We start from the raw sequence: 46,606 nt of genomic DNA, 5'->3' as shown, positions 1-46,606 counted from the left end.
AAGAAAGGCAGGGCCGTCCGGGAATGGGTGGCGGCCCGCAATCAATTCGCTATCATGTTCGGTGAGCGCTTCACCGCGTGAGATGGGCATGGGATCAAATCCCATACACAATGAACCGGACACTCTCTGCCGGTGACCCGTTGGGCCAGAAGACTGGCCAGGGTATGGGTGACCTGATCAGTCTTGCGCCTGTCTTCGAAACAGGCCGCCATGCGCCCAAACAGGTTCAGGCGCTCCGCTGTCTCCCGTAACAACACCCCGCCCGCGTCCGAGGTAATGTCACCCCCATCAAAGGCGGCGAGAACCTGCCTCTTCCCGTGATCACTGAACCGCATCCCGAAAAAACACCCTGTAATTTTTCACCCAGCCCCTATTCTAACCTAACTGACTATTAGCATTCGATATTATGAACTCTCAGCGCGGGAGGCGTGACTTATTCGGGATTGGCGCGTTCCACCGACGAACAACATTTCCGAACGGGAAATCAGACCGTCGGTGATCTTCCGGAAAGTCACCAATGGCTTCCGATCCGACTGGGGCTCGCAAATTCATGCCGGATACAGATCCGTCACCGGAACCGCCAGGCTCAAGGGGCAAGCGCCGCTGGACGCTATCCGCGATCTCATCCAGGGCAGTTTCGCACTCGCTTGAGGCGCCTGCCGCCAACCCCGTGAGCAATTACCCGGCGGGAGCTGCATCACCTCCCCAGGCGTCAGCAGGGGACGGGCGGTCTCCTGGCGGCTGACCATGACGTGGGACAGCCAGGGCGCCAGCCGGTGGCCCGCGTAATTCCGCATGGCCCGCAATTCCGTCGCCGTGCCCAGGGCATCGGAGATCCGCTTGGCCGTGCGCTCGTCTTTGGAGGAAAAGGCGATGCGCACATGGCAGTTGTCGAGGATCGCGTTGTTTTCTCCGTAGGCCTTGGAAATCTGGTTGAGGCTCTGGGCGATCAGATAAGTCCGGATGCCGTAGCCAGCCATGAAGGCCAGGGCCGTCTCGAAGAAATCCAGCCGTCCGAGCGCCGGGAACTCGTCCAGCATCATCAGCAACTGGTGCTTTCGCGTCTTCCCGGGATCTCCCTCCAGCCGCTCGGTGAGGCGCCGCCCAATCTGGTTCAGCACCAGCCGCACCAGGGGTTTGGTGCGCGAAATGTCCGAGGGCGGGATCACCAGGTACAAGGAAACGGGATGCTGAGCGTCCATCAGATCGGCGATACGCCAATCGCAGGCCGAGGTGGTCCGCGCCACCACCGGATCCCGATACAGCCCGAGGAAGGACATGGCCGTGGAGAGCACGCCCGACCGCTCATTCTCCGACTTGTTCAGCACCTCGCGCGCCGCCGAGGCCACCACCGGATGAACCCGGGGATCCTCGGGCGTGCCCAGGTGGTTGGTGGCCACCATCCGGTGCCGGGTGGCCGTGAAGGTCCGCCGGGGATCGGAGAGGAAGGCGGCGACCCGGGCCAGGGTTTTCTCCTCCTCGGCGTACAGCACATGGAGGATCGCGCCCACCAGCAGGGCATGGCTGGTTTTCTCCCAGTGGTTCCGGCGCTCCAGGGCGCCCTCGGGATCGACCAGGATATCGGCGATGTTCTGGACGTCACGGACCTCGTCCGGCCCCTTGCGGACCTCCAGCAGGGGATTGTACCGGGCGGAGCGCGGGTCCGTGGGATTGAACAGCAGGCAGTGGGAGAAGCGCGCCCGCCATCCGGCGGTGAGCTGCCAATTCTCGCCCTTGATGTCATGGATCACCGCCGATCCGGTCCAGGAAAGCAGCGTCGGCACCACCAGCCCCACCCCCTTGCCCGAGTGCGTCGGCGCGAAGGCCATCACATGCTCCGGCCCGTCGTGGCGCAGGTATGTGTCGTCGAACCGCCCAAGGAACACCCCCGCCGCGCGGAACAGCCCAGCCTTGCGGATCTGCCGCCGAAGCGCCCAGCGGGAGGAGCCATAGGTGGTGACGAGACGGCTCTGCCGCGCCCGCCAGAGGGATCCGACCACCGCCGCGGCGCACCCCATGAACCCGCTGGCTCCGGCGAGCATCCCCGCCTTGTCGAAGATCTCGGGGGCATAGGCCTCGTAGAAATACCACCACTCGAAGAGCCGCCAGGGCTCGTAGACCGGCCAGCCCAGGAGGGCGAACCAGGGGGCACCCAACGGGGCCTGATAGCCCAGCATGTCGGCGCACCACTGCGTGGCGGACCAGACGCCCAAAAGGACGATACCGAAAACGACCAGGATCTGGCCAACGATAAGTTTGGTGGGGGTCATGGGGATCGCTCCGTTGCAGGGACAGACGGAACGAGGGTCGCGTGGATGGGCGGGAACGCTTAGGGCCCTGTTGTACGACGATGTACGATGACGGAGTATCACTTGAAAGACGCCAGGGTTCCCCATGAACGGGACGAATTCGACGCCCTGTCGAATGCCCCCATCATGTGCCCCTCACTCTTTCCCCCATGGGACTATCACCGCATGGTCTGTTCACACTGGATCAGCGGTACCCACGCACCAAAAACACCGGTCGATCATTGTCTGGTGGGATAAGCCATCAAGTGCTTCGCGGCCCAAAAATAATGACGGCGGCGCCGATGACGCAGATCGCCGCGCCGATGGCGTCCCAACGGTCAGGGCGGCTTCCTTCAACGACCCACATCCAGACCAGAGAAGCCAGGATATAGACGCCGCCGTAGGCCGCGTAGGCGCGTCCGGCGAAGTCGGCATCGGTGCGTGTCAACGCCCAGGCGAACACGGCGAGGCTGGCCATGCCCGGCACCAACCACAAGGTCGGTTTGTCCAGGCGCAGCCATGCCCAGAAGGCAAAGCAACCACCGATCTCCGCGAAAGCGGCCAATAGGTATGTCGGAATGGTCCACATGATGGCTCCCGTCCCCCATCGTCTTTCGGATCAACGGCGGTATTGAACCTCGGCACCCCCGCGCATGCTGGTCACCGGAAGAAAGGGGATAGACCACATCGCTATTGTCTCGACCACTGTGGACCCCCGGTTAGGCCGACTGAGAGAACGTCATCAAGATAGAGAAGCAAGGGCTTGGCTTGGTCAGCCAAGAGCGCGCCATTCGACTTGATCCCGTCAGCGGGAATACCCGGTTGTCCATCTCGCCCGTGAACCGTGGCTTTCACTCTGAAATCACCGCCTTCCGGTGTCAGAATGCGATCACATGTCATGGGTATCCGAGTGCCACCGCGCACGGGCTGATACCGACATAGGATCTTCGACCCTTTGGGTATGCTCGGCCTTCCTCCCTCCGGGGCATCGCGCGAGATGACAACGTCGACCAGCCCCATGCCCGGCATGGACACCTCGGTATCAATCGCTGGATAGAGGGTGGCCCTCAATGCCACACGCTGATCGACGAGATGCCGTAAAGCAATAAAGGCACTCGAAATCCAGCCCTTATCCTGGGCGAACACGAGGCGGCCGTTAACGAGGCAAAGACAGAAGGCCAGCATGACCAAAATCGAACAGGAACCTGTTCCGGATGGTTTCAATCCCGCCACGCTACCTATCCCCTGAAGCATCGAAATCCCGTCCCCCATAGAGGACACGCAGGAATATGACCCTGTCCGTTTCGACCAGAAAGGCCAGCGTGATCCGCCGTTCGAAGCCAACGATCCTCAGCCCGGGAAACAGATCGTCCCGCCTGGTCCCCCGTTCGGGAAAATGGGAAAACTTTTCACAGTAGGCTTCGATCCGCTCGACGTAGGCCAGGGCTCGCCCGTCTCCCGCCCGATCCGCGATATACAGATACAGGTTCTTGAGATCGTCCCGTGCTTCGGACGAAAACAAAACCCTGTATATCACGCTTTCGATTCTCCTTGGCGCTCGGCATGGAGCGCGCGCACGCCGTCGAAGGCAGCCTCAACGGTCATCAGGCGAGACGGATCGGCTTGCGTCGCGACCGCCACGGGAACGACTTCGTCGCGCAGCCACCGTTCAACAGCGTCCTCCCGCTCGCGCAAGGCACGCAATCCGGCGCGCACCACCTCACTGGCGCTCGCGTACGAGCCGGATGCGACCAAACCATCGATGTACCTTGCCTGCTCATCGGGCAGACTGATTGTTCGCTTTTGGGAGACCGACATGGGCGCTTCCTCCAATCCAGTGGCGCATGCCCATGGTATGACAAATTCACACCGCCCACCATCCCGATCTTGGAGCCATGTTTTCAGATCCTTCTCCGCGGACCAAGGTCATGTTCCAAACGAAGGCAACGGGACGCCAGGTGATCTAGGAAGTGGAAACCTCCTTTTCCAGCTCCACGACCGGAGGCGCGCGCAGGAGAGACACCAGGACCCCAGCCGCGAGCAACCCAGCGGTCACGCCCAGTGACAGGGCCACCGGAACCTTGCCCACCAGTTCGACATAGAAGATCTTCCCGCCAATGAACACCAGAACCAGGGCGAGGGCATATTTCAGGTAAACGAAGTGGTGGACCATAGCGGCCAGGGCAAAGTAGAGGGCCCGCAAGCCGAGAATGGCGAAGATGTTGCTGGTGTAGACGATGAACGGGTCGGTGGAGATCGCGAACACCGCGGGCACGCTGTCCACCGCGAAGACAACGTCGGAAAGTTCCACCACCACCAGGGCCAGGAACAACGGTGTGGCCCACAGAACCGCCTTGCCCCCCTTGGCCCTCTTCGCGGGGCGGCGGACGAAAAAGCGATCCCCATGCAGGCTGTCGGTGACACGCATTTTGCGACGCAGGAGACCGATCACCGCGTTATCGGCGAGATTGGGCTCCTGATCGCCATGCAAGAACAGCATCTTGACGCCCGTGAACAGCAGGAAGGCGCCGAAGAGGTACAGTATCCAGTGAAATTCGGCGACCAGGGCCGCGCCGAGACCGATCATCACGCCACGCAGCACCAGGACGCCGACGATCCCCCAAAAAAGGACGCGATGTTGAAATTCACGGGGGACGGCGAAATAGGCGGTCAGATACCGCATACCGGCGTCCGCTCCCATGAACCACCAAACGGCGGCGCCATAGGCCAGGGCGAAAGCCACATAGAACGCGGACTGCCATAGGCTTTCGCGTATGGAGATCACATGCGCCTTGCGGTTCAGGACGCCCAGATCAAGGAGCAACAAAAGGGCGATCAGCGCGAGAAACGACGCCCACATCCACAGGGGCTTGTCCAACACGGGGACAAGCAGGACATCCAGGATTGTCATGGAAGAAAAGCTCAGGCCATGCGCCGCGTGAGCGCGCCATTAAAAGATCCGACATCGCGGCGACCGCCGTCGCCGCCAGAGGGGCCCGGACCCAGCTTCGCGGAATGAAAAGTGGGGTGGCGCCCACGGCCTGTCAACGGGGGACGGCGGCGACCCTGCCCGCGAGAAGGGTCACCCCACGCCCATCCCCCGCTGCCGCCCGATGGTCCAGGAGATCCCGCCATCGCCGCGCATGATGCCCGAGACCTGCTTCCCGATGTGGCGGTCGAGGACGGGTCTCCAGGGGACCAAGGTGAACTCTCGGGACTTCTCGATCAGGGCATACTTCCCACTGGCGAGGTCCACGACGCGGCGGAGCGATCCCTCCACGCGCTCCCCCTGGTGGTGTTCCACATAGGTCCGGCCCAGTTCCTGGGAAAGCTGTCCGGCGACGCGGGTGAGTTCCCGTTTCCTCAGCTTGGCGAGCATGGCGCGGTGATAGGTGACTTGGCCCTGATCCTCCGTCGCCAAGCCTTCGGCGATCAGCCAACGGCGGCGCTGCTCGCGCGCTTCCCGGACCTCCCGTCCGAACCCGGTGTCGCGGAGTGGTGTCGGCTGGTCGGAGATCAGGTCCCGATCCAACCAGGTCGCGCCGTCGGCGCCCACCTGACGGTCCAGGGGCAGGTGGGAAAGCGTTTCAACGATGACCGGGGTGGCGCGGGCGCGGGTCCGTTCGTACGCCACCACCCGATCAAGGTGATCGGGCCCGATGGTCCAGCTTCCATGATCTCCCGGTCCGTGCGCGGCCCGAGGTCCAGGCTCACCAAATCCGCGGCCCGTTCGCGCATGCCGGTGGTGATGTAATCGCGCGCGATGATGAGATCCTTGCCCCGGTCGTTCCCTGGGTTCCGGCCTTTGGCCGTCCCCGAGGACAGGCTCCTGCCTCGGACGATGATATGGCTGTGAGGATGACCCGTGTTGAAATGGTCCACGGCCACCCAGTCGAGTTTGGTACCGAGGTCCTCCTCTACCTGGGCCATCAGGCGGCGGGTGAGCGGCTTCAGGTCCTCATAGGAGGCCCCGTCCTCGGGCGAGACGATGAAGCGGAATTGGTGGCGATCACCCTCGGCGCGGTCAAGGAAGGCCTTGCCGTCCTCCCGGTCCCGCTCGGCGCCTTAGAGCTGGCCGCGCTCTCCTTCCCGGGTCACGCCGGCCCGTTGGATATAGCGCAGGTGGGCCCGCGCGCCCTTCATGCCCTTGCCCGCCAATTTGATGACGCGGGATTTGATGATGACCCGACGCTGGCGGAAAGCCGCATGGCGGTCCCGGCTGGCGAGGATACGACCGGCGCCCACCCCCCGTCCGATGCGCGCCCCGGAGAAACGGGATTTGCCCGCCTTCCCCGTGCTGGTCCGGGCGAGGTTCGAGACGGCCAGAATGCGGTGGAGATATTTACGTCCCGCCTTCGATCCGCCGGAGCGGATTTTCCCGAGTTTCGGCTGGAAGTCGTCGTCATCCGACATGGGTCGTCTCCCGATGGATGGTGCCATGCGAATTCAAGGAAACCGGGATCTTGGAGAGGGCTTGGTGCTCGGGGGATCCCATGGCACCATCCGCACCTCTCCGAAAAAGGACGCGCGGACAAAGGCTTAACCACCGCCAGAGGCGGAGGTGGTGCCCCAGCTTTATCTTGTCCTCCCCTTTTGCCCCCTTTCTCCCTGCACCCTCTCCCTTTCTCCAACGACCAAGTACTCCACGAGCGAACCCGGGAAGGAACCGCCACGACAGGGAAATCCGCTCATTTCCGGTCTCCTTTTCGGGTCGTGAGGGGCACGAAAAGAAGGGCGTTTTGCGCACTCTTTTCGTCGTTTCCAGCCCCCTTTTTCGCCGTGGAAAGCGGGAAAAAGAGGCCGCCGGATTGGCCGTTCGGCGCCCTATTTTGATCGACGGAGAGCCTGTTCTGGATGCGTTTCAGGTAGGCTTTCGTTTCCTTGGGCAGGGTCCGTTCGCCCCGCAAATGGGCGGCGTATCGGGTGGGACCGGCGTTGTAGGCGGCGAACACTCCGGGGAAGCCGAAGCGGTCCCGGAGTTCGGCGAGATAGGCCGTTCCCGCCAGGATATTGGCGCGGGGATCGAAGGGATCGGCGCCCAGGTCCAGGCGCTTTGACAGGCTCGCCCAGGTGCCCGGCATGAGCTGCATCAGGCCCATCGCGCCCCGGGAAGAGACCGCGCGGGGGTCCCCGCCGCTCTCGGCGTCGATGACCGCGCGGATCCAGGGTTCGGGAATGCCGAAGCGCGCCGAGGCCTCCGAAACGGCGGCCCGCCAGGTGTCCGGCTCGGCGGCCTGAACGGGTGCGACAAGCAGCAGGGCCGCAACGATCAGGGGGATCAGCTTGTCCATAGCGGGGCGAGCCTCCCGATCACGAGGGCGCGCGGGACCGGGCCGAAATAGCGGCTGTCGAAGGAATCCGGTGGGGGCAGGAGCAGGAAGATCTCCTCCGCGCCCAGGCTTCGGCAGCCGCTCCAGCGGAACATGGGGCGCCCCGCGCGGTCCCGGACGAGGGCGCGCGCAACCTCCTGTCCGTTGATGAAGAGCGCGCCCTTCCGGGCACAAACGGCGTCTCCGGCAATGGCCGCGACCCGCTTCACCAAGGGCACGCCCAGGGGCAGATAGCCGCGCTTGGTGGCCAGAACCGCGACATCCTCCGGCGGTCGCACGAGCACCCAATCGCCCCGCTCCACCGGCCCCGCGACGACCCGATAAAGGCCGATGGGCGCGCTCGCCGAGGCGTTCCAGACCAGCCAAGGCCGGGCCTGTGGCAGGGCGGACAGGCCGAGGAAGGCAACGCCTCCGACGGCCAATCCCAGGGCGATGGGGCGCCTCATGACGGCCCTCCGTCGTCCGCCGTGGAGCCCTTGCCGCGCCCCTCGGACTAGGCGTCCAGGTCGGCGATGTGGTAGCGGACATAGCGGCCATGCTTGCGGAAGCGGGGGCCGTTGCCGGTCAGGCGCATCTTCTCCAGGGTGCGGGCGGAGAGGCCCAGATAGAAGGCGGCCTGTTGGGTCGAGAGGAAGGGCGAGCCCTTGCGCGCCTCGGCCGCGCGCGTGCCGTGATCGGTCATCCCAAGGTCCTTTCGGTGTCCATCGAAGCGCCGGAGAGCGGTCCGCCAAAGGCGGTGTGTCCGGCGCGGGTGGGCAAAGGATGGCGGGCCAGGGCGCGCGTGCTCAGGATCGGAAATGGGGGGTATCGAAAACGATCCCCCCCCTTGAAGGCGGGAGAAATGCGGGGCTCACGGCCCCGCGTCGGCGGCCTTGGACAGGCGCGTCAGGGCCGCTTCCAGCGTCGCGATCTGGCGTTGGGCGGCGATCCGTTCGCGCTTGGGCAGACCGGCGCGCAGTTCCTGGGTGACCAGCCAGATGGTCTCCCGGAGGTCGTCCTCCGTGTAGGGGAATCCCTGGATCGTGATGGACTGGGACATGGCGATATCCTCCGGAATGTGACCGTTCCCACCGTCGAGAACGGTCTCGCCGGTCATCCGGGCCGGGGCGATCCTTGACGGCCCCGTCAGGCCGGGTGGCACGATGGGACTGTCGAGACGAACAGCCCGTCGGTGCGACCGCACCGACACCGCTTCTTTTCGGGACGGATCGTCTGGATGGAGGACACGGAAAAGGCCCCACCGGATCGCTCCAGCGGGACCTTTCGGAGTGGGAGGCTCAGCGTTCGCGGGGCTCCCAGAGGGCGAGGTGGGTGGTGCCGTCTTCCTGGGGCGTCTCCAGCTTGACGAGGCGGGCGCGAACCCAGTTGGGACCGAATTCGGGGGCGGCAATCTTCAGGTTCAGGTAGGTCCGCCGCTGGTCTTGGCGACTTGGCTCCATCCGGCGCCGACTTCATAACCCAAACCTCTATTACGGGGGCCGTTACCGGCATAGACGCGATAGTCGGGGGCGTTCTCGGACTGCCGGGAGACGGGGTGGATGACCAGATTGGCGGTGACGTTGAGGGTCTTGAGGATGCCGGAGAAGTCGCCGCTGTCCTGCTTGGTGAACGTGCCGAGGGTGATGGCCATGGGGGTGATCCTTCGCTGTTCCTCGCGGGGACCATCCCCGCGATGTCTCCAGCGGGAAGACCGCATAGGCGGGACGGTTCACCCGAAGCGCAGCGGAGGGCCGGAACACCGTGGAGGACCCGCCCGACGGGGAAATGTGCAGCGCAAGCGACCGCGAGGAGCGGACCGCAGGGAGGCGGGGACATTTCTCCGGAGGGGCGGGTTGAACGGACCGGCGCGGGATTTACGCGTGAAAGAGACATGCCGGGATGGACACCGCTCGGAGGAAAAGCCGATGAAGGATGCCCTGGCCATTTCGCCGCGAGAGCCACCATGCGGGAGAGCTTGGCGGGACCGGGATTTCCGAAACCGGTACGGATTTCGCGCTCGTCCTCCTCATCGAGTTGGCCGGGTCCCGGAGCGCCCTACCCTGCCGCCAATGCCGGTTCGGTGATGGGAATGGAGGAGGTGTGGGAGGGGTCATTCGCCCAAAAGACAGCCGCGCATACCTGGATCAGGGTCGATAGACGACGTGTCTCAACCCATCCGCGGCCCACGGAAAGCGAAAAGCGACCATGGAGGCACCTCCTTTTCTCACCCAGGATGGCGCGTTCTGTGCCTCCTCCGAATGCCTATCCCGAGCGGACCAAGTTAACGGCCCGTCGTTATTCCAGCCGATCCGTGGCGAGGTCTTTTTCTTTGTTGCGCCAGGGACGGAATCCCGAAGTGGGCTCGATTCACGACGGCCCGGCACGCGGGGGCATCCCGCGTGGACGCCCAAACCAATACTTCGGGGAGCTGGATTGTCCCCTTTGCGCCCATTCCGGTCGATATTTGTTTGGCCGCCCGTGTTCATAAGCGGTTGCAACCAAAGCCATCGAGACGTATCAAGAGCGCTGGTTGTCCCGTGTCGTGTCGTCTCCTTCTAGCCTTTTCAAGCGCGGGTAATCATTGTAATTAAATATCATGCAGTTGCTGAAGAAGATATTTTAGAGTTTTTTACTCAATCATGTTATGTAGAGGCGCAATTGATGGCATCAGAAACAGCAGCGCCTGCTGCCACTCTCAGTATCTATGACCCTTCCACGATCCAGGGGGCGATAGTCTGGGGGATTATTGCTGGAGTGCTTGCCTCTATATTTATTTTTACATTTGGGACATTATTTCAAAAGGTGTTCATTCCGTGGTATCAGAATCTGATATTTAAAGGAGTTGACCTCGCGGGTAAGTGGGGTGCGCAAAAAACATTCTCAGGCGGAATAACTTACACCTACTCAATGGTTCTCCACCAAAACGCTCATTCATTAAATGGCACGATGACTATTGCAAAGAATAATTCTGCTGCGCAACCGCCCGGGGGATATCTAGGCGACTACATTCAGGGTTTCATATTGTCTGGAACAACATGGGAAGGCTTTGTAACTATAAACATGACAAGCGATGATAGACGTAGTTTGTCGTTCGCGACGAGCTTACTGCAAGTCAGGAACCGAGGCCAAAGCTTAGTTGGACATATGGCCTACAGAAGTTCGCGAGTAGATCAAGTTGACTCTGAAGAAATTATATGGACACGAGTGTAAGTTTTCCTGTTTTCTTTAGGTCAATACGCCTCCTATCCTGAAATAGAAGGGTACTCGTCGACCATGCTTTCATCGTAGCTGGAGGAGAAATAACGAAGCAGGCGAGGAACTGGCTTGGTGAACGGCTGGATGCAACGAAACGTTCTCAAATCATGTTCATGGATCGCAACGACATACTCGACCTGTTCATTGTCGCAAACATTCCTCTTCCAAAGGGTGCTTTACCTCCAACAGAGACGTGGCATGTGCCAGACGACGAAATACCCTTTTAATTCGACATGCGAAACGGTTTCCTAAAGAGGGCCGTCACCCAGTGTGCGACAATTTTGACATCTATTGCGACAAACCTATATACTGATTCTATGTGTAAATTTTAGTCCCGGAGGCACCCATGGCATCGGATCGGATCAACGCGCGGCTGACAGAACCTCTCGCGGCCCATGTCGCACGAGTCGTCGGCGCGAAAGGGCTTTACGAAACGCCCAGTGAATACATTCGCGCCCTGATCCGGCAGGATATGGAGCGACAAGACCTCGCTCATTTCAGCGCGGCCCTGGAGTCCGGATACCGGGACATCGAGGCGGGGCGTGTCTTCAAGTCCAGTGGTTCCTTCACCGAGGATCGGAAGATATTCGAGCAAAAGGAAAAGGATGGTTGGCGGTAGGAGATGGCGGATTTCTACCTGACACGAAGAGCCTACCTGGACCTTGAGGTCATTCACGCCTACTCCCGGGAACACTGGGGCGACCGCGTTGCCTCCGCCTATATGGACGATCTTTACGCGGCCTTTCAGCGCATGGCCGAGGATCCGAGCCTGGGAACCGCCCGTCGGCACCGGTCACACCCATTTCTCATGGCTCCTGCGGAACGCCATTTCGCCGTTTACGAACAGGCGGGCACGGACATCATCATTGCCACTGTACAACACATGCGACGGGATATCGAAACCCTGATCGCGGGCCTGGAAGCCGACCTTCTGGTCGAGATCAACCGCATCCGGCAATCTATCAAAAGTGTGCAATAGCCGGGATACGAGACGTGGGAGCCCCAATCACTCCCCCCCACCGCCAGACTTTTTCCTCTCGTAGAACCGCCGCGTCGCTTCCTTGGAAACCTGAAGGGCGATGTTGTCGTCGGTGTAATCCAGGCCGTCGGCCTCGCCGGTCATGATGACATAGTCGAGCACCCGCCCGAGCGCCTGCCCCAGCGTCAGCTTTTCCATGGTGGCGCAGCGCTCGACCATGGTGAGGAACGCGTCCTCGGTGTAGGTGAATTCACAGGCCAGGGCGCGGTCCCACCAGGACCAGACGAGGCGATAGGCCTCGACGCGTTCCTCGCGTCCGCCGGGAAAGGTCAGGGTCCGGGTGGATACCCGGAACATTTCCTTCTTTTCCCGTTCGATCAAATAATCAAGCATTCCGCACAGCATAGCACGGAATGCTTTCCTTTCAAAATGGACCGGTTTTCTTACCGTTCGTGCCCAAAATCCCGTCGGAACCCCTTGGCGGCCCCGGTGAGCCGCTCCGTCACATGCCGGATGCGGTCCTCGCGGTTGCGCATATGCACCCTTTGGGCATGGTCCGGGTTCTGGACCCAGTCCGGTTTCGGGTGATCGTGGCCGGGGACGGGCGGATCGTTCCGCCGGTCCTCCAGTAGGCGAAGCAGGTCCTCGCGGGTGGCGGGTCGGCGCTGTCCGCCGTGGTCTTCCGTCCGTCCCCTGTCCTGGAGACGGCGGTAGGCATCGGATACCCGGCTCATCGTCCGAAGTCCCGGTCCGACCGGTCTTCGCTTCGGTCCGTCCCGTCTTTCCCTTCCTTGGCTTCCTTGGCTTCCTTGAGGCGCTCCTGGGGCGTGCGCAGCACCACCCGGCCATCGACGGGCACCGCCTCCAGCTCCACGGTCAGGCCTTTTCCGTCCTTGTGGGGAAAGGCCGCGCCGACGCGGGTGAAATAGCTCTTGACCTGACGGTCCTCCGGCAGGGAGAGCACCTCGTCGGGGGTCATCAGGCGGCGGGACTGGCTTTCCCGGTGACCGGAGAGCCAGTCGGCGTGACTCATTTCCCCGGAAGGGATCGTCTCCGGCGAGAATGGCTTCGGCCAGGGCATCGCGCTTCCTGGCCGCCTCCCGCTGGCGGGCGGCATCGGCGTAGCGCAGGGTTTCCGTGCCCAGCATGTTCGAGACCAGCATGCCGGTTTCGTAATCCCGCACCCCGAAGAACTGGCGCATCTGCGCCGAGCCCAGGAAGCTTTGCAGGGCGGGCGCGCCGTAGTTGCGGGAAATCTGGCCGATGTCCTGGAAGACCGCCCAGGCCCGCACCCCCGCGCCGCGCCCGAAGGTGAAGGCCTTGAGCAGGGCCTCGAAGCGGCCCAACTGCCCGGCCTCGTCCACCAGCAGCGTGACGCGCGGGGCATCGGGACGGCGGGACTTGTGCAGGGTGGTGACCGTGAAGAACAGACGCGCCAGGGGCGCCCAGAGGCTCAGATATTCGGCGGGGATGTTCAGATAGACCTTGGAGACCCGTGCCGGATCGCACAGAGCCTCCAGGCGCAGCCCGTCGGCCCCGCCCGTGTTCTCCAGGGCGGCACCGAGGACGGGATCGTCCATGAAGGTCAGATGGGCATAGAGTTCGCCCATGATCGCGCCGAATTCCTTGGGGCCGTCCTGTTGCTTGGTCAGCATTTCCCCCGCCGTGCGCCGTACGTCGGCGAAGGAGGAGGCGAGCATGCGTTCCAGCCGCGCCGCCCAGAGGGTGGTGTCCCCCTCGATGGTGTTCACCAGCCGGTGCAGGCGCGGCAGGCTGGCCGAGCCCTCGGTCTCCACCAGGGTCTTGAGGAGCGCGCCGAGCCAGCCCTGCGCCCTCTGCTCGAAGTATTGGCCGTTGGCCGCGCCGCTCCGGGGGATGAGGGCCTCGGCGACGAAGGCGCAATCGGCATGGAAATGGGGACCGTCCGCCCGCAGGATCGCCAGGGGATTGCAGGGGTGGTGGGGCAAGGGACCGGTGGCGCCCGCGAGCCCCAGGGGGTTCCAGCACCAGGCGTCTTCATCACGTGGGGCGTGGACGTGCAGGGAGATGGCCGCCAGTTCCCCACGCGGGTCGAGGACCATCATGCGCGCGCCGGGACTGTCGCAGACCACATAGGCCAGCAGGTCCCGGAGCTTCACCGATCCGGCTCCGCCGATGGTGATCATCGGCGCGTCACCGTCGAGCCGGAGTTGCCGTCCCACCCAATGGCCGATGGGCAGGCCGGGTCCGTCGAGGAGTCCCGCGCGGGCAAGGTCCGCGCCCGTGGCCCAGGCCGCGCTGCCGAAGCGGAACCGGGCATTGAAGGAGGAGGACATGGTGCCGCCCTCCGGTCAGGGACGCAGGGAACGGCTGACGAGCCGCAGCCCCACCGCCGCCAGGAGCGCGGAGACCAGCCCCTTGACCGCGAAGAACACGACCAGCCCCAGGACGGCCAGCCAGCCGCTATCCGCCCAGCGCGCGGCCTCCGGGCCGTAGTAGGTGGCGGAGAAGGCCATCGCCCAGGCGACGGTGCCCGCGTGGATGACCGAGGCGACGAAATAGGCGGCGCCGAGCCCCGTGGTGAAGGCGATCCCGCCGACCGCCCGCGTATAGGCCGATGATCCCCGTGCCATGGTCCGCTCTCCCGCTTCCGATAGGACAAGAGCCGGAGGACGATCCTCCGGCTCCTGAAGGGTGGGATGGGACAGCGGGCTCCGTGGGGGAAACCCGCCCTATGGGTCGAAGTGCCGGGCGATGTCCGGCTTGTCGATCCAGAAGGCCAGGTCCAGCAGCCGCAAGCGCTGGAGCACCCGCGCTTGGGGCTTTTGCCGGGGCGGCACCTCGGCGAAGCGCATGAAATCCGACAGCCACCGGAACGAGCCGTCATTGTTGAAGGCGTCGTCGATAAGCGTATCGGGAACGGGGAACGGGCGACCGCCCGGCCATTGGATCACTCCCTCGTAGCCGAAGATGGAATCGGCCATCCAATTGGGGATTTCCCGGCGGGACAGACCCAGCCCCACCGTCCCCGTGGCGACGCGGCGCAGACGGTCCCTGTTTCCCAGGACGCTGTCCGACGCGACACATATCCGTTCCTCGGTCTCGTCAATCCGATCACGGAAAAACGAGCCGGAAGAACACTCCTGCCCCTTGAGCATCTTGCTCTCCTCGTCGTGAGGAGAGGCGCCTCTCGATTGATGCGATGTCGACGGGACAAGAGTGCCGGACCAGCGTCGGGCGGCTCCGCATGGAGTCCGCATTTTCGGAGGGAGCGGCGCACGGGACGGGGGTCAGGTAAAGCGGTATGGCCGCAAGTCCGCCCGCAAGGCCTGGAGAGCGTCCTGCCGGGCGTCGAGGTGATCCTGGAGGGTGGTATTCCCCATGTCGGCGCGCAGCCGGTGCCCCGACGGGAAGGAAGGAAGAAGCAGGGAAAGACGGCTCATATCCTCGAACGCCGGACTGGCACGGGTTCCATCGCCCCCCATTGCCGGAAGGGTATTGCTCGCCAGGGTCCGCATGAGGTTGTGGAGGCGGATATAAGGAAGCGGGTGCGTCTCCCGTGGGGCGTCGTTCAGGCGCTCGGCGTATTCCTGAATGATCCATGCCGTGGAAAAACAGGCGAACAGACAAAGCCGCAGGGACGTTTCCCCCGGAACGCTCCGCAAGCCCTCGATGTTTTCCATGTTCTCATGGTGGAGGCGGCAGGCGGCATGGAACGCCGACTGATCGGCGTCCAGTTCCAGGCACTGGTGCATGGCTGGCGCCAGGGCGTGTGCCTCCCTGGCGTCGGTTTCCGTGAAACCGAAATGGCGTCCCCGCGATCCCATCCAGCCCATATGTCCGTTCACGCAATGACAGAGCTCGTGAAACCAGACGAAGCGGATCATCGTCACCGTCATGAGAACAGCCGTCAGGGCACGATGCGGACAACGGGGCAGAAAACCGCTGGCCGTTTCCAGAAACAGGTTCTTTTCCAGGGCCGCGCCTTTTTCCCGCATCCAGAAACCGGGCGGATAGCCGTCCAGGGGAGGCGGCGAGGTTTCATGCGCGGGGTCGCCCAGATCGGGAAACAGGGAGGCTTGGGAGAAGCAGAAGAGCGCGAATTCAAGGAACGAGGCCGCCAGTCCGACATGGACCCCACAGAAGTGGATGCCCCGGCGTTCCGCCGCGAAGGCGTTGGGCTGGGCGCTATCCAGATAGGCGAGGACCAAACGGAACGGCATCCCATCGGCGCGGCGCAGGTTGGTCGTGGAAGCCCCGAGAGCCCGCATGCTGAGCAGGGCCAGCTTCAGGAAATCGCGGGCCGGATCGTCGCCCAATGTGTCGGGATCAACCGCCGGACGACGCAGTTCCCGCGCGGCGAAACGGCGGAAAGCCAACCATTGACGCGCGGAGTCTGAAGATCGCGGGAGCATGTGTCCACGATAAGCCGCGCCCGTCCCTCTGTCATCGACGGCGTATCAGGAAATCGTGCGTCTACCATTCCCCTGGACACTGGGACGCCGAGGGTCCTTTCCCGTGGCCTTGACCAGATTCCGCATGCCCCTGTAGGCGGCGGTATGAACGACGGGAATGCCCCCGCCCTCGGCGAACATGGCGTTCACATCCGCGCCCTCGTGAACCGCAGCGATGGCATGATCGAAGCGATGGGCCGCCATGGAAAGAATTAGGCGGGATGTCGCGTCCGGGCAGGGTTCCAGAGCCGTCAGAAATCGGGCTTCCCCATCCTCGGCCAAAGCATGCCACGCATCAATTCCGTTCTGTTTTTCTTCACTCATGGACTGAAATAAAAAATCTTTTCCTCTTATTTCTTCATCATAGAGGAAATCTTCATCGGAGGCAATTTTTGCCATATTTCCGACTTTTCTATCAATTCTGTAGAATTCATGCTTCCCGTTTTTACGGCCCAGCAGATATCCCATGGATGGGGGATCACGCGGGGTCTGACCGTCCCTGACGTGAATCCAGCCGGAAGACCTGTGGGCGCGGAATCCCACCACGCCTGCTTTATCCGTATGAAGCTCGTTCACGATCACCACGCCGTGCGCCGGGTCTTCCTCGCCGCCAATGAGCAGGAGGGCCAGCGAGCGGGTGATCGTACCCGCGCCACGCCCCAGCCCCGTCTCCTCGCATATGGCGTCGGGCTCTTCCAACAGGCCGGGAAGGCGATGGTGGAACGCCGGGGCGAAGCCATCGGTTTCCGCGATGACGTAGGCGGGGTCGCTCAACCGGAAGACAGACCGCCGTTCCCGTACCACGAGACACCCGCCGTGATCGGGACTGGCGAGCGTCACGATGATTTCCATCAACCGGTCCCGGGAAACCGGTTCATAGGCATGATACGCACCTGGCATCCCTTGAATGCCCTCTGGTCCGCTTGTTCGCATGAAAAGTTGGGACAGGGCGGAGGCGGCGCGGTCATATCCGCCGGTCGCATGATGGTCCAGGTCGGTTCGTGTAATGAAGCCGAACGCCAGCAGAAACCCCGCGATAGCCGTCAGTGCTCTCTTGCCGATGCGATATCCGGGCGTGTTCAGAAAGCGGCTGATCGTATCGTCGCTGGCTTGGCCGGGAATATCGTCGGCGACGTTGATTTCATGGGCGATCCCATGGGGAGTCCATTTTCCTCCTGTCGGCGCATCAAAAACCGTCACATGGATCAGTTCCGACCGGAGAAATGCCCGTAATTCCGGCGTCACCCGCGAAAGAGATATTTCCGGTTCGTCCATGGTGACCCCGCCTCATGTGTGCATCATGACTTGATGTCGGTTTCGCCGGACTCACCCGGCCATGCCAAAGACCTCAAGACAATAAACCAATAATCAGCTTAAGCAGAATCCCGCCGGGAGACAGCAGGGGCGTGACGGCGGTGAGGGACTGGTAGCCGAACCACAGCGTCACGCCGAGCATGACCACCGGGCTCCACAGGATCGTGCGGACGATCTTGTGCGTATAGTACCATTCCACGCCGCTTCCCCGATGGACCGCTTTTTCCTCGCGGGCGATGGCACGGGCGTCCGGTGTCCCTTCCCCGGGCAGGCGCGGCATGGACAGGCCGAGCAACGCCCGGATGATCCCGCCCAGCAGCAGCACCGCCCCCGCGCCGAGCACCACGACCACCAGAGGCTCCACCAGGGGGCTCTTCGCGCAGGCCTCCGGTGATCCCGCGTCGCAGGTGTACAGCAAAACCGCGAAAGCCGCGCCCGCGCACAGGACGATCACCAGGGCCAGCTTCAACAGGGTCTCCAGCAGCATCTTCACCATCACCCTCTCTCCTTCGCGTCGGTTGGTGCCCGGCCCGGGGTTTCCCCAGGGCCGGACACGGGGGCGGACCTCGGCTTCAGAAGGTCGGAAGGGGCTGGAAGCGGCTCACGCCCGCCGCCGCCGTCCAGGCCTTCCATTCCTTGATGAGATGCCGGGTCAGGGCGGGTGTGCCACCCTGGGTCTCGCCGATCCCCAGCATGGTCACCGCGCAACCGTCCAGAAACGCCGAGGCCGGACGGGGGAGGCCGGCCTCACCCCGGATGAGCGCCGCGCCGTCCACGTCCTCCGACCACTCGACACCGTCGGTCAGGAGAAGAATGCGCGTCGGCTCCGCCACGCAGTCCATGGCGTAGGAGGCATTTTCCAGACGGCTGAGGATATGGGTGGAGCGCGCCTCCCCCAGGGTGCCGTCGGTCACCAGTTCGGGCATGCGGGCGACGAGGCCGCCCACGGTCTTCGCCACCTTGCGCGCGGGTTTGCGGGGCGAGACGGTCAACGCCGCCCGCTTGAGGTTCGCCCCCAGGCCATAGTCGCCCAGGGTTTCCAGATGGACGGTGGAGCCCTCCGGCAGGTCCTCCAGGGCCTCCGTGACCCAGTCGCCCGCGTGCCGGGCGAAGGCGGCCTCCGTGGAGAACCGCGTGGAAGCCGACAGGTCGATCCAGACATACACACTGTCCGCCAGCGCGGGCGCGGCGCAGCCCAGGAAGACCAGGACGGCGGTGGTTCCCTTCAGAAACGTGCTCATAGTCATTCTCCTTCCGTATGCCGTATGGGGTCAGGCGGTGAATGCCTTGAAAACCTTGCGCAGATAGGCCGGGTCGGCCTTGGCGCGGATGGCCGCGATCCGTTCCTCCAGGGCGGGCACGGACCAGCGGCTCACCTGGTCGGGCAGCGCGCTTTTCAGGACGACCCGACGGCCCGTCCGCGCGCCGTCCAGAACCCGCGCCGTCAGGACCCGCTCCGGGGTACGCAACCCGTCCTCGATTTCCGTGATGACGGCGGTGATCGCCGGGCGGATGTCCTTTTGCGTCTCGATCAGGCGCCGTTTGCGGTTTTCGAGCCGGACGCCCTCCTGGTCACAGGCCTCCAGCACCCGCGCCAGATGACGCGCCTTGGCCGCGCGGCCCCTGATCCGCCCCGCCGTCCTGGCGATGCGGATGGCCTCGGTCAGGCAGTGGTGGCCGAGAAAGGTGGAGACGGTGAAGAACCCGGCGGTGACCGCCGCCAGCACCAGGGCGAAGACCGGCGTTCCGTAGTCCTGGGCGATCCGCACGGCGGGATGACGGATATCCTCGCCCAGGAGCATGCTGGCGTCCGTATCGGCGAGAAGCTCCACCGCCGCGTTGAACACCTCGAACCCGAGAAAGAGCCCGATGCCCATGGGGATCGCGGGCGTGAGAACCCCGGCGGCGCGCCGGATCACGTCCGAGGAGAGGCTCCCCGCCGCCTGTTTCAGATCGATCACCCAGAGCGCGCCGATGGCGAGCAGGGGGGTGACGCTCTTCAGGGCGACCATCGCCGTCGGACTGTCGGGAAGCGCCGCCCGCATCACGGAAAAGGTGATGCTGAAATCGATCCCGACGACGAGGCCGATGAGCGCGACATAAAGGGGCAATCCCCAGACATCCCCTCGGACACGCCGGGCGTCGGCGGCGCACCCCTCCACGAGGCGGTGAATGACCGCCGTTTGATGGGACGTCAGGGGGGCGTAGTCCGTTCCCGGCCCGGTCATGGGGCGACCTCCGGTTCCTGGGGATCATGACCGGCGATGCGTCCCCATTGGTCCGCAATGCTCCGGTCCTCGAAGGCGTCACGCATCTCGTCGGCGGGGAAGTCGCCGTTGAGCGCTTCGAGCCCGGCCAGACAGGCCAGAACCCGGGCATGGAGCACCGCCTGCCGCTCCTCGATGGCCGTAATCTCGGAGGCGCCTGCTTCCCGGCAGGCGGCCATGGCTTCGAAGAGCCGGTAATCGGCGGGAGTCATCAATTCGGAAACATCCCGGCGCAGGTGAGCCAGGGCAGCCTTGGCCCTCGCGTCGGAGGGCGGCTCTTGTGGAATGGTGGACTCCGTCATGGGTCTCTCCCGGCATGAACACTCTGTCATGCCGACCATGACAGCGCTCGGGGGAGGTTTTGGGGGAAAGCCAACCGTCAGAGCATTCTCTCGTCCGTTCAGGAGAGGGAAAGGGAGGGATAAAGGTTACGGGGGTATCAGGGCGTTTCCTGACCGTTGAGCGCCGTCTCAAGCGCCGCGATATAGCGGTCGGCGTCCTTGGCGAGCGCCATGCTCAGGGCGTCGAGATAGACCCGTGAAGGAAACGCGGCGGTGGCTGTTTTGAGTCGCGCACGCACGATGCCCGGCTCCAGGCCGAGACGGTCGGCGATTTCCGCCACGCTCAGGCACCGCAGGTAATAGAGTACCAGAAGGCCGCGCTCCAGCGCCGGAAGACTCCGTGTCCTTCGCTTCACATCCATATGCAGCCCTTTATCCGCCTCGCGGACACGGTCCCGGGCCTCTGTCGGGTTCACCAGCTTCGCGGCCTCCCGGTCACGCCGCGCCTTGGCCGCGAGACGGTCCGTGAGCGGGTCGAGCGCCACGCTTGGCGTCTGAATGGGAGCGAGACACCGGTTGGCCCGCGCGGGATCGAGCGGTACCGTGAACGTCTTCACCGCGCGCGTCAGAACCGGACAATCCGGCGGGAAGAGAACGGATGCAGGGACGCCGAGGGATTCGGCGGTGGCACGCGCCGTCCGTGTCAGATTGCCCGTGCCGTCGAACGGCGAAACCTGACAGGCCTCAAGCGCCTCCACGTCCCGGGGGATGAGGCCACGATCACCGAACGCCTTTTCAAGGTCCGGTCCCTTGCCTTTCATGGCCTCTGAAAGCGTCGTATTGGTGATGGCGACGGAGAGTGTGAAGACGGGCCTCGTCTCATCGGGGACGCGTCCCGGCTTCAGGGTATCCGGCATGCGCCCGAGGGCCTCCCTCATGGCGCGGTGCGCGTCTTCCCCAAGGTCCGCCCCCCGGACCGCGTCTCCGGCAAGGGGAAACAACGCGGCGAGTGGCTTGCCCAGCACAGCGGCGAGCGCCGCCACATGCGGTTTGACGGTGCCGTCTTCTCGAAGGGGCGCGGCTTGGCGGGTGAGGAGATAATTCAGTTGGCCGACCGTACAGCCGGTTACCCCGGCGAGCATGGCGAAGGTGGGAAAGGGAGAGGCGTCGATGGCCTCCCGAAGCGCCCGGTTCGAGATGTCTCCGGCGTTGCCGCCGGGGTCCGTCGGTGAAGAGGCCGGGCTTTTCTCACTCATCGCCGTCTTTGGGCCATATGTAGCCGATTGGTTTTTTACCCGGGGCAGGGAGTTTCAGGATTCTCTCCACATGCTCATAGAGGCTGGCGATTTTCTGGTCGTGCTCCTCGATCTTGCGTAACACGTCTTCATGGGTCGCCAGCATTTCCCGCAGGCGGACGAAGGCTTCCACGATGGCGATCCCGACCCGCGCCGCGTTCGCGCCCCGTAAAACGCTCGACAACATCAAGGCTCCGTGTTCCGTGAAGGCATGGGGCGGGCGCCGCAGTCCCATCCGCGCGGACGGATTGGAGGTCACGATTTGTGACCTCCAATCTTCCAGCTCATCCTTCGTGAGCTGGAACATGAAATACGGAGGAAAGCGGTCCTGATTGCGGTTGACCGCCTGATTCAGGGCTTTGGTTTCCACGCCGTAGAGGGCGGCCAGATCGAAATCCAGCATGACCTTTTCGCCCCGGATAAAATAGATATCAGCGGCGATCCGTTCAAAAGGAATAAGAGAAGAGGGCGATTCACTAGGCATGGGATAAAAACAATATCATTAGAAAATATACATCGCCAGATCACCAAGCGATAACGGCATTAAAAAATTCTCAAATCCTGTGAATCACAAAATCAGCATTCTCACAAAGAAACAAGAAATGTAAATTTTCATCAATTGATTAGGATAGCTTATATACAATTTATCTCAAATTGTTTATTTTACATAATCTTAATTATATTCTTCTATACTACACATATAAGAAACGCACACTTATTGTGTGAGCATGAATATGGCAACAGGATTTCAAGAGAATTTACAGACAGGAAAGCCGGAATTGAACGGCATGCCGGGCGGCATGGCCGGGATTTTGGCTGAACTTGAGGGCGGTGCGCTTCGGGCTGACGATATCCCCGCTTATCAAACGCCGCTTCATTTCACGTATGCGAATGATGGGCAGAACGGTGCCGGAGGCGTGCAAGTCGCTTTTAGCGGCGGTGTATGGAATGGAACGCCGCAATCCTTACAGGCGGGCACGGACACGCCGGAGCCTGCGACAACATCATCCACGGCGAACCCGGCAGGGGACAGCCCCTTGACGAGTGCCGTGCTGACATCCAAACAGCCGGAACCTGCTGCTGAGCCCGCTATTGAAGAAGACGTGAAACCGGAAGCGTCCTTGATCAGCGCGTTCAAGCCGCTGGCCGGAGCGCATGTGACCGAAGGCAATAAATTGGAGTGGTTCATCGAGGCGAAAGCTGCTGCAAAAAGCGGCACGGCGGGTGGTTTTGCCGCAGGCGAGGGCGGAAACGATAACCGCACAAAGAGAAAAGCAGAACAAGAGGCAGAGTCCCGCACACAAATGGCTCAATACCTTGTGTTCCTGCGGTCACGCCTCGACACGTTGAATGCCGATATTGGTGAGTTGACCGAACAGATTGACGCTTTTGAAGCGCAATATTTTTCGCGGGAACAACAGGATTACTTTAATTCTCTTCCGCCGGAAGATCAATTTGCCGCGAAAAACGAGGCAATGCTTCAAATGCTGGCCGAGGGAAAAATTACGCAAGAACAGTACGATATACCCTGACTCCCTGATAATCCGAGGCACCGCTTGATATTGTATGCGCAATGGATTCAGATGCCGACATGATGTCCGCTGATTTTCTGACCCCCGAGGAACTAACGCTGCTGACGGCTCTGGCGAAGAGCAACAAGCTGGAGCATCGTGTTGCTCGTCGAGCGAATGCGATGGTGCTTCTCCACGAGGGCTGGACCTTTGACCGGGTTGCCCAGGCGCTTCTGATGGACGACAGCACGATCCGGGAGTGGCACGCGGAATTCCGCGCCAGCGGGGTCGAGGGGCTAAAAGAATTCCAGCATAAGGGCGGCATGCGGCGGATGTCGGCGGAGCAGGAGGCTGCCCTGGTGGCCTGGGTGACGGAGACGCTGCCCCGCAGCACTTGCGCAGTGGCGCAATGGATGGCTGACGACATGGACATCCGGTTCGACAGCCGCTCGGGCATCATCAAACTGCTGCACCGTCTGGGGTTCGAACACCGTAAGCCAGAGGCCGTGCCGGCCAAGGCGAATGTGGTCAAGCAGACCGATTTCATCGACCGGTACGAGAGCCGGCAGACTGGCTTGGAGGCGGACGAGGCGACGGTGTTCGTCGATGCCGTCCACCCCACGCACGGCGCGCATCCCATCGGCTGCTGGATGCCCAGAGGCGGACGGGTCGGCGTCGATCAGAGCAGCGGACGGGACCGCCTCAACATCCACGGCGCCATTGACCTGGAAACGGGCGAAACACGCATGATCGATGTGCTCACCGTCGATGCGATCAGTACCATCGCCCTGCTCTCCGCCATTGAAAACATGCACCTGGACAAGCGGCGCATCCACGTCTATCTGGACAACGCCCGCTACCACCATGCAAGGGCCGTCAGGGAATGGCTGGAACAGGCCGGTCGCAGGGTCGTTCTGCACTTCATCCCTGCCTACTGCCCTCATTTGCGGCTCTGGGGCCTTATGCACCGCGAAATCACCCACAACCGATGTTATCGGCACTATCGCGATTTCGCCAACGCCATCCTTGGCTTTCTCCGCCGAACCGTGCCCGAAAACTGGCGCGATCTATGCGATCATGTTTCCGATAATTTCAGAGTCATAGACCCTGCGCAGATTCGGATTTTGGCGTGAGCGGGGTATACAACAAGGCATGCGGCAGCTATTACAAATCCATCCGTCGCGCCGATATCGAGGGTCGCTTTGAAAGCCTGCTGGCCTCGGCCCGCCCCTCGGCCAAGATGCGTGCGCTGACCCTCGACCTGTTCCGCCGTGCATGGGACCAGCAAACGGCCCGCCTCCAAGAGATGAAAGAGGGTTTACGTCGCCGCGTGACCGAACTGGAAAAGCAGTCGGCGGCCTTGCTGGACCGGATCGTGGAGGCCACCAATCCCAGCGTCATCGCCCGCTACGAGCAACGCATTGACGAACTCGAACGCGAGCGCCTCGTGACGGTGGAGAAACTGGAGGCCAGGACCGGAAAACGGCGCGGTTTCGACGAGGTTTTTAAACTCACTCTTGGCCTTCTGGCAAGCCCTTGTAAGCACTGGGAAAATGGTTCAATAGAGGGCCGCCGGGTCATACTCAAAATCGCCTTCAATCGCCGCAGGGACGCGCGCCGCACCAGCGTGCGCCGCCCGATCTTGACCGAGTCCAGCGTGTTATCGTTGAGCAACTCATAGAGCTTGGTCCGCCCGATGCCCAACAGGGCCATGGTGTCGTTGACCGACACCAGTTCGGCCTCGGGCCCGGACTTGCGAGCGGGCGCTTGTTGCCGAGGCGCATCCTCCGAACCGTCCGCGACGACAGCCGCCTCTCCGACCGGCACCACGCATTCGAGCAGATAGGTCTGCAGATGCCGACCGAGGAAACCGATATGGCCGTCGCCGATGAGGAGATAAGCGATCTCCCTCCGCCGCCGGAGCGCCGCGAGATCCTTCTTGGGAATGCCGACGATATTGGCCGCCTCGGTTTCGTCATAACGCCGATATTGGGCAACCTCCATGTCCCGCGCCATCTCGCGCAGGACATCGTTTGTCTGGCTTCCGTCGTGCTTGGGCTTTTCGGGCATGACCGGCGGCATGGGCAACGGGGATAGGGACAACCAGCATACAATGCCCGCCGCGAATGTCGCGCCTTCGTTCAGGGTTGGCGCGGATTGAGACGGCTCCAGCCGCTATCCCTTGAACACCTGTTCCCGATGGAACTTGAGGAACTGGGGATGCGGTCGCATCTCCGGCGAGACCGGGAGGCGCAATCGGCGATCAGGATTGATCAAGCGCTCCACGGCCTCCGGCACATGCCCCCGCGCGAGCAGAATATCGTAATCGTCACCGATGGAAATCAGCCCACGATCAAACATCCCATCTCCCGTTCCGGAAGATCCGAAGACAGCAAGAATTCGACACTTGAACGATCACCTGCGATCTACGTTCCTCGGGGGACAGGTATACCTAAGCACAGGCGTTTCCGCGCTCGACGATGAGGAGAAAGCAAGAATACTAATGAAGGTCAGACACTTTGATACCTTCGAACCGGGCAATGACCCTTACGGCGAACATGACTTCGGCGCCTTCACCGCCTGTGGCAGGAAGATTTATTGGAAAATAGACACATACGACAAGACAATGACTTACGCATCTCCGGCCCCTTGGGATCCCATGCAAAGCAGGCGCGTTCTGACAATTCTGCGAGCGGATGAGTACTGAATACATGCGGTCACCGTGGGGCAAAGCCGAACAGGATTGGTTCGGCTTTGCCAATGCCCGTACTGACCTCCCGTGCTATGCTCCCGCCATGACCATCGAGGACCTCCCCATGACCGACGCCCAGATCGCACGCGCCTACCCGCACCTCTCGGAGCCCATGGCGCGCGTGGCCCTGCTTGGTGAAGCCCTGGAAATGACGCGGGACCTCGCCGCCGCACGGCTGGAGTTCGCCGAAGCCGCGAAAAGCAAAGCGGTGGTGGATGAAATCATCTCCCGTCGCGGCACCCTCGCCGAGATCGAAAACGCCGAAGAGGTCGCGAGGCGGTACATTCTGGATGTCCTGACCAAGCTCTCGGAGCAGGAATTGGAAGAGGGCCGGGAGAAGGGCCTCCTCTCCTCCGAGGATCAACGGGAAGCCCTAAAGGCCATCCGCACGATGAGCCTCCAACGCGGACGCACAGACGGTCGCGACAAGGACCGCGAGCGGGAATAGATCCCCTACGGATAGAAGGCATAACCCCGCCCATAGCGCGTTCTCAACGCCCGGCGAAGGAAGGCATGCCGTTTCCTCAGCTGCTTGATATAGCTCTCGACGATGGTCGGCTTGGCCGTCGTGATCCCCGCGACCCGCATGAGGGTCTCCCGGGGGACCGGATGCCCAGGGCAGCGGATCAGGGCGGCCAGGATGCGCGCCTCCCGCTCGGTCATGGTGACGCTCTCCCCATCGATGCGCGCCACGCCACTCGCCACATCCAGCGAGACTGGGCCGGAGGAAACCTCTCGCCGCATCGTCGTGGAAGCCCGGGCATGCTCTACGCGTGCCAGGATTTCCGGGAAATGGCAGGGGAGCTGGTCACCACATCGATCAACGCATCGTCAGCGGACAACAGGAGCACCGGCACCAGACCGCCATACCGTTCAACAAACGCCAAACCGCCCACTCCCCAATCGAGGAGAACCGCCTCCGGCGCGTTTCTCTCCATCGCGGCGGAGGCAAGGCGCATGTCCGTATATTGGAAGACGGCATAGCCTTCGGCTTGGAAGGCGTCCGCCAATTCCAGACGCAACACGCGAGACAGGCCAATGATAAAAAGACGGGGCCGGGGACAGGGAGAAGGCGTCATGGGATACGGGGTTAAAAAAGCACCGCCGCAGTGTACGAGCCCCTCCATGAAATCATGATGAACTCTCTGGAGATCGTTCGGATTGAGACGTTTCTTCAGACTTCAAGCGGCGTCCCAGCAATTTTCTACAGAAGACCCCGCGCCCTCAACCACGCCAGTTGTCGAGGGGCAAGATCGCAGGGATCCATGATGGATTTCGAGATCGAGACACTTCGCGCGTCACCCCCTGTGAATTCCCGCTCCCAGTCGAAGACCTCCGCCTCCACCCCATACGCACTCAGCATTTCCAGCGCATCGGCGTTCGTGGCCCGCCCCGCCTTGTCCCGATCATAGAAGACGATGGCGCGAGACGCGGACAGGCGGGACAGCGCCTCGGCCAATTTCCGGGCCTGCGGCTCATGCAGGCGCGCGCCGAAGGTCGCGACGACATTCCGCAGCCCTGCCTCCACGCATTTAGCGACATCGAAGGTCCCCTCGACCACGAGCAGGGTCCCGGTCTCGCGGGCTTGCCGTGCGGCCCCGGGATCGAGCACCAGGTTGTCGAGGTTGTAGAGTTTCAGCGAGGGATTGAAGCCGCGATAGAAGCGCCACTTGCCGTCCCGCTCCTGCTCCTCCGTCGTGGCGCGGCCCATGTGGGACAGGATCACCCGCTCCGACCACTCCTTGTCCAGACCGCCCACCTGAAAGACCAACCGCTGGGCAAGCATGCTCCGCGTGCCCTTAAGATAGCCGCAGCTGAGAGTGCGGCAGGTCTCCGCCGAGATGCCCCGCTCGACGAAGGCGGGATGCGTCCCCAGTTCGGAAAGGCGCGGCACGAGGTCAATGTTGATGGGAGCGTTGCACGCTTCCGAGGGGGACGGATCGGCGGGGTCGTTCGGCGTCGACGGCTTAGCCGCTGGCGTGCGAACAGAAGGCCCGAAACCGCGATCCACGATCCAGGCCGCCACCTCGTTCAGCTTCATCATTTGGCCACGCGTGGCGTGGATGGCCTGGACGAGTTCGATCACCCCACCGCCCGGCTTGTCCCGCCCCGGCGCGCTCGCATGGCTGGACCAGTCGTACCAGACGCCGGGCTCCTTCATGTGAAAGCTGGCCGTCTTTTCCTCGGGGTGGAAGGGCGAGTAGCCCCAGAACTCCGCGTCCGTGCAACGCCTGACATCGGCGCGGACGCCCAGTTCGTCGAGCAGGCGCCGCCAGTCGCAATGGTCGCGAATGGCCGAGAGTTCGTCGGGATGGAAGAAGCGTTTGGTCATGCCTCCCACCCTAAGCCGCCCCGTCTTTCCTCAGAAGACAGGCTCCCGATTTGCACCAGCATCGCCCCTCCTCCTACGCTGGAGAAAACCCATGGGCCACTCCGAGCGACGAGCTACCGCTCCCGTTCCGTTTCCCGCTCCCGTGTCCGGCCCCGCGCGAGTTCGACGAGCCGTTCCTCGGAGGAGGCTTGAACCGCCCGCCGCTCCTTCGCGATCTCGTGTCCCCGGTAGCCGTGGGCATAGCCCGCGTGGTAGCCGTGCACGAATTCCCGGGCATAGGACGACCGACTGACCAGCCCCTTCCAGAAGGACGGGCGCGGTCTCTTGTCCCGTCCGGCATGGCCATCCTCCGAACCTTGGTCGAAGCCTTCCCGATACGCGCCACCCACGAACACGATCCGTCCTCCCCACACGATCCGGCATCGAGTATCCCTGTGGACGGCCCCGCCCGCCACCCCTTCTTCCTTCCTTCACCGCTCCAAACCGACGCCGAGAAGGGCACCAGCGGTGAGCCGGAGAACGGAGAGCAAAGAGCGGAACAGCGGTGATGCAAGATTGGGATTCTGCACAGAGCATGGCGGAGACCATGCCCGTGCCGTACAATCCCAACTTGCCAAGGGGAGCCCCCCTTGGAACCCCGCGTAGCCAAAAGCCATGAGCGAAGACGACGGACCACCCTCCGACACGCGGAGCGCCGACCGAGCGGAGAACATGCGGCGCTACCGCAAGGACTACTGGGAGCGCTTCCGGCAAACCCGGCGGCGGGTCTATGGCACGCTTACCGCCGAGGAGCACGCCCGGGCGGAACAGCGGGCCAAGGACGCGGGCCGGTCCGTCTGGGCGCAAATCCATGCCGAGGCGGAAGCCTATGCGCGGGGAGAGTACCTCCCCAGCAAGGATGTGGAAGAAGGCATCGGCGACCTGATCGTCCAGCTCCGCCGCATCGGCAACAACATCAATCAAATCGCCCGCGCGGTGCAGGGCACCGGAGAATTCGACGGCAACATCCTCCTCGACCGCTTGGCCGAACTGGAGGACCACATCCGCGCCTTCACCGAGAAGCCCTGGGGACGCCCCACCGACAATGACGCCGAGCCATGATTATCAAATCCCTATCCCGCAAGACGCCCAGCTTCGGGCAACTCGCCGCCTATATGCTCGCGGAGCGGGGAGACGGATTTGACCTGCGGCACAACCTCCCCATGAAAGCGAGCACATCCGAAGCCGTCGTCGCGGCCTTCGAGGAGAACCATACCCTCCTCCCCCGGCGTGCGAACGGCAACGCGCTCTTTCACGAGATCATCGCCCTGTCACCCGACACCTCCCTATCGGTGAAGGAGCAGAAGCGCGCCCTGCTCGACCTCGCCCAGCGTTACCTTGATCGACGGGCGCCCCGGCAACTGGCCGTCGGGGTCGTTCATAGCGAAACCCCGCATGTCCACATCCACCTGATGATCAGTAGCAATGCCGTGCTGGGCCGACACCGCCTCTGGCTCCAGAAGCGGGAGTTCGCCGATATCCAGCGAGCCGTGGAGGAAGAACGATTGCGCCTCTATCCCGCCCTGGGACAGGCGCGCCCCATCGCGGAGCCCTGGCGCGGATTTCGACCAAGCGTCCGCGAACAGGCCGTCGCCCGGCGAAAGGGAGAACCGAGCCGCAAGGAAGAACTGGCGGCGGAGATCCATTCAGCGATGAGGGAAGCAAAAAGCCGCGACGCCCTGAACAAGGCGCTCGGCGCACTCGGGCTCACCCTATATCAGCGAGGCCGCACCGTTGGCGTGCTGACCGAAGGCGGACGGCGCTATCGCCTCGCCACCCTGGGACTGTCGGAACCCTACGCCGAGACGCTCACCCGCTTCGACCTCGTGGACAGCCGCATGGCTTCGCTCCAGCGCGGGCGGGTGAGAACGGATCGAGAGTGGGAACGATAGTCCCTCCATTCAAGTGTAGCCCAGCGGAGGCGCCAGAAGGTGGACGAGAGAGACGGTTCCATCGCCCGTCGCGCAACTCGATAAACGACTGACCCTTTTCGCGGTGGCGCGTTTGGCAACGAACGTCGAACGGGAGGGGGCAGAAAATTTTTACTGTGTCGGAACCTTGGGAGCTCGCGAAAGAGGAGGCGTCGCCCTCGACGGGGAAGTCATTCCAATCCAGCGCCACGCGGCTGCGAGACATATTCCGCCGCAGTGGTGCGCCAGGGCCGCCCCCCCTTGTCGTGACCGGCTCCGTTGCGTTTGCCGCCCTCGCTTGAGAGGGTGACAATGAAAAATTTATTGTTCATAATTTCACATCATCAAAGTGCTGGAGGTCCCCATGTCCGATGACAGCCTGTCTTTATCCAAAGCGATTCAATCGCTCCGCAAAGAGCTGAAGGAGGCACAGAAGGAAGGCCCTGATGCCGGACTGCGTTTCCTTATCGAGGATATCACCTTGGATCTGCAACTGGTGGCCAGCGTGAAGGCAGAGGGAGGGGGGAGCGTAGGGTGGTCTGTTTTTGGTGCCAAGGCGGGGGCCGAGGCGTCCCAGACCAATACCCACCGGATCCAACTGAAAATGAAGCTGGCGCCGGATGCCTCTGGCAAGCCTCAGCTCATCGGTGACGATGAGGTCATGGATTAAGGTGCGACGATGCAACCCCAGAACTGGAGAAACGCCGTAAAGGTCATCCGTGTCCCGAGGGCCAACGGCTATGCGAAAATAGGGACGGCTTTCCTGGTGGAAGACGGTTTCCTTATGACGGCATACCATGTGGCCTGTCCGGACGACCGGGATGCGAGTGAGCCGATCCAAGTGAAGTGGAATGGCATTTCATCGAAATGGGAGAGCTTGGAGGAGGCGGACGCTGTCGTCTGGCAATGCAAGGAGCATGACGTCGCCTTGCTTCGGGTCCACCGAGAGGACAGGAAGAATGATATTTGCGCGGTCAACCTCCACCGGCCCGAAGACGGCACGAAATGGTTTGGTGAAGGCTTTCCCCGGGATGGCAAGACCGAGGAAGCCCGGCCATCCGTGGGGTTTAGTGGGGATGCGCACCACAAAGCGGACGAGTACAAGTATTTCGAAATCTCAGTCTCAGCGGGCACCCCGAGAAACGAAGGCGGTTGGGCTGGGGCGTCTGGAATGCCCATCGTGCTCAATGGGCGAGCGATTGGTGTCTGTCTGGCGGTTCCCGAAAACTTTGGAAATGAACGCCTTCACGCCGCGCCTTTTTGGCAGCTTTGGGACAAGGGGGAGTGTCACTCCCCTCTGAGTGAGCACTTGGTGACAACAAGGCACTACGCCGAGTTGCGCGAAAAACTCGTGGCCGCGATGACGGCTTTCGTTCAGGCCAAGGAAGCTTTCGGGACCTTTGCAAAACACTTGGGCTTAGAGCATTCGATTCCGGAAAACTCCAGTGATCGCGAAAAGGCCGAGAGTATCGTGGAGGCGATGCTGACGCGACGGGTCGAGGATAGCCTCAAGGCCTTGCACACGACCATGAAGGAGGTTGCGCCCCACGGGGACTACTGTCCGACGATCGCGGCCTTGGTCCAAAAAATCGCGCCCATTCTTTTTCGGGTAACGGGAAAGACCGCAGCTGAGATCGAGCACGCGGCGCGCCATTACGGTGGCGTCGTTTATAGCCCCTTTGGCACCTGCACCATGGCGGAAGTGCTCGTGGCCGTGGCGCAAGGGCGCCCCCTCGACTTCATGGACCGGAAAAACCGAGAGGATCGCCTGCCTGTTGGAAGATACCTTCTCCCCCTGTCTCCCGTGTTCGGCATGCCCAATGAGGAAAACCCGTTGCTGACGACCCTGATCGAGGAATTACGGCAGAGAACAGACGTCCCCAAGGTGGACGAGAAAAAGCCTTTCGCTCAGAGCGTGGTGGATAGGCTCAATATACAAGTGTCGGCAAAATCCTCGCTCGAGGATCTTTCAGAACTCCGGAGCTATTTTGAGGTCAGCGTCGAATACGACGAACCGCTTCCCTACATGGCGGTCATCCCACCCAAGGAAGCGGCCGGGCGAGTCCTTCTGCTGGATGCCATACATAAGCTGACCAACGCGGAAACAGGTATTCCCGAGCTCTTCGTGATTCTTCTCGACCCCACGGCCCGCGCATCGGATCGGGCAACCTTGGGAGGGCTTCCCTTATTCGTCCCCGTCGCATCCACCTGATCAAGGGATTCCTTCCGAATGACATCTTTCCAAGCCAACGCTCCCTTCAAGCTTCCCTCGACCGATAGCGATATCCCGGTTTTCCATGTGTTCGACCAAGAAGATATCGATGCGGTCGAGGCGGCGTTGGCCGCCCGGCGTCCTCTGCTCGTGCGGGGAGAACCCGGTGTCGGGAAAACCCAGCTTGCCCAGGCTGCGGCCCAGGTGCTCGGGCGGGGGTTTTGTAAAATGGTCGTGGATGCGCGCAGTGAGGCCCGGGACCTGAAATGGCGGGAAGATCTCGTGGCGCGGTTGGCCGATGCCCAAATGATGGGAACACTGCCGGACCGGAAGCGGGCCCACCGGGAGCGTGGGCGATTGGATCCCCGGAATTATGTCGCCCCGGGCCCCCTCTGGTGGGCCTTCGACTGGGATGGGGCGGCCCGTCAGGCCCATCGCGTCAACGAGCAGGCTCCGCCATCCCTGGGACCGACGTGCGATCCCGCGAATGGCGTCGTGATTCTAATCGACGAAATCGACAAGGCGGAACCGGAAGTACCCAACGGCCTTCTGGAGGCCCTCGGCGCACGGGAGTTCACACCGACGGGACGGATGGAGCCCGTGCGCGCGGGCATATGGCCCCTCGTCGTCATTACGACGAACGAGGAAAGGCGGCTTCCCGACGCCTTCCTTCGCCGATGTGTCGTCCATGACATGTCCCCTCCCTCCGACCCGGACGATCTAAAGGCATGGTTGGTCGCGCGGGGGAAAACCCATTTCGCACATGCGCCGTCCACTCTGCTGAAAGAAGCGGCGGATCAAACCGTTCAGGATCGCCAGGCCTGCGAGGCGCAACGCCTGCGCCCCCTCCCCGGGCAGGCCGAATACCTGGATTTGTTGCGTGCGGTTCTATCGGACGAAGCGGTCCGGGACCTGCCCGCAGCAGAGCGCCTGAACCGATTGGCGCCCTATTTTCTCAAGAAGCATCCGGAATTGCGGAAGCCCCGGACATGACGGGAAAGGGCAGGCGAGGACGGGCGGATCTCGCCCGCGCGCTGTCTCCCCTATCGGCGGACGAGGAAAAGAACCGCCGCCTCGCGACGCTCTTGGGGTTTGACAGGGGGCAGGTCGAGACGCCCTTGGATCCAAGTGCTTTTCTGGACCTGGGGGGCGGGACGGAAAGCGAGGAACGCGATCCAGCGTCGGTCGTCATTCACGCCACGCCCTCAGTTCACCAAATTCCGTTTCTCCTGCCCTGGCGGTTTACGGCGCTTGACCACACGGAAGAGGAACAGGAGGCAGACACCCCCGACGATGGGGAACCAACCCCCTTCGTCGCGTGGACGGATAAACCCAAGGGCCTTCCCCCTTGCCCCGTCCTCCGTCCCTGGCGATCCCTGGCGCCCCTGTTGCGTCGCCTCATCATTCCGGACCGCGAGACCTGGGAGGTGGATGTTCCGCGACTGGTCGAGCGTATCGCGAAGGGACGAAGCCTTGAAAGCCCACCCCGCCGTCACCGGGCAGTCGGTCCCAAGCGGTTGTTTGTTGTTCGGGACCGAGACCCCAGACTGATCCCCCTTTGGGATGATCAGGACGCGCTGATTAGAGGGCTTCCCAGCCTTTTTCCCCATACGGAGATCACGGTTGTTCGGAGGGAACCCGGATCGGAACGATATTTCGAAGGGAGGGGGGACGAGGTCATTCCTCGGGATGACCAAACCCCCTGGCTGGTGTTGGGGGACTTGGGCGCCCTGACCGGGGCGGATATCGCCCCCTGGATCCGACTGGCCCGAGACCTTTCGCCAGGATGCGCCATCGCCTTGACACCCATGGGACGGGAGGAGGCGGATCCGCGCCTACGCTCCCTCTGGCGTATCGAGCCCTGGGAAGAGGTCCTGGATGTGGATGACGCGGTCGGAGGGGAAAGACAAGGCTTGGCGCGGCACTTGCTGACCCTACTGTCCCCGGCGATGGGATTCTCGCCCGGTATGATGCGCGTGATGAGGCGGCGGCTTCTGCCACGGGCGGATATCGCGGTGGAAATCGCCGCTTGGAACGATCCCGCCCTGGAAGTGCAATCGGCGATCCTGACCTGCTTGACGCGGGAGGAGGCGGCGAGGGGATGGGACCTTTTCGAGAACGGGGTAACGGACCAGGAAAAAAGCGATGCGCTTGCTGTCATTCGGTCCTGGCGGTCTGGCATGGATCGTTCGCAAGTCGCGGAGGATTTCTGGTTTACGGAGTTGCTGAACCTGTCACCGCGCACCCGAGCCCTGGTGACAGCCGCCTATCCGGAGGACGTAAAATGCGCCGAGGCGTTTTTTCTGACCTTGGCACATCGGCAACGGTTCGGCCGGGATGCGCTTGGGGATGGCCCCCTTGCTTGGCTCGCGGTTATGGGGGACAGGGCGCCGACCGCTTGCAAAGTCAGTGACGCGTTTTGGAACGCGGTGCGCCATGTGAAAGCGAATGACCCGGACTATATCCCTCCTCCCGGGCGCACATTCGCCCTAGGGGATGGGATGACCGCCATTGACCGAATATTCGTCACGCAAGTGGGCATGGACTTGCTGTGTGGCGTCAACGCTCCAACCGAAGGCTCCCTGATCGCGGTGTTGCCGTCCGACACCGGGGTCCTTGACGTCGAAGCATGGGATGATGGCTGGGAAGAGGTATGGGGGGCGGAAGGGGTTCCCGACTGGGTGGAGGATTTCGGAACGGACGACCATGGCCGCTGGTGCCGGTTTTCCTATAAGGGCGTTTCTCAAACCTTGCGTTGGTGCCCCCCTGGACGCTTCCTCATGGGCTCTCCAGAAAATGAGTCTGGACGAAGAAGGGAGAGTGAACAGTCCCAAGTGGAGATCACGTTCACCGAAGGGTTTTGGCTGTTTGACACCACCGTGACGCAAGCACTGTACGAAGCGGTGATGGGAGAAAATCCGAGCGCGTTTTCGGAGGACGGCGCCCAACGTCCCGTAGAGCAGGTGAGCAGGGGGGCTGCGCAAGCGTTTCTGGAGCGTCTCAACGGGGAATTTTCCGGCCTGTTTTTCACGCTCCCCAGTGAAGCGCAGTGGGAATACGCCTGTCGGGCAGGCTCCAATACGCCCTTTGAGCCGACAGTGGCGGCCAAGCATAAGGGTGTGGACTTAACCGCCGAGGAGGCGAATTTCGATAGCAAAAGAAAAGGAACCGTTCCCGTGTCAGGGGCGCCATTTCGCCCAAACGCCTGGGGCTTATGGCATATGCATGGGAATGTCTGGGAGTGGTGCGCCGATATATGGAGTGCCGATCACAGGGGTGCGGACCCTTTCGGCAAGCCCCGCTGGGAAAGCGGGAAGGGCGGGCGGGACCGCGTTGTGCGCGGGGGCTCCTGGGTCGATCCGGCCCAGGTCTGCCGGTCCGCGATCCGGTACGGGTACCTGCCCGACGTCAGGAACTACGATTTCGGTTTTCGCCCCGCCGGAGGTCTTTTAGCGAGCTCCAGCAGGCCAGGAGACGGCCCAGAGGGCCGTGGCCTGGATCCCGGTACGGCGGATAAGCCGGAGGCGTCCGCCGTTCGGGGTTCAGGCCGCCGCGCGGAGCGCGGCTCGAGTTTGGAACGGGCGCGGATAAGTCCCGATAAGGAGACCCGGCTTGCACGTCCCGCTGCGCCTTTCATCTTGCGGACGGATCGGGCGGAACTGGTCTTCCAACGCAAGACGCTTGCGGAGATGCCTTGGGCCTCCGCCGTTGGGCGGGATCGCTTCGGGCTTTGGTCCGAGCTGACCGTCGAGGGGGTGACGCAACGCCTGCGCTGGTGTCCGCCCGGACGGTTTCTCATGGGATCTCCGGCGGAGGAGCCCGGGCGGTATGACGACGAAGGCCCTCAAACGGACATATGCATTTCCGAAGGGTTCTGGCTTTTTGATACCCCCGTCACCCAGGCCCTGTATGAAACCGTGATGGGAAATAATCCCAGCAAATTTCGCTCTCCCCTGCGTCCCGTGGAACAGGTGAGTTGGGAAGACGCGCAGGCGTTTCTGACGCGTCTCAACGGCGAAATTTCGGGCCTGTCTTTGACACTGCCCAGTGAAGCCCAATGGGAATATGCCTGTCGGGCTGGCACGCGGGAGGCGACCTATGCCGGGCCCATGATCATCGAGGGCGAACACAACGCGCCTATTTTGGAGGATATCGCATGGTACGGGGGCAACAGTGGCGTTGGGTTTGAATTGGCCAACGGTGTGGATAGTTCGGATTGGGATAAAAAAGCCCATGACCATCAATCCGCGGGAACGCGGTTGGTGAAGGGGAAGCGCCCCAACCCTTGGGGCTTGTACGACATGCTGGGAAATGTCTGGGAGTGGTGCGCGGATTTATGGAGCGGCGGTTACGGGGGCGCGGACCCTTTCGGCAAGCCCCGCTTGGAAAGCGGGAAGGGCGAGCGGCACCGCGTTGTGCGCGGGGGCTCCTGGGACGATCCGGCCCGGAGCTGCCGGTCCGCGATCCGGGACTGGTTCCTGCCCGACTTCAGGTACTTCAATCTTGGTTTCCGCCCCGCCGGAGGTCATGGTCAGAGCTCCAGCAAGCCAGGAGACGGCCCGGAGGGCCTTGGCCTGGATCCCGGTACGGCGGACCAGCCGGAGGCGTCCGCCGTTCGGGGTTCAGGCCGCCGCGCGAAGCGCGGCGACGCGCGATGGGACAAATTCCGTTCTCTTTTCGCTTGGGGAAAAAGGAATAGGAATGCGGATTGACCTTTTCACCATTCCCGCCCATGGCGGCGAGGATGGGCTCGACGACTTGAATGCGCTGCTATCCTCGGCGCGTATCGTGACCGTGGATCGACACTTCGTTTCCGATGGCGCCGCGAGTTTCTGGGCGGTTTGCGTGGTTTCCCAACCGGGTGGCAAGCACCGCCCCTTCGCCAAACCGGGTAAGAAGCCAAGCATCGATTATCGTGAGGTTCTCGACGCGGAAGATTTCGCCCTTTACGCCCGATTGCGGGACCTCCGAAAAACCCTCGCGGAGCGGGAGGGCGTGCCGGTCTACGCGGTTATGACCAATGAACAGATGGCGGAGATGGCGCGCCATCCCATTGCTCCAGTTTTGGCGGAGGCGTAACGTGACCCAAGGGAGACAGGTCGAAAGGGCGAGCGGAACCGCGTTGTGCGCGAAGGCTCAGCGGCGGTCGCCTTTTCGTGACGGGAAACAGACCTCATGAGGAAACCGAGAGGGACCCCTTTCCCAACGATTATCGATACCGGATGGCACCCGCTCATGAACGGGGGCGCGCCGGAATGGGCCAGTGGATGGGGACAGGATTCCCACGGCGTATTCGTTGAAATCGCGGTCCACGAAATCACGCAACGCCTCCGCTGGTGTCCCGCAGGACGTTTTCTCATGGGGTCGCCGGAAAGGGAGGAGGGGCTTAGTCGTGAACGTCCCCAAACGGAAATCACGTTCACGGAAGGGTTTTGGATATTCGATACCGTTGTGACGCAAGCATTGTATGAAGCAGTGATGGGAAAAAATCCGAGCCATTTTTCGGAGGGGGGCGCCCAGTCTCCCGTCGAGAACGTGAGTTGGGAGGACACGCAGGCGTTTCTGGAGCGTCTCAACGGGGAATTTTCCGGCCTGTCTCTCATCCTTCCCAGTGAAGCGCAGTGGGAATACGCCTGTCGGGCTGGCTCCGACACCCCCTTTGAACCGACTGTGGCGGCCACGCACAAGGGTATGGGGTTGACCGCCGAGGAGGCGAAATTCGGTAATGAGAAAAAAGGACCGGTTCCCGTGTCGGGGGCGCCATACCGCCAGAACGCCTGGGGTTTATGGCATATGCATGGGAATGTCTGGGAGTGGTGCGCGGATTTATGGAGCGACGATCATCGGGGCGCGAACCCTTTCGGCAAGCCCCGCTTGGAAAGCGGGAAGGGCGGGCGGGGCCGCGTTGTGCGCGGGGGCTCCTGGTTCTATCCGGCCCGGCTCTGCCGGTCCGCGATCCGGCTCGGGTACCTGCCCGTCAGCAGGAACTTCAATATCGGTTTTCGCCCCGCCGGAGGTCCTTTAGCGAGCTCCAGCAGGCCAGGATACGGTCCGGAGGACTGTGGCCCGGACCCCGGTACGTCGGACAAGCCGGAGGCGTCCGTCGTTCGGGGTCTGGGCCGCCGCGCGGAGCGCGGCGAGGCGTGAAACGCGCCATTGCCGCACTTCACAGTTAACGAGACACCGGTTTGATGCCTATGCCACCAGCCCTGGCGGGTTGTTCTGGTTGGCCCGAACTTGGGCTGGTGGTGTTCTGTATCCGTGTCCCTGAATGCCCCATTCCCCTTCGTAGCGGCGCCAGATGTCCAAGAAGGCTCGGCGAAGATCTTCGGTCCTGCCGAAAATCCGCAGCCAGAGGAGGTGGGAATAAAAACTTCGCCGATCACTCGAAGAAGTCATCGTCTTCTTTTTTCAGTTCCAAGGTCTCGACGGTGCGGCATCCGACATTGTGCCGTATCATCAATTTGGCGAGCGACTTCCCATCGATCAGGACAATCCGCTTACTCAACCGACTGGCGGTGCCCTTGGCGGACGTGGTGAATGTGGAGGTGGTGACGAACAACCCCTTGGCCGCCTTGAAATCATCCAGGCTGCCGAAGAAATCACGGATGGCCCCCGATCCAACGGTGTTCCCGTCGGCATACCGTTTCGCCTGTACATAAATGCGGTCGAGACCCAAGGGATCCTGGTCGATCACCCCATCGACACCACCATCCCCTGATTTGCCCACAAGGGCCGTGCTGATATCGGCGTTCGAGCCCCCATACCCCATGGCGATCAACAGATTGACCACCACTTTTTCGAAAAACGCCGGAGTTCCGGACCGCAACCGCTGGAGCAAGGCATCCGCGAGGGCGTCCTGGACCTCCTTATGGGCTTGCCGCATGACTTCATCCGGCGTCAGGATATCGCCCTCCCCATCCGTCGAGGATACGACGACCTCATCTCCTCCCGTTTCCGTCGATCCGGCGCGGAAATCGCGAAAGGCCTCGAACTGTTCGAGGTATTTGATGGTGATGCGATCCGGTGGGTTGGCCAGCACTTTTCGGCCTTCCTCGGAAATCACGAAGTGGGCGCGCCGCGTCAGGTCAACGAGACCGGCTTTCCCCAGATAGGACTTTGCCCAATTCACCCGGTTGGAGAAGGTCGTTTGTTTGCCCGAAGGCAACAACTGGAGCCGCTCCTCGTCGGTCAGAGCCATATCATCCGACAGGCGATCCACCACCTCTCCGATGCGGACTTCCCCATCCGCCGAAGCCCGCAGCACGGGCAACATGAGCGTCTGAAAATCAGGTATGGTCACGGGCTCATTTCCTCACATTGGATCCTTGGCCCATTCTCCGGCCAAGGCTTCGGCTTGTTGCAGGACCAATTGCACGGCTCCGGCCTCCAAATCCGGCGGAAAGCCGTATTTCTTGAGGATCCGCTTCACTTGACGACGAATGCGGGCCCGGGCGGCTTCGCTGTGCGTCCAGTCCACGCCGGTCGATCCACGAACGTTGGTTAATAGCTCCTGGGCGATCACCGCGAGGTTCTTATCCCCCATCACATCCCGGGCACTCTCGTTGTCGGCCAGGGCTTGGTAGAAGGCCCATTCCTCCTGGGACAGCCCCAGGGCTTCCCCCTTGGCGCTTGCCGCCTTCAAATCCTTGGCGATCTGGATCAACTCCTCGATCACCTGAACCGAGGTCAGAGCATTGTTGTGATACCGGGCGATGGCCGCCTGGAGCCGTTCGGTGAAGTCCCGGGTTTCCACGACGTTGGTTTTCAGACGGGAGCGGATCTGTCCATTGATCAGCTTTTTCAAAGCCTCCAGGGCGAGGTTCTTCTTGTCCATCCGCCGCACGTCCTCCAGGAACGCGTCGGACAGGATGGAAATATCCGCTCTCTCGACCCCAGCGGCATGCAAAATGTCGACGATATCGGTGGAAACAACCGCCCTGTTGATGATCTGTTGGACCGCCAGATCCCGGTCCGCCTGGCTCTTCTTCTTGTCCCCATCGGTCTTGGCGAGGGCCGCGCGGACCACCTGGAAGAACCCGATCTCGTCGCGGATTTCCTTCGCCTCATCACTCGCCGCCGCCAGGGCGAAGGCCTTGGACAGGGCCAGCACGGCATCCGCATAAAGCCGCCAAGCCGCCTTGCGCTCCTTGTCGGTCTTGGCCTTCGCCGCCTCTTGCTTCTGGTACTCCAGAACCCATTCCATGGCTCCGGCAATTGTTTCCAACCGTTGATGGGGAGTCCCCGACACACCGGGGGCATAGTCGAAGCCGTGGAAGATCTGGCGGACAATCTCGTACTGCTCCAGCAGCACGGCGACGGCCTCTTCCTCGTCGATCCCCACCTTGTCCCGATCCCCTTCCGAATAGTCCGAAAGGGCATGCTTCAGGTTTTGGGCCAGCCCGATGTAATCCACGATCAGGCCACCGGGCTTGTCCCGGAAAACCCGGTTCACCCGGGCGATGGCCTGCATCAACCCGTGCCCCTTCATGGGTTTGTCCAAATACATGGTGTGCATGGGCGGAGCGTCGAAGCCGGTCAGCCACATGTCCCGGACAATAACCAGCTTCAGGGGATCATCGGCCTTGCGGGCTCTCTTCGCCAAGGTGTCCCGCCGCGTTTTTCCGCCAATGTGCTTCTGCCACCTCTCCGGGTCCGTGGCGGAGCCGGTCATCACCACCTTGAGAACGCCGGTCTTGTCATCGTCGCTGTCCCAATCCGGTCGCAGCTTAATGATCTCGTCGTAGAGCGCCACGCAGATCCGGCGGCTCATGCAGACGATCATTCCCTTGCCGTCCATGCCGACGAGCCGGGCTTCGAAATGCGCGACAATATCCTTGGCGACCGACTGGAGCCGTTTGTCCGCCCCCACCAGGGCCTCCACCCGGCTCCATTTGCCCTTGAGCTTCTCCGCCGCCTCGGTTTCCTCCTCGTCGATCAGCTCCTCGACCTCGGCGTCGACCTTGGGGACTTCCTCGGGATCGAGTTCGATCCGGGCGAGACGGCTTTCGTAAGAGATGGGAACGGTCGCCCCATCCTCGACCGCCCGCTGGATGTCGTAGATATCGATGTAGTCCCCAAAGACGGCGGGGGTGTTCACGTCACCGGATTCAATGGGGGTTCCGGTGAAGCCGATGAAGGAGGCGTTGGGCAGGGCATCCCGCAGGTATTTGGCGTAGCCGTAGGCCCGCTCGCCCGTATCCCGCCGCACCTTCGCCCGCATCCCATATTGGCTGCGGTGGGCCTCGTCGGCGATGACGACCACATTGGCGCGGTCGGTCAACCGGGGGTGCTCGTCCCCCTCCTCGGGCATGAATTTCTGGAGGGTAGTGAAAATCACCCCACCAGCGGGAACGGACAGCAAGGTTCGAAGACTTTTCCGGTCTTCCGCCTGTTTCGGCGTCTGCCGAATCAAGTCCTGACACCCGCTGAACGTCCCGTACAGTTGGTCGTCCAGGTCGTTCCGGTCGGTGATGATCACGAGGGTCGGGTTGGCCATGGCCGGTTCGGCGATCACCCGCCCGGCATAGAAGGCCATCAACAGGCTTTTCCCCGACCCCTGGGTATGCCAGATCACCCCGACCTTGCGATCCCCGGCCACGGCGGAGGCTTCCAGGGTCTTGGCCAGGGCGTGGCGGACCGCGTGGAACTGGTGGTAGCCCGCGATTTTCTTGATCAGGACGGAGCCGTCGGAGTCGAAGACCACGAAGCCCCGCAGGAAGTCCAGAAGCCGCCGGGGCTCGAAAATCCCCACGAGCAGGGTTTCCAACTCCGGCACCCCCTTTTTGAGAACGGTGGTGCCGTCCTTGGTCCGCCAGGGCATGAACCGCTCTTCATCCGCCGTCAGGGAGCCGACGCGGGCCTTGAGGCCATCGGAGATGACCAGGAACAGATTGGTTCGGAACAGGCTGGGGATCTCGGCCTTGTAGGTTTGGAGTTGGTTGAACGCCCCTTGGATCGTGGCGTCCGCGTTGCCCGGGTTCTTGAGTTCAATGACCCCGAGGGGCAGACCGTTGACGAAAACCAGCACGTCCGGACGCCGATTGTGCCCCCCCTCAATGACCGTGACCTGGTTCACCGCCAGCCAGTCGTTGGCCGAGGGGTCGGCGAAATCCACCAGAAAAGCCTTCTGGCCGGACACCGAGCCGTCGGGCAACAGAACTTCCACATCCACGCCATCGGTGAGCATCAGATGGAGACGCCGGTTCTCCTCAATCAGGGAGGGCGTCGCGGCGTCATGAACCTGCTTAAGCACCTCCTCGATGGCATCCTCGGGCAGGTCCGGATTGATCCGGAGGAGAGCGCCGCGGAGGCGATCAACCAGAATGACATCGCCATGGGACTGGCGCTCGGGAGACGCGCCATCCGGGCCGATCCGGGGACCGGGGAGAACGGTGTATCCAAGAACCTGGAGCCAGTCCAGGGTCAGGTGCTCGATGCTGTCTTCCGTGATAATCGGCATGGTCCCCGTCTCCCCCTGGTGTTCGCCTATGCGACCCCTTCGACGATGGTTTCTGCATCCCGGAGACGGATTTCTCCGGACATCAGTTTTGGCAAAAGCAGGTCGCGGAGAGCGGCAAGAGTTTGGTTTTCGGTAACCGCCGCATCTTGCTTCTCTGCAATCGGCATCGCGAACTTCGAGAAAGCCGCAATAAGGCCAGCCGGAGGAACTGTAATCCTGGGTCGCTCAAAGGCATCGGCGGGCAACATATTCACGGTTGTACCGTTGGAGTAGCGACGGATCACCTCTCCTTGAGGCGAAACCGACATCAGAAAGTGAAGGTAGGTGGTGTTCAAATGGGTCTTGGGGCGGCCTTGGATTTTGTACAAATGGTGGCTGAAAATGCCCTTGCCCTGTGAAGGTGGAACCAAGGCAGAAAAACCAATCAGCAAGTGCTCGAAGCCTTGCTCCGTGTTCGCGACCAAAAGGTCTCCTGGCCCTGCCTCATGTTTCTCCTTGAACTCCCCCGCGTAGAACTTAATGCCCTCGTACTTGTATCCGCCACCCTCAAGAATCGAGTTCAGATTAAAAAGTGGCGCCCCGGCATCTGATAGGCCACTCCCTTTGTAGCTCAGTCCCTTCAAAGCCTTGAAATGCTCACCGATGGCCTCCATCCGCCACCCCACCGGCAGCCCATCCTCTCCGAAGGTATCGGGGAACAGGGCGACGGTCTCCGGGTCCATGTGGGCGGGAGCCTTGCCTGCGGCCTTGGCATGAACGGGATCGAAGTCCACGAACCACGACTTAAAGACCGCCCGAGCCATAGCCTCCAGCGTCTCGTTCGTGCGGCGGTTCAAGTCGATTTTATCGTCGAGGGAGCCGAGAACCGAACTGATCCTACACTGGTCGTCCAGAGGGGGAACTGGTACCGTGAATTTGTGGCAGTCAGCGACCCGAATATGGCTCACGACGGAACCTGAACCATCGTGTGACTTAAACTGAGCTTGTAGGTTTGGAGAGCAGAACGAATAGTACAGAAATCGCGGATCAATAACTTTTGGGTTTGGCCGATACTGCATCATTCTCTGTCCGAGAAATATTCCTGGCATATCTCTCACGAAGCCGACCTCCCCGATGGGAGCCTCCCGAGTTAGTACTACGTCTCCATCGACGAGCTTGGCCCTTCTTGTCCATCTCTGGTATGTGCTGGCATCGACAAAGCGACAATTGTCTAGATTAATTTTGCCGTTTCGTATGTTCGTCGTTCGGATCATTCGGTATGGCGTCGTTGCATCGACGGTAGGCGCTGTACGGTTTACGCAGTCCACGATCAGGTTGCATAGTTCGCTGACCGGCTTTCGGTCCCATTTCGTCATTTCGCAAACATCCGAAGACTTGCCCGAATTTGTTCACTGAAGTTATCGGACAGTTCAAGTTGATGCTCCAATGTTCGCCGAAGCGCTGAAAAGCGCTCCTCAAACGGAACGTCATCTTCTTCAACCTCCGCCGCCCCCACATAGCGGCCCGGCGTCAGGACATGCCCATGTTCCCGGATGTCCTCCAGGGTCGCCACGTTGCAGAAGCCGGGGACATCCTCGTACTCGCCCCGCCGCCCGATGGCCGCAGCCTCACCCCGCCACGCGTGGTAGGTATCGGCAATCCGCTGGATATCCTCTTCGGAGAGTTCCCGCCGCGTTCGGTCCACCAGATGCCCCATCTGGCGGGCATCGATGAACAACACCTCGGTCTCTCTGCCCCGGAACCCGTTCTTTTTCTTGCTGCGGCTGAGGAACCACAGGCAGGCGGGAATCTGGGTGGAATAGAAAAGCTGCCCGGGCAGGGCGACCATGCAGTCCACGATATCCGCCTCGACCATGGCCTTGCGGATCTCGCCCTCTCCGGACTGTTGGGAGGACATGGATCCGTTGGCCAGCACCACGCCCGCCGTGCCCGTCGGTTTGAGGTGATGGACGATATGCTGGAGCCACGCGAAGTTGGCGTTTCCGGCGGGGGGTTTGCCGAACTGCCAGCGGACATCCTCCGCCAACCGCTCTGCCCCCCAGTCGGAGGAATTGAAGGGCGGATTGGCGAGGATGGTGTCGAACTTCATCAACTTGAATTCGTCGGCGTGGAACGACCCTTCGTTGTTCCAACGAATATCCGCATCGATCCGCCGCACCGCCATGTTCATGCGGGCCAGCCGCCATGTCGTGTTGTTGGATTCCTGTCCGTAAATGGCAAGATCGCCGATGCGTCCGCCGTGGTGGCGGAGAAACTTGTCCGACTGCACGAACATCCCGCCGGATCCGCAGCAGGGGTCATAGACCCGCCCCTTGTAGGGCTCGACCATCTCCACCAGCAGCTTGACCACAGACTGGGGCGTGTAGAACTCCCCGCCCCGGCGCCCTTCCACACCCGCGAAGCCATTAAGGAAGTATTCGTAGACACGACCGAACACATCCCGGCCCTTGCCGTCCTCGCCCGTCATGGTCAGGGTGGAAAAGACGTCGATCAATTCTCCCAGCATGGTCTTGTTCAGGCTGGGACGCCCGTAGTCCTTCGGAAGCACGCCCTTGAGGCGCGGGTTGGTGGTTTCCAGCCCCCGCATGGCGTCGTCAATCAGGGTCCCGATGGTCGGTTGCTTGGCGTTGGCCTGAAGTTTGGACCAGCGCGAGCCCTCGGGCACGAAGAAGATATGCGCCGAGAGGTATTCGTCCATATCCTCGGGATCCGCCAGCTCATCGGTCAGGAGTTCGGCGTACTTGACCTCGAACGCTTCACTGATGAACTTGAGGAAGATCAACCCCAGGGCAACGTGCTTGTAGTCCGAGGGCTCCATGTTCCCCCGCATTTTGTCGGCGGCGGTCCAAAGTTCCTTTTCAAATCCGATGGTCGCTCCATTGGATGCCCCTTTAGAGGGGGAGCGGGGAGTACGTGCCATGTGGGGAAAGATCCTCGAATGGAAGGGGGACGCGTGAAGAAGATTTGAACCCTACTCCAAACGATGAAGACCATCCAAGCGGGATGAACAACCATGCCTCGGGTTGGCCGGGCAGGACACCCACGGTAGTTGCAAAACGCCCCAGAACGCGCGCTCTTTTCGACGCGTCGAAACTGGTGATTGGACCCAATACCCGTATTGTCAAAGAGCGTGGCAACCAGAAACAGAGGGAAGGCCTACGCCCCGCATGCACCCGCCCAGCATCGAGAGCGGGAACGGTAACGCCGAAAACGGCAGGGCTTGTCCTTGTGGTCGCACGAGAGATTCCCTAATATCAAGACATGACCAAGCTCATGCAACAAGCCATGTCCGCCATCGCGACCTTGTCCGATGAACATCAGGACGAGTTGGCGCGGCATCTCATGGAAGAAGCCAAGCGGCTCGCCATCGCCGAAGGGTTGGCGGATGTCGAGGCCGGTCGCGTCATTTCCCATGAAGACATGACGGCATGGTTAGAAAGTTGGGGAACCGAGAACGAACTGCCCCCTCCCGCATGCAAGTAATCTGGTCGCGTGCATCGCGGGGAAAACTCTCGGAAATCCGCCGGTACATCGCGGAACACAATCCCTCTGCCGCCGCATCAGTGGCGGCGCGTATTTTGGAAGCGGGCAATGCACTCCGCGATTTTCCCTCACGCGGACGGCCAACCAACCACGCCGATATACGGGAACTCGTGATAACGGGCACGCCCTATCTGCTGGTCTACCACGTGGGCGAGGGCGGAAAGGTCGCTATCCTGAGCGTCTGGCACGGCGCGCAAGACCGTTCGTAACCTATCCCATCACAGCCTGGATGTGCTCCGATCTGCGCCGAATTCTGCCCGCAATCACACAATGGTTTTATCGGTGGCCACCGCCCCCCAATCCTGACCGCATTCCCCATAAAAGCTAGCCGCCCACCGACGAGCGCCCTACAGTTGTCCCCCTTCACCCCGACAACCCATGTGGCGATTGGAGCTCGGCAGCTATCCCATGTTCTTCGCGCGTC

55 protein-coding genes and 2 pseudogenes are annotated in these 46,606 nt (G+C 62.0%); 18 read left to right on the top strand and 39 right to left on the bottom strand.

Annotated features, from left to right (window positions below; genetic code table 11):
* Nucleotides 1-41 precede the first annotated feature (41 nt).
* Nucleotides 42-335 carry a transposase gene (locus tag ACLIRY_RS23750; RefSeq protein ID WP_413207908.1) on the bottom strand — a complete coding sequence of 98 codons (294 nt, stop codon included), beginning with the start codon at nucleotides 333-335 and terminating at the stop codon, nucleotides 42-44.
* Nucleotides 336-435: 100 nt separating this feature from the next.
* Between ACLIRY_RS23750 and ACLIRY_RS23745 the strand changes: the two are divergent.
* Nucleotides 436-651, top strand: a pseudogene (locus tag ACLIRY_RS23745) (IS66 family transposase); the annotation flags it as partial.
* Nucleotides 652-683: 32 nt separating this feature from the next.
* On the opposite strand, the pseudogene ACLIRY_RS23740 reads toward ACLIRY_RS23745, so the two are convergent.
* The 15 genes and pseudogenes from ACLIRY_RS23740 to ACLIRY_RS23670 all read right to left on the bottom strand — a co-directional run.
* A pseudogene (locus ACLIRY_RS23740) lies at nucleotides 684-2,270 on the bottom strand (conjugal transfer protein TraG); the annotation flags it as partial.
* A 280-nt stretch (nucleotides 2,271-2,550) separates the two neighbouring features.
* Entirely contained in the window at nucleotides 2,551-2,877 is a 327-nt protein-coding gene (locus ACLIRY_RS23735; RefSeq protein WP_413207907.1) for a YnfA family protein, read from the bottom strand.
* Between the two features lie 101 nt (nucleotides 2,878-2,978).
* On the bottom strand, nucleotides 2,979-3,521 hold the full coding sequence (locus ACLIRY_RS23730; protein WP_413207906.1) for a hypothetical protein: 543 nt from the start codon (nucleotides 3,519-3,521) through the stop codon (nucleotides 2,979-2,981).
* Nucleotide 3,522: 1 nt separating this feature from the next.
* Nucleotides 3,523-3,825, bottom strand: coding sequence for a type II toxin-antitoxin system RelE/ParE family toxin (locus ACLIRY_RS23725; RefSeq protein WP_413207905.1), 303 nt, complete (start codon nucleotides 3,823-3,825; stop codon nucleotides 3,523-3,525).
* Complete coding sequence (locus tag ACLIRY_RS23720) at nucleotides 3,822-4,106, bottom strand: type II toxin-antitoxin system ParD family antitoxin (protein WP_413207904.1); 285 nt, start codon at nucleotides 4,104-4,106, stop codon at nucleotides 3,822-3,824. The genes ACLIRY_RS23725 and ACLIRY_RS23720 overlap by 4 nt, the downstream gene beginning before the upstream one ends.
* A 145-nt stretch (nucleotides 4,107-4,251) precedes the next feature.
* Nucleotides 4,252-5,199, bottom strand: a complete 948-nt coding sequence (locus ACLIRY_RS23715; RefSeq protein ID WP_413207903.1) for a TerC/Alx family metal homeostasis membrane protein — start codon at nucleotides 5,197-5,199, stop codon at nucleotides 4,252-4,254.
* 171 nt (nucleotides 5,200-5,370) lie between these two features.
* A complete protein-coding gene (locus ACLIRY_RS23710) occupies nucleotides 5,371-5,922 on the bottom strand; it encodes a DUF3363 domain-containing protein (RefSeq protein ID WP_413207902.1) in 552 nt (183 codons plus the stop codon).
* The gene (locus ACLIRY_RS23705) at nucleotides 5,805-6,242 is read right to left on the bottom strand and encodes a hypothetical protein (protein WP_413207911.1); all 438 of its coding nucleotides are present in this window, start codon (nucleotides 6,240-6,242) and stop codon (nucleotides 5,805-5,807) included. The genes ACLIRY_RS23710 and ACLIRY_RS23705 overlap by 118 nt, the downstream gene beginning before the upstream one ends.
* A 111-nt stretch (nucleotides 6,243-6,353) precedes the next feature.
* Nucleotides 6,354-6,701, bottom strand: a complete 348-nt coding sequence (locus ACLIRY_RS23700) for a hypothetical protein (protein ID WP_413207901.1) — start codon at nucleotides 6,699-6,701, stop codon at nucleotides 6,354-6,356.
* Nucleotides 6,702-6,976: 275 nt separating this feature from the next.
* On the bottom strand, nucleotides 6,977-7,579 hold the full coding sequence (locus ACLIRY_RS23695) for a lytic transglycosylase domain-containing protein (RefSeq protein WP_413207900.1): 603 nt from the start codon (nucleotides 7,577-7,579) through the stop codon (nucleotides 6,977-6,979).
* Complete coding sequence (locus ACLIRY_RS23690; protein WP_413207899.1) at nucleotides 7,567-8,064, bottom strand: S26 family signal peptidase; 498 nt, start codon at nucleotides 8,062-8,064, stop codon at nucleotides 7,567-7,569. The genes ACLIRY_RS23695 and ACLIRY_RS23690 overlap by 13 nt, the downstream gene beginning before the upstream one ends.
* Nucleotides 8,065-8,111: 47 nt before the next feature.
* The gene (locus ACLIRY_RS23685) at nucleotides 8,112-8,300 is read right to left on the bottom strand and encodes a helix-turn-helix domain-containing protein (protein ID WP_413207898.1); all 189 of its coding nucleotides are present in this window, start codon (nucleotides 8,298-8,300) and stop codon (nucleotides 8,112-8,114) included.
* A 168-nt stretch (nucleotides 8,301-8,468) separates the two neighbouring features.
* Nucleotides 8,469-8,801: a hypothetical protein gene (locus ACLIRY_RS23680; RefSeq protein WP_413207897.1), complete on the bottom strand. Its 333-nt coding sequence runs from the start codon at nucleotides 8,799-8,801 to the stop codon at nucleotides 8,469-8,471.
* A gap of 94 nt (nucleotides 8,802-8,895) precedes the next feature.
* A complete protein-coding gene (locus ACLIRY_RS23675; RefSeq protein ID WP_413207896.1) occupies nucleotides 8,896-9,057 on the bottom strand; it encodes a hypothetical protein in 162 nt (53 codons plus the stop codon).
* Nucleotides 9,018-9,248, bottom strand: coding sequence for a DUF736 domain-containing protein (locus ACLIRY_RS23670; protein ID WP_413207895.1), 231 nt, complete (start codon nucleotides 9,246-9,248; stop codon nucleotides 9,018-9,020). The genes ACLIRY_RS23675 and ACLIRY_RS23670 overlap by 40 nt, the downstream gene beginning before the upstream one ends.
* A gap of 1,950 nt (nucleotides 9,249-11,198) precedes the next feature.
* On the opposite strand from ACLIRY_RS23670, the gene ACLIRY_RS23665 reads away from it, so the two are divergent.
* On the top strand, nucleotides 11,199-11,471 hold the full coding sequence (locus tag ACLIRY_RS23665; RefSeq protein ID WP_413207894.1) for a type II toxin-antitoxin system ParD family antitoxin: 273 nt from the start codon (nucleotides 11,199-11,201) through the stop codon (nucleotides 11,469-11,471).
* 3 nt (nucleotides 11,472-11,474) lie between these two features.
* Nucleotides 11,475-11,831 (top strand): type II toxin-antitoxin system RelE/ParE family toxin, encoded by a 357-nt coding sequence (locus ACLIRY_RS23660; protein WP_413207893.1) that lies wholly within the window; start codon nucleotides 11,475-11,477, stop codon nucleotides 11,829-11,831.
* Nucleotides 11,832-11,858: 27 nt separating this feature from the next.
* Here the strand turns inward: ACLIRY_RS23660 and ACLIRY_RS23655 are convergent, their stop codons facing one another.
* From ACLIRY_RS23655 to ACLIRY_RS23600, 12 genes are all read right to left on the bottom strand, one after another.
* A complete protein-coding gene (locus ACLIRY_RS23655; RefSeq protein WP_413207892.1) occupies nucleotides 11,859-12,224 on the bottom strand; it encodes a hypothetical protein in 366 nt (121 codons plus the stop codon).
* Between the two features lie 50 nt (nucleotides 12,225-12,274).
* Complete coding sequence (locus ACLIRY_RS23650; protein ID WP_413207891.1) at nucleotides 12,275-14,146, bottom strand: type IV secretory system conjugative DNA transfer family protein; 1,872 nt, start codon at nucleotides 14,144-14,146, stop codon at nucleotides 12,275-12,277.
* Nucleotides 14,147-14,161: 15 nt separating this feature from the next.
* Complete coding sequence (locus ACLIRY_RS23645; protein WP_413207890.1) at nucleotides 14,162-14,443, bottom strand: hypothetical protein; 282 nt, start codon at nucleotides 14,441-14,443, stop codon at nucleotides 14,162-14,164.
* 99 nt (nucleotides 14,444-14,542) lie between these two features.
* Complete coding sequence (locus tag ACLIRY_RS23640) at nucleotides 14,543-14,968, bottom strand: hypothetical protein (RefSeq protein WP_413207889.1); 426 nt, start codon at nucleotides 14,966-14,968, stop codon at nucleotides 14,543-14,545.
* Between the two features lie 132 nt (nucleotides 14,969-15,100).
* Entirely contained in the window at nucleotides 15,101-16,225 is a 1,125-nt protein-coding gene (locus tag ACLIRY_RS23635; RefSeq protein ID WP_413207888.1) for a hypothetical protein, read from the bottom strand.
* Nucleotides 16,226-16,270: 45 nt separating this feature from the next.
* Nucleotides 16,271-17,539: a hypothetical protein gene (locus tag ACLIRY_RS23630; RefSeq protein WP_413207887.1), complete on the bottom strand. Its 1,269-nt coding sequence runs from the start codon at nucleotides 17,537-17,539 to the stop codon at nucleotides 16,271-16,273.
* A 73-nt stretch (nucleotides 17,540-17,612) separates the two neighbouring features.
* Nucleotides 17,613-18,074 carry a hypothetical protein gene (locus ACLIRY_RS23625; protein WP_413207886.1) on the bottom strand — a complete coding sequence of 154 codons (462 nt, stop codon included), beginning with the start codon at nucleotides 18,072-18,074 and terminating at the stop codon, nucleotides 17,613-17,615.
* Between the two features lie 76 nt (nucleotides 18,075-18,150).
* The gene (locus ACLIRY_RS23620; RefSeq protein ID WP_413207885.1) at nucleotides 18,151-18,819 is read right to left on the bottom strand and encodes a hypothetical protein; all 669 of its coding nucleotides are present in this window, start codon (nucleotides 18,817-18,819) and stop codon (nucleotides 18,151-18,153) included.
* A gap of 30 nt (nucleotides 18,820-18,849) precedes the next feature.
* Nucleotides 18,850-19,806 carry a hypothetical protein gene (locus ACLIRY_RS23615; RefSeq protein WP_413207884.1) on the bottom strand — a complete coding sequence of 319 codons (957 nt, stop codon included), beginning with the start codon at nucleotides 19,804-19,806 and terminating at the stop codon, nucleotides 18,850-18,852.
* Entirely contained in the window at nucleotides 19,803-20,147 is a 345-nt protein-coding gene (locus ACLIRY_RS23610; RefSeq protein WP_413207883.1) for a hypothetical protein, read from the bottom strand. The genes ACLIRY_RS23615 and ACLIRY_RS23610 overlap by 4 nt, the downstream gene beginning before the upstream one ends.
* Before the next feature lie 137 nt (nucleotides 20,148-20,284).
* Complete coding sequence (locus tag ACLIRY_RS23605; RefSeq protein WP_413207882.1) at nucleotides 20,285-21,382, bottom strand: hypothetical protein; 1,098 nt, start codon at nucleotides 21,380-21,382, stop codon at nucleotides 20,285-20,287.
* The gene (locus ACLIRY_RS23600; RefSeq protein WP_413207881.1) at nucleotides 21,375-21,905 is read right to left on the bottom strand and encodes an ORF6N domain-containing protein; all 531 of its coding nucleotides are present in this window, start codon (nucleotides 21,903-21,905) and stop codon (nucleotides 21,375-21,377) included. Before ACLIRY_RS23600 ends, ACLIRY_RS23605 begins: the two co-directional genes overlap by 8 nt.
* 244 nt (nucleotides 21,906-22,149) lie before the next feature.
* On the opposite strand from ACLIRY_RS23600, the gene ACLIRY_RS23595 reads away from it, so the two are divergent.
* Together ACLIRY_RS23595 and ACLIRY_RS23590 are read left to right on the top strand one after the other, a co-directional pair.
* Nucleotides 22,150-22,953 carry a hypothetical protein gene (locus ACLIRY_RS23595; RefSeq protein WP_413207880.1) on the top strand — a complete coding sequence of 268 codons (804 nt, stop codon included), beginning with the start codon at nucleotides 22,150-22,152 and terminating at the stop codon, nucleotides 22,951-22,953.
* Between the two features lie 59 nt (nucleotides 22,954-23,012).
* A complete protein-coding gene (locus ACLIRY_RS23590; RefSeq protein WP_413207879.1) occupies nucleotides 23,013-24,065 on the top strand; it encodes an IS630 family transposase in 1,053 nt (350 codons plus the stop codon).
* Between the two features lie 274 nt (nucleotides 24,066-24,339).
* Here the strand turns inward: ACLIRY_RS23590 and ACLIRY_RS23585 are convergent, their stop codons facing one another.
* Nucleotides 24,340-24,645: a helix-turn-helix domain-containing protein gene (locus ACLIRY_RS23585; RefSeq protein WP_413207910.1), complete on the bottom strand. Its 306-nt coding sequence runs from the start codon at nucleotides 24,643-24,645 to the stop codon at nucleotides 24,340-24,342.
* Nucleotides 24,646-24,702: 57 nt separating this feature from the next.
* Here ACLIRY_RS23585 and ACLIRY_RS23580 point away from each other — a divergent pair, with 57 nt between their 5' ends.
* On the top strand, nucleotides 24,703-25,029 hold the full coding sequence (locus ACLIRY_RS23580) for a hypothetical protein (RefSeq protein ID WP_413207912.1): 327 nt from the start codon (nucleotides 24,703-24,705) through the stop codon (nucleotides 25,027-25,029).
* A 78-nt stretch (nucleotides 25,030-25,107) separates the two neighbouring features.
* Here the strand turns inward: ACLIRY_RS23580 and ACLIRY_RS23575 are convergent, their stop codons facing one another.
* Nucleotides 25,108-25,293 carry a hypothetical protein gene (locus ACLIRY_RS23575; RefSeq protein ID WP_413207878.1) on the bottom strand — a complete coding sequence of 62 codons (186 nt, stop codon included), beginning with the start codon at nucleotides 25,291-25,293 and terminating at the stop codon, nucleotides 25,108-25,110.
* Between ACLIRY_RS23575 and ACLIRY_RS23570 the strand changes: the two genes are divergently transcribed.
* Together ACLIRY_RS23570 and ACLIRY_RS23565 are read left to right on the top strand one after the other, a co-directional pair.
* Nucleotides 25,268-25,639 (top strand): DUF3768 domain-containing protein, encoded by a 372-nt coding sequence (locus ACLIRY_RS23570; protein WP_413207877.1) that lies wholly within the window; start codon nucleotides 25,268-25,270, stop codon nucleotides 25,637-25,639. The genes ACLIRY_RS23575 and ACLIRY_RS23570 overlap by 26 nt on opposite strands.
* Before the next feature lie 4 nt (nucleotides 25,640-25,643).
* Nucleotides 25,644-26,132 carry a hypothetical protein gene (locus ACLIRY_RS23565; RefSeq protein ID WP_413207876.1) on the top strand — a complete coding sequence of 163 codons (489 nt, stop codon included), beginning with the start codon at nucleotides 25,644-25,646 and terminating at the stop codon, nucleotides 26,130-26,132.
* A gap of 5 nt (nucleotides 26,133-26,137) precedes the next feature.
* Here the strand turns inward: ACLIRY_RS23565 and ACLIRY_RS23560 are convergent, their stop codons facing one another.
* The 4 genes from ACLIRY_RS23560 to ACLIRY_RS23545 form a co-directional block, all read right to left on the bottom strand.
* A complete protein-coding gene (locus ACLIRY_RS23560; protein ID WP_413207875.1) occupies nucleotides 26,138-26,377 on the bottom strand; it encodes a helix-turn-helix domain-containing protein in 240 nt (79 codons plus the stop codon).
* Nucleotides 26,378-26,451: 74 nt separating this feature from the next.
* Entirely contained in the window at nucleotides 26,452-26,763 is a 312-nt protein-coding gene (locus tag ACLIRY_RS23555; protein WP_413207874.1) for a hypothetical protein, read from the bottom strand.
* Between the two features lie 125 nt (nucleotides 26,764-26,888).
* Complete coding sequence (locus ACLIRY_RS23550; RefSeq protein ID WP_413207873.1) at nucleotides 26,889-28,016, bottom strand: toprim domain-containing protein; 1,128 nt, start codon at nucleotides 28,014-28,016, stop codon at nucleotides 26,889-26,891.
* A gap of 113 nt (nucleotides 28,017-28,129) precedes the next feature.
* Nucleotides 28,130-28,411 carry a hypothetical protein gene (locus ACLIRY_RS23545; RefSeq protein ID WP_413207872.1) on the bottom strand — a complete coding sequence of 94 codons (282 nt, stop codon included), beginning with the start codon at nucleotides 28,409-28,411 and terminating at the stop codon, nucleotides 28,130-28,132.
* A 259-nt stretch (nucleotides 28,412-28,670) separates the two neighbouring features.
* Here ACLIRY_RS23545 and ACLIRY_RS23540 point away from each other — a divergent pair, with 259 nt between their 5' ends.
* A complete protein-coding gene (locus tag ACLIRY_RS23540; RefSeq protein WP_413207871.1) occupies nucleotides 28,671-29,117 on the top strand; it encodes a MobC family plasmid mobilization relaxosome protein in 447 nt (148 codons plus the stop codon).
* Nucleotides 29,114-29,947: a relaxase/mobilization nuclease domain-containing protein gene (locus ACLIRY_RS23535; protein WP_413207870.1), complete on the top strand. Its 834-nt coding sequence runs from the start codon at nucleotides 29,114-29,116 to the stop codon at nucleotides 29,945-29,947. Before ACLIRY_RS23540 ends, ACLIRY_RS23535 begins: the two co-directional genes overlap by 4 nt.
* A gap of 209 nt (nucleotides 29,948-30,156) precedes the next feature.
* On the opposite strand, the gene ACLIRY_RS23530 is transcribed toward ACLIRY_RS23535, so the two are convergent.
* A complete protein-coding gene (locus ACLIRY_RS23530; RefSeq protein ID WP_413207869.1) occupies nucleotides 30,157-30,297 on the bottom strand; it encodes a hypothetical protein in 141 nt (46 codons plus the stop codon).
* Nucleotides 30,298-30,329: 32 nt separating this feature from the next.
* On the opposite strand from ACLIRY_RS23530, the gene ACLIRY_RS23525 reads away from it, so the two are divergent.
* The 6 genes from ACLIRY_RS23525 to ACLIRY_RS23500 all read left to right on the top strand — a co-directional run bounded on the left by ACLIRY_RS23525 (nucleotide 30,330) and on the right by ACLIRY_RS23500 (nucleotide 38,324).
* Nucleotides 30,330-30,635 carry a trypco2 family protein gene (locus tag ACLIRY_RS23525; RefSeq protein WP_413207868.1) on the top strand — a complete coding sequence of 102 codons (306 nt, stop codon included), beginning with the start codon at nucleotides 30,330-30,332 and terminating at the stop codon, nucleotides 30,633-30,635.
* A gap of 114 nt (nucleotides 30,636-30,749) precedes the next feature.
* Nucleotides 30,750-32,177, top strand: a complete 1,428-nt coding sequence (locus ACLIRY_RS23520; RefSeq protein ID WP_413207867.1) for a hypothetical protein — start codon at nucleotides 30,750-30,752, stop codon at nucleotides 32,175-32,177.
* Nucleotides 32,178-32,195: 18 nt separating this feature from the next.
* Nucleotides 32,196-33,170, top strand: a complete 975-nt coding sequence (locus ACLIRY_RS23515) for an AAA family ATPase (RefSeq protein ID WP_413207866.1) — start codon at nucleotides 32,196-32,198, stop codon at nucleotides 33,168-33,170.
* Complete coding sequence (locus ACLIRY_RS23510; RefSeq protein WP_413207865.1) at nucleotides 33,167-36,889, top strand: formylglycine-generating enzyme family protein; 3,723 nt, start codon at nucleotides 33,167-33,169, stop codon at nucleotides 36,887-36,889. The genes ACLIRY_RS23515 and ACLIRY_RS23510 overlap by 4 nt, the downstream gene beginning before the upstream one ends.
* Nucleotides 36,879-37,256: an HRDC domain-containing protein gene (locus ACLIRY_RS23505; RefSeq protein WP_413207864.1), complete on the top strand. Its 378-nt coding sequence runs from the start codon at nucleotides 36,879-36,881 to the stop codon at nucleotides 37,254-37,256. The genes ACLIRY_RS23510 and ACLIRY_RS23505 overlap by 11 nt, the downstream gene beginning before the upstream one ends.
* 96 nt (nucleotides 37,257-37,352) lie before the next feature.
* Nucleotides 37,353-38,324, top strand: a complete 972-nt coding sequence (locus tag ACLIRY_RS23500) for a formylglycine-generating enzyme family protein (RefSeq protein ID WP_413207863.1) — start codon at nucleotides 37,353-37,355, stop codon at nucleotides 38,322-38,324.
* 235 nt (nucleotides 38,325-38,559) lie between these two features.
* On the opposite strand, the gene ACLIRY_RS23495 is transcribed toward ACLIRY_RS23500, so the two are convergent.
* The 4 genes from ACLIRY_RS23495 to ACLIRY_RS23480 form a co-directional block, all read right to left on the bottom strand.
* Nucleotides 38,560-39,480, bottom strand: a complete 921-nt coding sequence (locus tag ACLIRY_RS23495) for a restriction endonuclease (protein WP_413207862.1) — start codon at nucleotides 39,478-39,480, stop codon at nucleotides 38,560-38,562.
* A gap of 12 nt (nucleotides 39,481-39,492) precedes the next feature.
* Nucleotides 39,493-42,639 (bottom strand): type I restriction endonuclease subunit R, encoded by a 3,147-nt coding sequence (locus ACLIRY_RS23490; RefSeq protein WP_413207861.1) that lies wholly within the window; start codon nucleotides 42,637-42,639, stop codon nucleotides 39,493-39,495.
* A 26-nt stretch (nucleotides 42,640-42,665) separates the two neighbouring features.
* Nucleotides 42,666-43,892, bottom strand: a complete 1,227-nt coding sequence (locus ACLIRY_RS23485; RefSeq protein ID WP_413207909.1) for a restriction endonuclease subunit S — start codon at nucleotides 43,890-43,892, stop codon at nucleotides 42,666-42,668.
* Nucleotides 43,893-43,990: 98 nt separating this feature from the next.
* Nucleotides 43,991-45,559: a type I restriction-modification system subunit M gene (locus tag ACLIRY_RS23480; protein ID WP_413207860.1), complete on the bottom strand. Its 1,569-nt coding sequence runs from the start codon at nucleotides 45,557-45,559 to the stop codon at nucleotides 43,991-43,993.
* Between the two features lie 341 nt (nucleotides 45,560-45,900).
* On the opposite strand from ACLIRY_RS23480, the gene ACLIRY_RS23475 reads away from it, so the two are divergent.
* Together ACLIRY_RS23475 and ACLIRY_RS23470 are read left to right on the top strand one after the other, a co-directional pair.
* A complete protein-coding gene (locus tag ACLIRY_RS23475; RefSeq protein ID WP_413207859.1) occupies nucleotides 45,901-46,122 on the top strand; it encodes a hypothetical protein in 222 nt (73 codons plus the stop codon).
* Nucleotides 46,113-46,391, top strand: coding sequence for a type II toxin-antitoxin system RelE/ParE family toxin (locus tag ACLIRY_RS23470; protein ID WP_413207858.1), 279 nt, complete (start codon nucleotides 46,113-46,115; stop codon nucleotides 46,389-46,391). Before ACLIRY_RS23475 ends, ACLIRY_RS23470 begins: the two co-directional genes overlap by 10 nt.
* The last annotated feature ends 215 nt before the right edge of the window (nucleotides 46,392-46,606 follow it).

The organism is Rhodospirillum sp. A1_3_36 (genome assembly GCF_047263945.1).
Lineage (GTDB): Bacteria > Pseudomonadota > Alphaproteobacteria > Rhodospirillales > Rhodospirillaceae > Rhodospirillum.
This window is presented reverse-complemented; position numbering and strand designations above follow the sequence as displayed.

Coding starts and splice junctions, on each gene's coding strand:
- ACLIRY_RS23750 (WP_413207908.1), bottom strand. CDS start 335: ATGCGGTTCAGTGATCACGGGAAGAGGCAGGTTCTCGCCGCCTTTGAT.
- ACLIRY_RS23735 (WP_413207907.1), bottom strand. CDS start 2,877: ATGTGGACCATTCCGACATACCTATTGGCCGCTTTCGCGGAGATCGGT.
- ACLIRY_RS23720 (WP_413207904.1), bottom strand. CDS start 4,106: ATGTCGGTCTCCCAAAAGCGAACAATCAGTCTGCCCGATGAGCAGGCA.
- ACLIRY_RS23715 (WP_413207903.1), bottom strand. CDS start 5,199: ATGACAATCCTGGATGTCCTGCTTGTCCCCGTGTTGGACAAGCCCCTG.
- ACLIRY_RS23700 (WP_413207901.1), bottom strand. CDS start 6,701: ATGTCGGATGACGACGACTTCCAGCCGAAACTCGGGAAAATCCGCTCC.
- ACLIRY_RS23695 (WP_413207900.1), bottom strand. CDS start 7,579: ATGGACAAGCTGATCCCCCTGATCGTTGCGGCCCTGCTGCTTGTCGCA.
- ACLIRY_RS23690 (WP_413207899.1), bottom strand. CDS start 8,064: ATGAGGCGCCCCATCGCCCTGGGATTGGCCGTCGGAGGCGTTGCCTTC.
- ACLIRY_RS23685 (WP_413207898.1), bottom strand. CDS start 8,300: ATGACCGATCACGGCACGCGCGCGGCCGAGGCGCGCAAGGGCTCGCCC.
- ACLIRY_RS23675 (WP_413207896.1), bottom strand. CDS start 9,057: ATGGAGCCAAGTCGCCAAGACCAGCGGCGGACCTACCTGAACCTGAAG.
- ACLIRY_RS23670 (WP_413207895.1), bottom strand. CDS start 9,248: ATGGCCATCACCCTCGGCACGTTCACCAAGCAGGACAGCGGCGACTTC.
- ACLIRY_RS23665 (WP_413207894.1), top strand. CDS start 11,199: ATGGCATCGGATCGGATCAACGCGCGGCTGACAGAACCTCTCGCGGCC.
- ACLIRY_RS23660 (WP_413207893.1), top strand. CDS start 11,475: ATGGCGGATTTCTACCTGACACGAAGAGCCTACCTGGACCTTGAGGTC.
- ACLIRY_RS23655 (WP_413207892.1), bottom strand. CDS start 12,224: ATGCTTGATTATTTGATCGAACGGGAAAAGAAGGAAATGTTCCGGGTA.
- ACLIRY_RS23650 (WP_413207891.1), bottom strand. CDS start 14,146: ATGTCCTCCTCCTTCAATGCCCGGTTCCGCTTCGGCAGCGCGGCCTGG.
- ACLIRY_RS23645 (WP_413207890.1), bottom strand. CDS start 14,443: ATGGCACGGGGATCATCGGCCTATACGCGGGCGGTCGGCGGGATCGCC.
- ACLIRY_RS23640 (WP_413207889.1), bottom strand. CDS start 14,968: ATGCTCAAGGGGCAGGAGTGTTCTTCCGGCTCGTTTTTCCGTGATCGG.
- ACLIRY_RS23635 (WP_413207888.1), bottom strand. CDS start 16,225: ATGCTCCCGCGATCTTCAGACTCCGCGCGTCAATGGTTGGCTTTCCGC.
- ACLIRY_RS23630 (WP_413207887.1), bottom strand. CDS start 17,539: ATGGACGAACCGGAAATATCTCTTTCGCGGGTGACGCCGGAATTACGG.
- ACLIRY_RS23625 (WP_413207886.1), bottom strand. CDS start 18,074: ATGGTGAAGATGCTGCTGGAGACCCTGTTGAAGCTGGCCCTGGTGATC.
- ACLIRY_RS23620 (WP_413207885.1), bottom strand. CDS start 18,819: ATGAGCACGTTTCTGAAGGGAACCACCGCCGTCCTGGTCTTCCTGGGC.
- ACLIRY_RS23615 (WP_413207884.1), bottom strand. CDS start 19,806: ATGACCGGGCCGGGAACGGACTACGCCCCCCTGACGTCCCATCAAACG.
- ACLIRY_RS23610 (WP_413207883.1), bottom strand. CDS start 20,147: ATGACGGAGTCCACCATTCCACAAGAGCCGCCCTCCGACGCGAGGGCC.
- ACLIRY_RS23605 (WP_413207882.1), bottom strand. CDS start 21,382: ATGAGTGAGAAAAGCCCGGCCTCTTCACCGACGGACCCCGGCGGCAAC.
- ACLIRY_RS23600 (WP_413207881.1), bottom strand. CDS start 21,905: ATGCCTAGTGAATCGCCCTCTTCTCTTATTCCTTTTGAACGGATCGCC.
- ACLIRY_RS23595 (WP_413207880.1), top strand. CDS start 22,150: ATGAATATGGCAACAGGATTTCAAGAGAATTTACAGACAGGAAAGCCG.
- ACLIRY_RS23590 (WP_413207879.1), top strand. CDS start 23,013: ATGATGTCCGCTGATTTTCTGACCCCCGAGGAACTAACGCTGCTGACG.
- ACLIRY_RS23585 (WP_413207910.1), bottom strand. CDS start 24,645: ATGGCCCTGTTGGGCATCGGGCGGACCAAGCTCTATGAGTTGCTCAAC.
- ACLIRY_RS23570 (WP_413207877.1), top strand. CDS start 25,268: ATGGAAATCAGCCCACGATCAAACATCCCATCTCCCGTTCCGGAAGAT.
- ACLIRY_RS23575 (WP_413207878.1), bottom strand. CDS start 25,293: ATGTTTGATCGTGGGCTGATTTCCATCGGTGACGATTACGATATTCTG.
- ACLIRY_RS23565 (WP_413207876.1), top strand. CDS start 25,644: ATGCGGTCACCGTGGGGCAAAGCCGAACAGGATTGGTTCGGCTTTGCC.
- ACLIRY_RS23555 (WP_413207874.1), bottom strand. CDS start 26,763: ATGACGCCTTCTCCCTGTCCCCGGCCCCGTCTTTTTATCATTGGCCTG.
- ACLIRY_RS23550 (WP_413207873.1), bottom strand. CDS start 28,016: ATGACCAAACGCTTCTTCCATCCCGACGAACTCTCGGCCATTCGCGAC.
- ACLIRY_RS23540 (WP_413207871.1), top strand. CDS start 28,671: ATGAGCGAAGACGACGGACCACCCTCCGACACGCGGAGCGCCGACCGA.
- ACLIRY_RS23535 (WP_413207870.1), top strand. CDS start 29,114: ATGATTATCAAATCCCTATCCCGCAAGACGCCCAGCTTCGGGCAACTC.
- ACLIRY_RS23530 (WP_413207869.1), bottom strand. CDS start 30,297: ATGAACAATAAATTTTTCATTGTCACCCTCTCAAGCGAGGGCGGCAAA.
- ACLIRY_RS23525 (WP_413207868.1), top strand. CDS start 30,330: ATGTCCGATGACAGCCTGTCTTTATCCAAAGCGATTCAATCGCTCCGC.
- ACLIRY_RS23520 (WP_413207867.1), top strand. CDS start 30,750: ATGACGGCATACCATGTGGCCTGTCCGGACGACCGGGATGCGAGTGAG.
- ACLIRY_RS23515 (WP_413207866.1), top strand. CDS start 32,196: ATGACATCTTTCCAAGCCAACGCTCCCTTCAAGCTTCCCTCGACCGAT.
- ACLIRY_RS23510 (WP_413207865.1), top strand. CDS start 33,167: ATGACGGGAAAGGGCAGGCGAGGACGGGCGGATCTCGCCCGCGCGCTG.
- ACLIRY_RS23505 (WP_413207864.1), top strand. CDS start 36,879: ATGCGGATTGACCTTTTCACCATTCCCGCCCATGGCGGCGAGGATGGG.
- ACLIRY_RS23500 (WP_413207863.1), top strand. CDS start 37,353: ATGAGGAAACCGAGAGGGACCCCTTTCCCAACGATTATCGATACCGGA.
- ACLIRY_RS23490 (WP_413207861.1), bottom strand. CDS start 42,639: ATGCCGATTATCACGGAAGACAGCATCGAGCACCTGACCCTGGACTGG.
- ACLIRY_RS23485 (WP_413207909.1), bottom strand. CDS start 43,892: ATGATCCGAACGACGAACATACGAAACGGCAAAATTAATCTAGACAAT.
- ACLIRY_RS23480 (WP_413207860.1), bottom strand. CDS start 45,559: ATGGCACGTACTCCCCGCTCCCCCTCTAAAGGGGCATCCAATGGAGCG.
- ACLIRY_RS23475 (WP_413207859.1), top strand. CDS start 45,901: ATGACCAAGCTCATGCAACAAGCCATGTCCGCCATCGCGACCTTGTCC.
- ACLIRY_RS23470 (WP_413207858.1), top strand. CDS start 46,113: ATGCAAGTAATCTGGTCGCGTGCATCGCGGGGAAAACTCTCGGAAATC.